This is a genomic window from Exiguobacterium sp. s142 (assembly GCF_018618455.1).
In the GTDB taxonomy this organism is placed as follows: domain Bacteria; phylum Bacillota; class Bacilli; order Exiguobacteriales; family Exiguobacteriaceae; genus Exiguobacterium; species Exiguobacterium aurantiacum_A.
In genome coordinates, this window is record NZ_JACSMB010000018.1 from 1 (window position 1) to 49,599 (window position 49,599).

Here is a 49,599-nt window from a genome sequence, read left to right on the forward strand (position 1 = left end):
GCGATACTGGACCGCTTACTCCATCGCGTCGAAATCATACATAGTGATGACGACAGTCATCGGATGAGGAACCGGAAATCATTGTTTTCGGCAGAAGTGTAAAAGGCAAACGAGCAAAAAGTGTCAAAATCAACTTGACGTCTACACTTGAGTATGTGCTCGGATAATCTTACCTTCATTAGAAATAAAAGTTACATTCTTTCCATCAATTTTATATGTCGTTTTAGGATATGTTATTTTTAATTTGTCATACTCAGGGTGATCGTACATAAAATCATAGCCAAACTCTATAAGTGGTGCTACGTCTTTTATTTCATCGTACAACCACTCATGATTTTCTTCATATTGATTTGCTAGTTCTCTCTGTTGACGTTCCAATTTGTATATTTCGTCTTTGGTCATCGTCATAGATTCAGTTGACACTTGTTTTGTATGTTGAATTTTCATTTCACTATACTCATTGATCAGGGTCGGAACGATTGCAACTGCAAGTACAATAAATATCAATAAACCTGTGTATGTCGCCTTCTTACTCTTTTTTTGAAGTACTTTTTTCATATGGTTCTCTCCTTGTACGTGCACTTACGAACGAAGTATTTCGTTTCGGAGAAAAGCACTCGGCCAATCGTCAACCGAACCGAACATCGCAATACGAATAGACCCGAAAATGCGTTCCAACTATGTTTTAATATCTTCTCAAGCATTCTTCTATCCCTCTCCTCAATCGAGTTAACTTATCGGTGAATAAATCACGTTAAGAGCTGAATCAAAGTAAACCGATACACTAACTTTCGACATTTGGAAAGGATTGCCTTTAGAAGAAGTCGTTTATTAACGATGTCGTGCGCCAACTTAGAATGGCACAATATATGCCACTTTTGATGACATCATGAAAACGCTAGGTTTTATCTGGTCTATCATAGAAAGTGATAGTAATTGCACCTTATACTCTTTGAACCTTTATCTCTTCCATACTATTAAAAACAAGATCAAGATGCTTGAAGAAAATCCCATCTCAAAAATAATATGATAATATTTCAAACGAAGGATAAAATGGTATTTTTCTACAGGAGGAAATTGATTTGAACATTGAGAAGGAACTTTACGACGCTACTGTAGCATTTATCAAACAACGATACCCTGTCGGTTGGGGCGGTGCTGCAGCTATGTATACGGATCAAGGTGATGTGCTAATAAGCGTATCGCCAGAAGTTATTAACGCTTCAACCGAATTATGTATGGAGACTGGGGCAATCCTAGAAGCTCATAAGCTAAACTCTAAAGTGACTCATTCGATATGCGTCGTTCGTGATGATGAAAACGCTAACTTCAAAGTGCTCACACCATGCGGCGTCTGCCAAGAAAGACTTTATTACTGGGGTTCACAAGTAAAGGCGGCAATAACTTCAGACAAGAACGAATTAATCTACAAAAAATTAGAAGAAATCCAGCCTTTCCATTGGACAAAAGCATACCCTGAGATTGGAATGGAAATCGAAAAAAGATTGTGAAAAAGGGATGAATTCATCCCTTTTTCACGTTTATATAGATGATTACAATGCAAGATGAATCAAGGCAAAATTAAAACTGAGCCCGGTGTAGTACCGGACCCAGTTCGTTCACGCAGCCTAAATGAAATAACCGTGTCTAACTTTCAGGGGTCACTTCAGCGTTCGGAATGTTTTTATTTACATTTCTTCTGGAGCTTGGACACCGATTAAACGGAGTCCTTCCGTCAAGACGATCGTCACGGCTTTGACGAGCGCGAGACGCGATTGTTTGCCCGCATCTTCTTCAAGCACACGGACGTGGCCGTAATACTTGTTGAACGATTGCGCCAAGTCGAGGACGTAACGGCTGATGATCGACGGCTCACGGCGCTCATGGGCACGCGTGATGACGTGTGGGAACGCGTTGAGCATCGTCACGACACCCCACGTGTGGTCGTCGTCCGCACCTGCGAACGTCGAACCGTCGTAGTTGCCTTTACGGAGGAGCGAGTTCGCCCGTGCGTTCGTGTACTGCACGTAAGGTCCCGTCTCCCCTTCGAACTTGAGCATGCTGTCGAGGTCGAACTCGATGTTGTTGATGCGCTCATTCTTCAAATCGTGGAAGATGACGGCGCCGACGCCGACCATACGAGCCACGTTCTCTGCGTTTGGAAGCTCAGGGTTCTTCTGTTCGATGTTCGCTTGCGCTTTCTCGATCGCTTCTTTCAATACTTCTTCAAGCAGGACGATGCGGCCTTTACGTGTCGACATCTTCTTCCCTTCTTGCAAGATCAAGCCGAACGGTACGTGGTGCATGCCGTCGACGAAGTCGTAACCGAGCTTGCGGAGTACCGAGAACAACTGTTTGAAGTGGAGTGCCTGCTCGCCACCGACGACGTAGTTCGCTTGGACGAAGTTGTACGTCTCATGACGATAGACGGCCGCAGCCAAATCACGTGTCGCGTAAAGCGTCGCGCCGTCTTTCTTTGTGATCAGGCATGGCGGTAAGTTCTCGTCTTCAAGCGAGACGACCATCGCCCCTTCACTCTCGACGAGCAGGTTCTTCTCTTCGAGCATGGCGACGATCCGGTCCATCTTGTCGTTGTAGAACGCTTCACCGTGGAAGCTGTCAAACTCGACACCGAGGAGATCGTATACTTTTTGGAACTCTTTGAGCGACTCGTCACGGAACCATGTCCACAGTTCGGTCGCTTCAATGTTACCGTCCTCGAGCTTTTTGAACCAAGCACGGCCCTCGTCTTCAAGCTCAGGCTGAGTTTTCACTTCTTCATGGAAGTGAACGTATAGCTTCAAGAGCTCAGCGATCGGATTTGCCCGGACCGCTTCCTCATCGCCCCACTTCTTATAAGCGACCATGAGTTTCCCGAATTGTGTACCCCAGTCGCCGAGGTGGTTGACACCGACGACGTTGTAGCCGTTTTTGCGAGCGATCTGGTTGATGGCGTTACCGATGACCGTCGAGCGCAAGTGTCCCATCGAGAACGGTTTGGCGATGTTAGGTGACGAGAAGTCCGTGACAATCGTCTCGTTGCGTGTCGCATGCGTCGCGTAATCCGCTTGCTCGTCGAGAACCATGTTAATGATTTCCTGCGAGACGACGTCACGGCTCAAGAAGACGTTCACATATGGACCGGCCGCTTCAACTTTTGTGAACAGTTCGTCGTTCAATTCACCGGCGATGTCAGTCGCAATCATGACCGGCGCTTTCCGGTACGCCTTGGCGAGTTGGAAGCATGGGAACGCGAGATCCCCGTGCGCCTCATGTTTTGGTTTTTCAATCAATGCCTCAATCTGGTCGAGCGTGAGTTCGTCACCGATGACACGTGACAGAGCCTCCGCATACTTGCGTTCATAACTCATGTAAATTTCCTCCTTCAAATCTAGTCATAAAAAAAACGCCCTTTGCACAGATGCAAAGAGACGGGTTGGCCCGCGGTACCACTCTTCTTGCCTGCTTTACACAGACCACTTTAATGGTGATAACGGGGGGCCCCCGGCTACGCCTACTCGCTTCGGATAGCATCTCAAAAGTGCGTTTCGCGATGTTTGTCAGCCTAGGCTCTCACCAATTCCTAGGTCGCTTTGTTGACTAAACGATCGTTACTCTCTTTTTCATCGACTTTCGTCTATGTGGTTGAAAAGCAACTTCATTATAGAGGATATTTGATGTAGACTCAATGCTAGAATTCAGCCATTATGATGAATAGGCAGGACTCGGGCGCAACCGTGCCGAATCTCCTACCATACATATGAGAAGACTTTTCCCACACAGGAGGGAACTATGAATCATTTTCGCAAGATGTCCGTCCTCGGTTGGAGCATTTGGAGTTTGATCGTTTTACTGACCATCACTTTGTTTACAACCGGTGTCCTTGATGTTCCGGCGATCGAGCCGCTTCCGTTCATCTTGATCGCGCTGCTCGTCATCATTTTCCAAATGGACTCGATTGAACGGAAAGGCGTCTATTTCACGTTTTCAGAAAGCATCGTCCTCATCATCTTTTTATTCTTTGATTTTGAGACGGCGCTCCTCGTCAACCAAATTGGACTCCTCGTCTTTCAGTTCGCCAACTTAAAACCGCGCGTCGCGCTCCGCCGCTTCCGGTTCACTTATCCTTGGAACGCGATCACGTCATTTTTAGAAATCGCCATCCCGGCAAGTGTTTACTTGGCACTCGGCGGTGAGACCGGTCTTGGCTTCTATTCGCAGGATTCGTTTGTCCCGCTCCTTGGTCTGATCAGCGCCATCATCTTGAACACGATTGTCCAAAAATATCAAGTCGGCTGGTGGTTCCGCGTTGATATTCCGGTCCGAGATTTTCTGAACATCGCTTTTTACACGTATATCGTTAGTTTCGTCTTCATCTTTGCCGCGTCGTTTTTCCGTGAGACAAACTTGCTCGTCGTCAGCAGCATTGCGGCCGCCCTCACGTTCTTTATTAAGCGGTTGATGATTCAAAAAGGGCGCCAAGACGCGTTCAAGTCATTGATCGAACAGTACGATGAAGCGAAAGAGGCCGTCTCCCTGTCTCAAAGCGAGGCCCAGGCGATTGAAGTGTTCTTGAGTCAATGTGAGCGCCTCAACCAATATGATAAAGGGTTTGTCGAGTTCGTCCTGTTCGACCGAACGCTCTATTTCGATTTGTTGACGCGACAGCCGATCGACCGTCCGCTCGTCTTCGACTTGATGGAAGCGCGCCATCCACACGCCAAGTCTGTCGATTATGAGATGCGCTTCGAATGGGACGCAGCGTTGTCAGATGCGTTTCATGACGATTACCACAGCTTCATCTCGGTCCAGTCAGAAGAGATTGACGGGATTCGCACACGTATCGTCATGATCGGTGAACACGTCTATGGCTATCCGCCCATCATTCAAAACGAGATGGTAAAACTGTTGAAATCGTTCAACCGAACGATCAGCCGATGCCACGAACGCGACCGCCTATACACGGAAAGCCGCACCGATAGCTTGACGCTGCTCGCCAATGCGCGCGCGTTCTACGAGTATGGGATTCAACAAATCTCGGACGGCTCGATGTACCCGATCTCGGTCGCGATGCTCGACATCGACTTCTTTAAAAAAATCAATGACACGCACGGTCACCAAGTCGGAGACAGCGTGCTCCAAGAGTTCGGGCGGCGAATCCGACAAGTGCTCCGGACCGATGACTTTGCGGCCCGTTATGGGGGCGAGGAGTTCATCTTGCTGCTCAATCATTGCGACGTCGACCAAGCCGTCGATATCGCCGAACGGATTCGGCAGAAGATTGAAGATAAGCCGTTCCGTGTCGATGGGGTCGATATTCCCGTGACCGCCTCGATCGGTGTCGATACGATTCAAGCGTTCGGCGACAAACGGCTTGACGATACGATCCGTAACGCTGACCGGGCCCTTTACGTCGGCGGCAAGTACGCCGGTCGTAACCGCGTCGCCCATTACAACTTTTTGACGACATGACTTCCCCCCGCGTCCACTGGCGCAGGGGGATTTCTGTTGACAACCCGATTTGAAACAGGTACGTTAGGAAACGTGTCTAACAACTACATCATGACGACTTTTTATCAAGAGAGACGGAGGGACTGGCCCTTAGATGTCTCGGCAGCGGGTAACCTGTGCCAAATCCAGCGAGCGTTCTGCTCGAAAGATGAAAAGGGTGTCTCTTACAGAGAGAGCCTTTTTCGGAAGGCTCTTTTTTTCTATTCTTTGAAATGAGGTGAATCGATTGGAACAACCAACAGCTAACAAATGGGCGCTCTTGCCCTTGCTCGTCTTCCTCGTCTTCTTCATCGGGGCGGGTATTTATTATGGCGACTTTTACAAGTTCCCGGTGCTGATCGCGGCGTTGATCGCTTTAATTGTCGCTGCGATGATGACGAAAGGAAGCGTCACGCAGACCGTTGAGCGCATCGCCCAAGGTGCCGGTAATCCAGGCATCTTGATCATGATATTCATCTTCCTGCTCGCCGGCGCGTTCTCGAGCGTCGCCGGTGCAATCGGTGCGATTGACGCGACGGTCAATGCGGCCTTGACGTTCCTGCCACCATCACTCTTACTGAGCGGACTGTTCGTCATCGCCGCTTTCATCTCGATGGCGATGGGCACATCGACCGGTACGATTGCCGCGCTCGCCCCGATCGCGCTCGGCATCCATCAAGAGAGCGGGGTCAATATCGCGATCGCGGCCGCGGCCGTTGTCGGCGGGGCCATGTTCGGAGACAATTTGTCGTTCATCTCGGATACGACAATCGCTGCCGTAAGGACACAACGGACGAACATGCGCGACAAGTTCCGGACCAACTTTTGGATCGTGCTCCCGGCCGCAATCATCACGACTGTCCTGTTAGCCGTTCTCTCCAGCGGAGAATCGACGATTGAAGTGGCCGTGTTCGAATGGTACAAATTGATTCCGTATCTCGCCGTCATCGCCCTCGCCTTGACCGGACTGAACGTCATCCTCGTTTTGCTCGGCGGCATCGCGCTCGCTGGCATCATCGGGCTGATTGACGGAAGCTTGGCCGTCACGTCTTACGTCACGGCGATGGCCGACGGCATGATGGGCATGGCCGAGATCTCGCTCTTGACGTTATTCATGGGCGGACTCGTCGGACTCATCTCGCATAACGGTGGACTCACCTATTTACGAGACGCACTCACGTCACGGATTCAACGCCGGGCTGGTGCGGAATGGAGCATCGCCGGGCTCGTCAGTGCGACGAACGTCGCGACGGCGAACAATACGATCTCGATTCTCGTAGCAGGCCCGCTTGCCGCGAATATCGCCGATACGTATGACATCGAACGGAAAAAGTCAGCGAGCGTACTCGACATCTTCTCGTGCGGGGTACAAGGACTTCTGCCTTACGGGGCGCAGCTCCTCATCGCCGCCGAGTTGACGAACACGGCGTCCCCCGCCCTCGTCCCGTATATGTTCTATCCGTTCCTCCTGTTCATTTGCGGAGGCTTGGCGATCGTCTTCAACTTCCCACGTTTCAAAAAAACCAACTAAGCAAAAATCCTCGAAGGCGGTCGCCTTCGAGGATTTTTATGTTCTCGCTTCACGTTTACGTTTGAGCTCTTCGTTCCGTTTTTTGAAAGCGCGCCGTTTGAGAAGTTCTTCGAGACCCCGGCTGATCGCCCACAATACGAGCAAGAGCAAGCCGAGCATCGACAAGCGGAACGGGCTTTGGATGAACTCTTGCCACTGATCACCGATGACCGAGAAGATGACGACGACGAGCAGTTTCCCGAATCCGGCCGCCAATACGAACGTCCGGAGCGGCATTTGAATCAAGGCGAGTAAGTACGTGATTAAACTGACCGGGATGAACGGCAACGAATATAAGAATCCGAGCGAGATTGGACTCATATGGTTGATGCGATCGAGCCAATAGACACCCTGTTTATGTTTTTCGAGCCAACGCGTCATCGGTTTGCGGAACACGTATCGGACGGCGGCGAACACGAGGAGCGTCCCTGCCAAACTGCCGATCCACGATAAGAGCACACCGAGCCAGAAGCCATACGTGGCCGCGTTCGCCGAGATGATCAAGACGAGCGGGAGAAACGGGAAAATTGCTTCCAGGAACGGGGCCCCGAGTCCAGCCCAAGGACCTCCCGGCAGTCCTTGGAGCCATTCGATGATGTTCAATATATATTGTTGGAGTGATGTGAGCATCTCAGTTTCCACCTTCGGCTTTCGTTACTACCTTTTACCCGAATTCGTTCAAGAGGACGCATCCCCCTGCTCTCCTCAAAAAAAAATAAAAAGTATTTGCGAAATTTCACTGTGATATCTATCATATAATAATGGACTTGTGGTTGCAGGCAAGTTCATTCGTCGAACGACACAACCCAACGTTCGTTTTCCTGCAAAAAACTGAACACAGGGGAGCAATAACATGGAAACAAAACCAATGCGGGTCTTACTGTACTATAAGTACGTCAACATCGAGGACCCAGAAACACTGACACAACAACACCTCAAGTATTGTAAGGACCTCGGGATCAAAGGACGTATCTTGATTTCTTCCGAAGGAATCAACGGGACGTGCTCGGGCACTTGGGAACAAACCGAACAGTACATGAACGACTTGAAAGCCGATCCATACTTCAGCGACATCGAGTTCAAAATCGATGAAGTCGAAGAGCATGCTTTCAAGAAAATCTTTGTCCGTCACAAACAAGAGCTCGTGACGTGGCGCTTTGATGGCGAGTTCGACGTGCCTAAACAACACGGTGCGTATCTCGAACCGGAAGAATGGAAAGAGATGATGAATCGCGATGATGTCGTCATCCTCGACGTTCGTAACAACTACGAGTACGATCTTGGTCACTTCAAAAATGCGATCAAAATCGACGTAGAGGCTTCTCGTTACATGCCAGACTGGCTCGAGGAGAACAAAGACCTCTACGAAGGGAAAACACTTCTCACGTACTGTACCGGAGGCGTCCGTTGCGAGAAATTTACCGCATATATGCGTGACCAAGGTCACGACAACATCTTCCACTTAAAAGGCGGCGTCGCCATGTACGGCAAAGACGAAGCAACACAAGGGGAAAACTGGGACGGCGAGCTTTACGTCTTTGACGAGCGCATCAACGTCCCAGTCAACACGGTCAATCCGTCAGTCGTTTCAACGTGCATGCACTGTGGAACGAAGACGGTCCGTTACGTTAATTGTGCCAACCCGGAGTGCAATGCCCAACACTTCTGTTGTGAAGAGTGTGAACCCAAACAGATGCGTTCATGCTCGAAAGAGTGTCAGGAGCATCCACGCAACCGCTATATCATCGAGAATATTGCGGAACAACTTCAAGAGACTGAAGGCGTCGTCGGGTAACAAAAATCGACCGAATAGCGTCGCGGGCAAATGCCCGCGACGCTATTTTTGACAGAAACTTTACGTCTAGCGCGGCATGGAATCGGGTATAGTGTAGATACTATTGTCAGACAGGAAGTGACTGAATTGCTCTTTAACGAACCGTTACTCGCCGCAATACTGGCCTGGTTTATCGCCCAGGCGGCCAAACTTGTGACCGAACTCATTCGAACACGTGACTTTGAACTTGAAATCATGTTCGCCTCAGGCGGAATGCCAAGCTCCCACACCTCGACCGTCGTCGCGCTCGCGACCGCGATCGGCCGGGCTGAAGGCCTCGACTCAAGCATGTTCGCCCTCGCGCTCACGTTCGCGACGATCGTCATGTACGACGCGACCGGCGTCCGTCAAGCCGTTGGTTTCCAAGCCCGTCTATTGAACGACTATTTTAAAGGGATCAAGCACGACACGCCGATCTTGAACGAACTCGTCGGCCATACACCGTACCAAGTCATCGTCGGCGCATTGCTTGGCCTCGTCGTCGGACTATTTTTCCCAATGTAAAACGATACACATGTCCAGGCATGTCGGTCCCCTCTCAAAAACTGTCCATCTTTTTGTGAACTTTCACAACAGAGACGGTATAGTGATAGAGAGGAGGAATCGACATGCCTTTTTTACAGAAATCATATGAATCACTCGACACGCTTGCCGAAGCGATCGGGCAAGCGATCCGCGCACCGATCACGATCGAAAATCGCCACCATCAGCTACTCGCCTATAGCACGCATCCCGACTCGACCGACCCGGCTAGGATCGCGACCATCATCGGCCGTCGCGTCCCGGAAGCCGTCATCGAAGATTTGTGGGAAAGCGGTATCCTGCAAGAGCTGATCGACCGAGACGAGCCTGTCGTCATCCCGGCCCGGATGGCCATCGGTCTCGGCGAGCGCGCCGCCGTCGTCATCAAGCAGCAAGAAGACGTGCTCGGCTACATTTGGAGCCTGGCCCGGACGACCCCTTTCTCCGAGCAGGAGCTCACCGTCTTGAAGGAAGGGGCAAGTATCGCCAAGAAACTGCTCATGACGATCGCCATGCACGAACGTCGCATCGATGCCGAACTCGAGCGTTTCTTTTTAGAAGTGCTCGCTTCGCCATACCTCGCTTCCGCACATCGGGAACGCTTGAACGAACTTGCCCCGATTGCCGTCGCGAGTCGCCTGACGATCATCGACTGCTTGCAGCCGATCACTCCGCAATTCGCTGAGCGGTTATTTTATGCGCTTGCGACACAAGAAGCGATCGAGGTCGTCCTTCACGCCATCGACGGCCAACAACTGCTCGTCTGGCATTATATGAAGTCCGAGCTATCTGAAGAAGAGGCCGCCCTCCTCCAGTGGGCCGATCGCTTCGAGACCCAGCTTCAAGACAAGTTCACTGACGCCGAACCTCGCCTCGGGATTAGCCGTCGTTTCTTCGAAAGCGATACGCTCTATGCCGCGACCGAGGAAGCGAGACGGGTCACATCGCTACGTCGGAAGTTCCCGTTCGAGCTCGCTAGTGCCCGGGCGTTCGAGCAGATCGGCATCTATCAACTCGTCCCCGATTTGTCCCGACGGATCGGCCTGCGCCTCGAGACGCACCCGACGATCGAACGGTTGCAGGCGTATGACCAAGTTCACCACACCGAACTCGTGACGACGCTTGAATGGTATTTCTATTTTGACGGGAACGTCAAACGAGTCGCCGCCCACCTCCATATCCATCCGAACACGGTCTTGTATCGGATTCGACGGATCGAAGAACTGACGAGCATCACCCAAGTCTCGCTCCCGGAACGGGCCGCTATTTATTTAGCGATCAAGGCCGGACAATATCGTCAAGACGACTGACCCCCACTTTGTGAAAAATCACAAAGTGGGGGTTGTCGCTTTTAGAATCCATGCTAAAGACAGCGATTTCACTTGGGTCTATACTAGAGGTGTGAACAAATTGTGTCAGCAGATAGAAAGGGGAATTACACATGAAAATCGGGGTACTGAAAGAGATTAAAAATAACGAAAACCGCGTCGCGTTGACGCCGATGGGTGCATCAGTCTTGACGGAACTCGGACACGAGGTGCTCGTCGAGACGGGAGCCGGCATCGGGAGCGGCTTCACGAATATGGAGTACATCGACGCTGGGGCAAGCATCGTCGATTCAGCACAGGACGTTTGGGGAGACGTTGAACTCGCCTTGAAAGTAAAAGAGCCACAGCCGTCAGAGTATCAATATTTCCGTTCAGACCTTACGCTCTTCACGTATTTACATTTAGCGGCCGAACCTGAACTCACGAAAGCGCTCGTCGATTCAGGCATGACCGCCATCGCCTACGAGACGGTCGAAGTCGACCGCACGCTTCCGCTGCTCACACCGATGAGCGAAGTCGCAGGACGGATGGCTGCTCAAATCGGGGCGCAAATTTTAGAAAAACCGCATGGCGGCAAAGGGATCCTCTTGTCGGGTCTTCCTGGAGTGCCTCGTGCGAACGTCACCGTCATCGGGGGCGGTGTCGTCGGGATGAACGCGGCCCGCATCGCCATTGGTCTCGGAGCCAACGTGACAATCATGGACATCAGCCCGGCTCGTCTCCGCCAAATCGACGACCAGTTCGGGAACACGATCAACACGCTCATCTCGAACCGCTATAATATCGCGAAGCAAGTCGCCGAAAGCGATCTCGTCATCGGTGCCGTCCTCATCCCGGGCGCGAAAGCACCTAAGCTCGTCACGAAAGAGATGGTGCAACAAATGTCACCGGGGTCCGTCATCGTTGATGTCGCCATCGACCAAGGTGGGATCTGTGAGACGATCGATCATATTACGACGCATGACGCACCGACGTACGAACGCTACGGTGTGCAGCACTATGCCGTCGCCAACATGCCAGGGGCGGTCCCGCGCACGTCGACGCTCGGTTTGACGAACGCGACGATGCCTTATATCGTCGAGTGCGCTCAAAAAGGAATCTTCCCGGCGCTTCGCGAAAATGCAGCGCTCCTCAAAGGGTTGAACGTCATCGACGGTACGGTCACATATGAGGCCGTCGCCCGCGACCTCGGCTATACGTTCGTGCCGGCTTCTGAAGCTGTCACGAAGCAGCTCCACGCGTAATCGAACACATCCGAAATATGCGGACAGAAAGACGCCCGAACGGAAAATCCCGTTCGGGCGTCTTTCGTATGTTTATGCGTTTTCAACGGCGATGTCTTCACCGATGATTTTCACCTCAGGTTCAAGTTCAATCTCAAACTTCTGTTTGACCGTCGCTTGGACGTGACGAATGAGCGAGATGTACTCAGTCGCTGTCGCCTGATTGATATTGACGATGAAGCCCGCGTGCTTGAGTGATACTTCCGCCCCGCCGATGCGCTTGCCTTGCAGTCCGCAATCTTGAATCAGTTTACCGGCAAAATAACCGGGCGGGCGCTTGAACACACTACCGCATGACGGATATTCGAGTGGCTGTTTCGATTCACGCTTATGCGTCAAATCGTCCATCACGCCTTTGATCGCTTCATAACCGAGCGGATCGAGTTCGAACGTCGCCTCTAGGACGATCAATCCTTCTTTTGAGACCCGGCTCGTTCGATAATCGAGGTCAAGCTCATCTTTCGAGAGCGTGAGCAGTTCGCCGTCTGGCGTCAAAACGACCGCACTCGCGATCACATCTTTCGTCTCGCCGCCGTAGGCGCCCGCGTTCATGTAGACGGCGCCTCCGACCGTTCCCGGAATACCGCATGCGAACTCCAGTCCAGACAGCTCTTCAGTGAGCGCCTGGCGCGACACGTCGATGATGGCCGCTCCTGCTTGGGCGATGATCCGGTTGCCGTCGCGGCGAATCGTGTTCAACTCGTTCAAGTTCAAGACGATGCCACGCAGGCCGCCGTCTCGAACGATCAAGTTGGACCCGAAACCGAGAATCATGAATGGTACGTTCTCGCGATGGGCGAGCTCAAGGACGGCTTGAACTTCTTCGTACGTGTGTGGGGCCACGAAATAATCCGCTTTCCCGCCCAGTTTTGTATATGTGTGTGCTGACAGCGGCTCGTCTTGCTTGAAGCGCTCGGCCGGGATGATTGTGAGTAGTTGGTCTAAAAAGCTCATGCGTTGCCTCAATCCTTTACGGTCTATTTTATTAGTGCCGCAAGCGAAAAAGTTCGCCTCGGACACGTTGCTGAATGGTTTCAGTACGAAACACAGTATACAAATGTTTACCGAGAGTGACAAGCAACGTTTTCTTTACAATCTAGCAAATGGTTTACAACAATAATGATGTCGCGACGGCTACGACAATCGGGATTGTGAAATTATCCCAATCTCGATACGAAATCGCCTCTGTCAGCGTCGCTATGATGGAAATGATAAACCCATAAGTTACCACTTGCCACATCGGAATACCTTTCCACAAAAACAATAAAAAGAGTACCGCGTACGAACTTAAGAACATGGCCATGCTACCTTGGAACGATCGCTTTTGCCCATACAGGTCATAGATCACCGTCCCGTATTTGCGTCCAATGAGGGCTGCTAAGCCGTCTCCCCATGCCAATACGAGCGAACCTGCTAAAAAGGCGAGCGGTTCCGTCTCGAAAAAGAAGAACAAGATGACGAGGAGTGCGATCGGGTAATAGACGGTCCCGAGCGACTTCCGCTCGGTCTGATGGACCGGAGACGGGCTCTTATATAGAAGCCACGCGTTTGCGAACGTAAAGAATACGAGCGGTATGGCGGCGATGTACCATGTGTCCATCAACCAGACGGCGAGCAATGACCAATGCCCGACCGCAATATGTACGCTCTTTCGAATTGTCTCATCCGTCCAGCCGAGGCGCTTGCCAATCTGTTCGAGACCGACGAGAAACACCAGGACAATGACGATGGACAGAATAGAACTGACCCATTCATTCATCGTTGGACCACCTTTATGTGCGATTTTTATACGTATTCATTATACCTTAATCAAGCCAGAACCTAGCTTCCTTTTCAAACATTTGGTAGAATGAGGTCAAATGACTGTATAGCCTGCGAACGAAGTCGGCTATAGAAAGGATGCCTGTATGCGCGATGCAATTTCGATTCAAACGTTGGCTGATTGCCTTCACTATATGCGGGTTGGTGACGTCGATCGGGCCATCTCACTTTTTCCTGAAGAAGTGCGTGAGCATTTCCCGAAAGAGCTTCGTAAAATCCATTTGTTTCATATTGAAAAGAACGGATTGTCGATCAATCAAATCGTGGCCTTGGCCAACACACTGACCGGAGAACATTTGTCCGCGACGACGATTCAAAACTGGACGAAACGCGAAGTTCGCAAAATCATCGGTGTCCCTCGGGTCGGTAAAAAATATTCACTGCAACAGGCTGCGATCATTTATTTGCTAGACGACTTGAAGCATCTGTTTTCGCTCGAAGAGACGAGCTCGCTGCTCGCACTCATCTTCAACAATCCCGACCGCGACGAGGACGACCTCATCTCCCCGATCGACTTCTACCGCTTGTACGCAGAGTATGCCAAGTCGACGAGCCCGATCGAGATGTTAGACACTCGTGCGAAGCGTTCGATCGAGAAGATGGGACATACCCATCCGAACATCATGCACGTCCTGAAGCTATGCTTGTACGCGCACCGCGTGACGACACTCGAGCTCGAGGCCAAACACTATTTAAGCCGCTTCATTTGAGCCAATCAAATGAAGCTTTTTTTGTGGAACGCAAAAAAACACCAGTCGCAGTGACTGGTGTTCGTCATATTGGTTAGACTGACATGGCGACCGGCATCCGTGATTTGACCGTCAACGTCTTCAAAACTGACAACAACTCGAACATCGAGAGCTGATCCGCCTCTTTCGTCAAACAGAAAGAATCGTCATCTTGTTTGCGAAGTTCCGCCACAAGTTTTCCAGCTTTATCGCGAACACTGAACTTGTAGCGCTCGACATCGTATTGAATCGTGTAGAGACCACGTTCATAGACGTTGTATTCACACTTTTTCCCGAATAACGAGAACTTGTCTTTCAATTGACCAATCGCTTGCCCGTCGTGGTTCATGACGACCCACTTTTGACAGTTCGGGATGTACTTCCCGTGAGCGATTTGTCGACCGGACAAGTTGTGCACTTGAACACTGCCCTCCGTGTCGCGGTGAACAGATCCGATTGCATCATTTGTTTCGTCATAAATGGTCGCCTCGCCTTGCGTAAAGACACAACCTTTTACATAAATTAATTTGCGCACCGCTTTTTCCTCCTACTACGTTCCAACCTCGATTTTTGTGTTTGTTCGGTTGGTCATTCTGTGAAACCCCAATTTAGTCTCTAGTAGTCGTGTTTCTCTGTTCAACTACTACATATTTCATATGACGAAGATGATTATTGCACCGTTTGAGGAAAAAGACAACCCCTTTTTCTTCGACACAATCCGCCAGTCTGTCAAAGCTGTGAACAGGCGCCACTTTAGCGCTTAAATCCAGCCTGTTTGAGCAACTGTTCGAGCTCCGTTCTTGCAATCAGACGAACTTGATTTGGTTCGGCGAGTTCGTATGCACTATCCGTATAGGACGAGTTCGTGACGACCCATCCTTCGTTCGCCCCGTAGTATGGAACGGACGCGGCTACTTGCTGGACCGCTTCGAGTCCGACAACTTTTTCATAGCGTTTTGCTTGGACCGCGATCGACCAGCCGTCCGACGTTTCAAGGAGTAAATCCGCCCCGAAATCACGTGACGCCGGCGTGACCGTCACGGTGTACCCGAGCGCTGTGAATACTTCTTCTAAAAATAGCTCAAACTCACGGCCGTCCATTCGATCAATCCGATCAATCGTCGACAGGCGCATCCGCCAGATGAGCCAAGCAATCCCGAGAGCGAGCACCGTGACGACGCTCCACATCGGTGCTTCGAACCACCATAATCCGGTGGCAATAAATAGGCTAAGCGCCATTCCTTTCACGTCAATCGTCCTCCCTATCGTTTCTTTTATTTACTTTACCGAATCAATGCAGGAAAACAAAGGGTCTTCTGTCGAATGTATTCCAAATGTACCCGTTTGATATAAAGAAGGAGGGATCAAACGTTAATGGAGAAAAGGATGTATCTCCAAAACGAACTGCTGCACGCTTTACCTTACGGCGTCGCGCTGATTACGAAGGACGGTACGATCGTTCAGGCGAATCGTCCGTTCATGGAGCAGTTTCCTGAAGACTTACAGACGAAAACGAATATTTTCCACATGGTCAACCAATCACCCCTCACCATGGAATTGTCGCGTCGGATGGAGCAAGGACTTCCTTGGATATACGAGATGCCGACGATTCGCGTCCATGCGATCCCATATGAACATATATACGTTCTCTCCATCGAGCCGCTCCCGCTCGACACGCGGGTCACGGTCCAACATAACGCCTTTGAGGCGATGATGCATACCGAGCTCGACATGGCGATGATCATGACAGATGCCAATCTGCTCATCAATCGCTTCAATAAAGGAGCGACCGAGCTGTTCGGCTATAAACCTCACGAAGTGCTCTATGAGATGACACCGTTCGCCTTGTTCGAGTCGCGAGAACTGAGTGAGAAGCGAACGCATTATCAAGACGAGACGGAGCGCTTGTTGTCGTTCGAACAGATGCTACGCGTCGCACTCGATCGTGGAGACCGAGAATGGAAGTTTCAGCGCAAAGACCGCACCCATTTTGTCGGTAAACTGTTCATGCAGCCGGTCTATGAACACAATCAAATCATCGGCTTCTTTTTCTTCGTCTTTGATGTCAGTCCTGAAATCGCGCTCAAAGGTGAACTGCTCCATAAAGAGCAGCGTTACCGCATGTTTGCTGAGTCCGTGATTGAAGCTGTCCTGTTTCACGAAGGGGGAACGATTCTTGACGCGAACAAGGCAGCCGAAACGATTTTCCGTATCCCGGCCGAGGACATGGTCGGACGCCAAACGATTGAATTTATCGCGGAAGGCTACCGGGCCGATGTCCTCAGACGGGTCCGTAATCACATTCAAACCCCGTACGAAGTCATCGGACGGCGCGAGGACGGTACCTTTTTAGAGATGGAAGTCTATCCGAAAGAAGTGACGTTCCAAGGCCAGACGCTCCGCGTCGCCGTCATGCGCGATATTAGTGACCGTAAAAAAGTCGAGCGCATGCTTGAACGAGAGAAAAATGCGATTGCTCGTCAGCGCGACATCATCCAATCGATTCTGCAAGCATCGAACGAGGCGTTCGTCTTGACCGAATCGAACGGTAGTGTCCTGTTCATGAACGTACATGCCCGGCGCTTACTCGACCTGCCTGGCATCGCTCCGAACAAGATGCAGGAACGCATCCCGCTCCTGACGACATTCCGGGGCCGTGACCGCACTGAAATGTTAAAGAAAATCGACCTCTTGCTCGACGGGTCGGCTCGTGAAGTGTCGCTCCGTTTTTCGATTCCGCAACCGAACGATCGCGACGAACAGTATTATGAGATGTACGGAACGGGAATGGACACAAAACGGCAGATCGGGATGGACAGTGGCTTTTTGTTCGTCTTCCGCAACCGGACCGAAGAAGAGCGGATGGACCAAATCAAAAACGAGTTGGTCAGCACCGTCTCACACGAGTTGAGAACACCATTATCTTCTCTATCTGGATACATCGAATTGATGCTGACACGTGACTTGTCGAAGGACAAGCGCGAGCGCTATTTAAAGACGATGGCAAAAGAAGCGAAGCGGTTGACGGACTTGTTGAACGACTTCCTTGATATTCAGCGCATGGAAGATGGCAATCAAGAGTATAAACAAGACCGCTTCGTCCTGAACGAGCTCGTCCGCGAAGTCGTCGAACGCTTCCGCGAGACGACTGACCACTCGATTCATTTCGATGATGCCGACGAGTTGCTCGTTCTCATCGCCGACAAAGATCGGATCGAGCAAGTCATCATCAACTTGCTTTCAAACGCCATCAAGTACTCACCTCACAGTCATGAGATTGAAGTTCGCGTCCGGAAAGAGCACAAGCAAGCCCACGTGTCCGTCCAAGATTTTGGAATCGGGATTCCCGAGCACGCGTTCGAAGAACTGTTCAAAAAATTCTACCGTGTCGACAACTCAGATACGCGTCAAATCGGAGGCACCGGCCTCGGGTTGTCAATCTGTAAGGAGATCATCGAGTCGCACGGCGGCAGCATCGAAGTCGAGTCGAGCGTAGGCGTTGGCTCGACGTTCACGTTCACGTTAGATGTAGCGGAGGAGACGTCATGAATCAATATGCCTTTACCGGTTTCCCAGGATTTTTAGCAGGAAAGCTGATTACCCATCTCGCGACATTGCCGGATCAGATCGGCACGATCTATGCGCTCCATTTACCGGCACAACGACCAGAAGCGCTCGCTTTGAAACAAGAACTGTTAGCCACGACTTCGCTTCAAGACGAGCAGTTAGTGCTTGTTGAAGCCGATATCACACTCCCGGAAGTCATTCTCGACCCGATCATGCGGTCGGTCATCGAACGGGAAGTGAATTATATCTTCCACTTAGCGGCCGCTTATGACTTGAGCATCCCGTATGACGTCGGCTACCGAGTCAACTTGCTCGGGACGAAGCATATGACGGCGTTTGCCAAACGGGCAAAACAGTTAAAGCGATACGTCTATTTTAGTACCGCCTACGTCTCCGGACGCCGCCAAGGGACCGTCTATGAGAACGAGCTATGGCATCGGGTCCAGTTTAAAAACCATTACGAGGCTACGAAGTATGAAGCGGAAGCCATCGTCTCCCGTGAACTCGGCTCGATACCCGCGACGATCATCCGTCCCGGTATCGTCATCGGTCATAGCAAGACCGGAGAGACGAAAAAATTCGATGGCGTCTACTTCGTGTTGAAGTTGATGGACCAGTTGCGTCAAGCGGCGCCGCTCCCGTATATCGGACGGCAAAACATCGAAGTGAACCTCGTACCGTATGACTACGTGGTCGAAGCGACTGCTTATCTCGCCCACGCCCCAGTCGGTCTAAAGCGCACGTTCCATTTGACCGACCCGTTCCCGCATGGGGCTCGGGAAGTGTACCGTATGATCCATGAAGCGATGTTTGGTCGCTCGCCTCGCGGAACGATTCCCCATTTCGCCGCAGAAACCGGATTTTCCGCTTTGCAGCTATCGGAACGATATGGGGTTCCAAAAGAACTGCTCGCCTATTTTAAGCATCAAGTCCATTTCGACACGACGCAGACGCTCCGGGCGTTAAACGGGACCGGCATCGTTTGCCCGGATTTACAAGACTACTTGCCTGACATCGTCGCCTATTACAACACACACAAAAAGCCCTGACCAGGGCTTTTTGTGTGTCTTCATCCAATTAACAGCTTCTCTTTCGGATAACGGATCTTCCGGTCCATCTGTCGTGCGACCGTGAACAGAATGGTCAGCGAGCCGACACGGCCGAGGAGCATCATGAACATGATGAACCCTTTCCCGGCGTCATTCAGTTCAGCCGTGATGCCGAGCGAGAGCCCGACCGTCCCGAAGGCAGACACGGTCTCGAACAAGAGGGCGGTCGCCGGAATATGAGCATTCGTCAAAATCGTAAGTGCCGTGATCAACATAATAAAGAAGAAGCTCGAGATGGCGACGACGTATGCTTTCTTGATTTGAAACGCGTCGACCGTCCGCTCGAGAATGACTGTCTCTTTTTTACCGACGATGAACGCCCACATGTCCGCTAAAATGACAGCGACGGTCGTAACTTTAATACCAGATCCCGTTGATGCCGCTCCGGCCCCGATATACATCAAGATGAGGATTAATCCGATCGATACCGGCGCCATCATCGAGATGTCCACCGTATTGAATCCAGCCGTCCGTGTCGTCACCGCTTGAAAGAACGTGACGTTTAACGCCTCGCCAATCGGGCGGCCGTAAAGTGCACCTTCCACTGATACCCACTCGAATAGCATAAGTCCGAACCAGGCGATCCCGTTGATGACGCCAAGCGAAGCAATCATGATTTTCGAATGCAAAGCGAGTCGCTTCCATCGTTTCACTTCGGTCGCGTCGGCAATCGTCGTGAATCCGAGACCCCCAATCATCAAGAGCATCGAAATCGTGACGACGATGGCCGTATTTTGCTCGAACTGCATCAAGCTGTCGGGCCATAATGCAAAACCTGCGTTATTGAACGCCGAGACGGCATGGAAAAAGCCATAATATAGTGCTTCGCCGAACCGATAATCGCTCGTGCTGTAAAGTTCGACCGTCAAAAATAACATTCCGATGAACTGGACGATGATGGTCGTGAAGACGATGTTGCGGACGAGGCGGACCGTTCCGCCCGGACCTGACAAGTTGAGCGATTCTTGGAGTAAGATGCGCTGTTTTAAGCCGATTTTCTTACCGAGCACACTGAGCAGCATGAGCGCGACCGTCATGAATCCGAGTCCGCCGATTTGAATCAAGGCGACGATGACGAGCTCGCCGAACGTATTGAACGATGAGCCGATGTCGATCGTCGACAGGCCGGTCACCGTGCCTGCTGACGTCGCGATGAACAGGCAATCGATCCAAGAGACCGGCTCGGTTTGGGCGAACGGCATGTACAGTAACGTGGCTCCGGTCAAGATGGCGAGTAAAAATCCAGTCGCGATAAATCGGGCCGGTTTTTCAAAGATGAGCCGGTATAGCGCCTCAATTCGTTTAAGGCGCAATTCCCGTACGGTCAATCGATGTCGCATCTCGCTATCTCCTTTAAATCGAGTTTTCTAAGCATCATCTTACTCCTCGACGTGTAAATTGCCAACTAGAAAAATGTATCGCTAACCCTTCCTATATTTTTTTGGTAATATGAGAGATAGACTTTATGAATATTGAGGAGGTTGAATGAAACCGTGGACCCTAGTACGGTAGATCATTCGCTAAAGGATGTCTCGCGAAGGTTGGAGCGTCAATCACAATGTATGCCCGCCCATCTCTATTTCCAGCTCGAAGAACTGTTGAATTGGTCACTTGATCAAGAAGTTATGAATCAATTGTACGCATTATTAAAAAAATACGATGTGCTAACCGATATAGAGCGTGAAGAACGAAATATCAGCATCCAACTGCTGATTGACGAAAACGGCGCTTAACCATCGGAACGCATTTGCGGGAGACGAGTTAAGTCTCTCGCTTTTTTTATATCTTGATTTTTTTTAGAAAGGTGGAAAACATAGACATGGATGTCGTCACTTTAGTCGGACTTTTACTCGGTTTCTTTACGTTAATCGGAGGGATGATTTTGAAAGGAGCGGGGGTCGCTCCGCTGATCAACCCTGCGGCGCTCGTTATTATTTTTGTCGGGACGGCGGCCGCGGTCAGTATCGCCGTTTCGAAAGAACAGCTACAGACGGTACCCCAACTATTTAAGATCTTATTCAAAAAACAAGAACTGCCAAGCAAATCTGGTTTGTTGACACAATTCGTCGACCTGTCGACGCAGGCACGTAAAGAAGGCCTGCTGTCACTCGAGACGGCACTCGAGCAAGTCGAAGAACCGTTTTTGAAACAAGGCATGATGATGGTCATCGACGGTCAACCGTCTGAATATATCGCCGAAGTGATGTCGCGTGATATCGAGAATATGGAAATACGCCATAAAGCGAACGCTGATGTGTTCACGCAAGCAGGCACGTACGCTCCGACGCTCGGTGTACTTGGAGCCGTCATCGGGCTCGTCGCCGCACTAAAAGACTTATCCGATATTGATAAACTCGGCTACGCCATCTCCGCCGCCTTTGTCGCGACGCTGTTCGGGATTTTCAGTGGATATGTTCTTTGGTTCCCGTTTGCCAACAAGTTGAAGCAATATTCGAAAAGCGAGGTCGTCGTCAAGGAAATGATGATCGAAGGAATTTTGTCGATTCAAGGCGGAGAGTCACCAAAGACGTTAGAAGATAAGTTGGCCGTGTATTTGTCTCCAAAGGAGCGAGCGAACTATGAAGCGCAAAAAGAAGCATGACCATGAAGAACACATCCCGGAAGGCTGGCTCATCCCTTACGCTGACCTGCTGACGTTACTTCTCGCTTTGTTTATCGTGTTGTTCGCCTCAAGTAACGTCGACCAGACGAAGCTCAATAAGATGTCTCAATCGTTCAATCAAGTGTTCTCAGGCGGCACGAGTGTCTTCCAAGCCTCAACGGCGTCAAACAGTGACATTAGCCGAACGGACAAGACAGATACGACCGCCAATCCGCGGACGTATGAGCTAGCCAAACTCGACGAGTTAAAAGAAGAAGTGAATCAGTACATTAAGAAAAATGGATTAGAAGACGAAATCGAGGCGACCATCAACTCAAGTGGGCTCGTCCTGACCATCCAAGACCGGGCTTTGTTCAGCATGGGGGAAGCGACACTCGACGCTGACGCCCGCACGGTCGCTCAGTCGATTAGCGGCATTCTCGAACAAGCCGGAAATCGAGAAATCGTCGTGTCCGGTCATACCGATAACGTGCCGATCAATACGGCTCGTTTCCCGTCGAACTGGGAACTCAGTTCAGCCCGAGCGACTGCGTTCATGCGAGGTCTGTTGACGAATGAGTCGCTCAATCCGAATCAGTTCACGCTCGCAAGCTACGGGGAATATAAGCCGATTGCGACGAACGAAACGGACGCCGGCCGTTCTAAAAATCGCCGTGTCGAAGTATTGATCAAGCCGCTCGTCGACTTATCAGAAGGTTCACCAAAAATGATCGAAACGCTCGTCTTACCATGACGAAAAGCCCACTCTGCGACAGAGTGGGCTTTTTGTTAACGTGTCCATTCAAAATATTTTCGGGCGAGCTCGGTGAGCGGGCTCTCGAAGAGCCGCTTCCGCCAGTATAGATCGGCCGCTTTCTTAACGGCCTCGCTCCGCGAAGGATACGGATAGATCATACGTGACAACTTGCCGATCTTATCACCGCGTTGCATCGCATAGACGACAATCTGCATCCAATCGCCAGCCGTCATCCCGACCGCGTGTCCTCCGAGAATCTTGCCGTTCTTCCGGGTGATGATTTTGACGAAGCCTGTCTCTTGGCGATCGGCGACGAACCGATCGACTTCGGACAGCTTCGCCTCAAAGACTTCGATGTCATCCCCGTGACGCTCACGCGCCTCGGCCTCGGTCAATCCGACATGAAACACTTCCGGGTCGGTGAACGTGATCCAAGGCATCTTGCTGTAATCGACCTTGTTCCATAGCCCGAACAAGGCGTTGGCGACGACCGCCTTGCCTTCTTCGCCGGCCGCATGTGTGAACGGTAACGTCTTGATCGTATCTCCGATGGCGAAGATGTGGGACTGTGACGTCCGATACGTCGACGTCACATCGACATAGCCGTCTTTCACGTCGACTTTCGCCCGATCAAGGCGAAGTTCTTCGATGCGTGGAGCACGTCCTGTCGCCATGAGCAGTTTTTCCGCCTCATACTCGACAGTTTCCCCATCGACTTCGGCTGTGACTTTGATGCGTCCTGCCACTTCAGCAATCTGTTTGACCTTGACACCGATTTCTAGATGCAGCGCCATCTCAAGCTGTGAGCGGAGCAACGCACTGACAGACTCGTCTTCTTTCGGCAAGAACGCGTCTTGCGCCTCGAGCACGGTCACTTGGCTACCAAGCCGCGCGAACGACTGTGCCAGCTCAAGTCCGACCGTGCCGGCCCCGATGACGATGATGCTCTCTGGGAGCGTCTCTTCTTCAAACACGTTTTCATTCGTTAAGTAGGAAACGTTGTCCAATCCATCGATTGGCGGGACGGTCGGTTTCGACCCGGTCGCGATGACGAACTTTTTACCGATCAGTAAATCGTCACCGACTTTCAGTTCGTACGGGCTTTGGAACGACGCTTCTCCGATGTATACATCGACCCCGATCTTTTCGAAACGCTCCGTCCCATCGTGTTCTTGAATGATCGCCCGCGCTTTGTCGACTCGTGCTTTCGTCGTCTTATAATGATCGCGCCCGTCAAACTCGGCTCCGAGCACACGTGCGGCCTGCATCATCGAACTCGCATCTTTCGAGGCTGCGATGAGCGCCTTCGACGGGATACAGCCGACGTGGAGACAATCGCCACCCAGATGTTTTTTCTTCTCAATCAGTGCGACTTTCACACCTAAATTCGCGGCACCGGCTGCGACCGTCATCCCGGCCGCGCCTCCCCCGATTACAATCAACTGATAGTCCTTCATCCCATCAACCTCCGATATCGTTTGCTTACGTCGTCCATCCGTTTCCGGTTCACACCGAAGTCGGAATGACCGAGTCGTGAAGCAGAACGAAATTCTACTTGTCTCGCTTCATCGTCAAATAAAAATTCCACGTCATCTTTAAAACGCATCACTTTCGAAGAGACGACGTAATGGAGCGTGTCCGTCGTCTCCTCGGCAAGCTCCGTCCGAGGTAGCTGCCCCATCACCATTTTGATGGTTTCGACCGTTTGATCGCGGTCTTTTCCATACGGAAGCGGGTCCATGTGCAGCGCTTTGATCGACGTTTGTGTCGATACGGCATTCGGACTTCCTTTCAACGGTTTCAATGTTTTTGCGGCCACGACAAAAAACCTCCCTCATTCTACATACAATTGTATGTATCCTGAATTCGGAAGGTTTAACCCTTTTATTGCAGTTCGCTCGGGTCGAGCGGTAACAGAACTGTCACAGTCGTCCCTTGTCTGACTTCACTTTCGATGACAAGTTTCCCTTCATGCGCCTCGATCAACTCCTTAGCGATCGCAAGGCCGAGGCCGCTACTGCCTTTCGTCACTTGCGCTTGATAGAACATTTCCGTGATGCGCTGCAAGTGTTCTTTCGAGATGCCAGGTCCTTGATCGATAATCGAGATGAAGGCGACCCGCTCCGACTGGACGAAGCGAACCGTGAGCGTCCCGCCGACTGGTGAGAACCGGATCGCGTTTTCAAGTAAGTTTAAGAATACTTGCTTGAGCCGGTTCTCATCGAATAGACCGACCGACTTGGCCGGGTAGCGCTCGATCAACGTAATCTGCTTATCTTCAAGCGATTGTTTCAGTTGAATCGTTACTTTGCGTAACAGGGAGACGAGATCGAGCTCTTGACGATAGAGCACGAGACGACTCTCCTCGATTTTCGTGTAGTCGAGCAATTGCTCGACGAGACCGATCATTCGCTCGGTCTCCGAATGAATGATACTCAGACCGAGCTCTGTCTCGTCTGACAGTTGTTCGTCCCCGCCTCGGATCGTCTCAGTCCAGCCTTTGATTGAAGTGAGCGGCGTCCTGAGCTCATGGGAGACGTTCGACAAGAATTCGTTGCGCGTCGATTGGTGCTGTTGCACTTTAGCGCCTAAGTAAGTCAGCGTCCGGGCAAGCGCCCCGAGCTCGTGCTTCTCGTTCGAATATACCTCGACGTCGAAATCACCTTGCGCCATCTCGTCAGCCGTCTCAATAATCTCGCGGATCGGACGGACGAAGCGGTCCGCGATTCGGATGACCGCGTATAGCGCCACGAGCCAAATCAAGACACCGATCATGAGGACCGCCATCCAAATCTCGCGGATGAGCGTGTCTAAGTCTGCGAGCGGACGCGTGAAACTGATGGCGAACTCACCCGTTCCCTCGGTCATGATTGGGCTCGTCACCGACAGAAAGTGTTCTTCGTTCACGTCATAGTCTTGGACGACCGACTCTCCTCTAGCGAGACGCTCGAGCTGCTCAGGTGTATACGACGCTTGTTGTGCTCGCTGTCCGGTCGTTTTTATAATCGCGCCAGAGCGGTCGACCATCGTCAAATCCGTACCCGGATACCCGAACGTCCGGACGAGGACCGAGAACGCGCTCGGTGTCTCAAATCCGACTTGCGCCTGTGGATACAAATAAGCACTTGTCGTCGCATGGCTGACCAACGCATCGGACTCATACTCGTAGTAATAACGGTACGTACCGTACGACAGGACGCTTACGAGCAGTAAGAGCACGAGTGTCACGACAATCATCATGCGGATGACGAGCTGTTGTCTCATCCGTCATGTCTCCGCCACTTATAGCCATGCCCCCATAGCGTCTCGATATAGGCCGGATGGCTCGGGTCGTCTTCAATCTTTTGCCGTAAGCGGCGAATGTTGACGTCCACCGTCTTCCGGTCCCCGAAGTAGTTGATGCCCCAAACCGCATCAAGAAGCGCATCACGTGATAAGACGACTTCTTCGTTTTGGACGAGATGACAGATCAAGTCATATTCGGTCGGCGTCAAATCGATCGATTGTCCGTATTTCGTCACTTGTTTCGCCGCCAAGTCGATGGCGAACGGTCCTGACTTGAGACGTTTCTTCTCTTTGCGCTTCACTTTTTCGACGCGTCGCAGGAGCGCATGAATGCGCGCGATGAGCTCGCCCGGGCTGAACGGCTTGGCGATATAGTCGTCCGCCCCTTTCCCGAGACCTTCGATTTTATCTTCTTCAAGCGTGCGTGCCGTCAACATGATGATCCCGACGTTCTCGTCTAAGTCACGAATTGCGGCGCACGCTTCAAAGCCGTCCATCTCAGGCATCATGACGTCTAGCAAGACGATATCGAACGGTTCACGATCGAACGCGGTGACCGCTTCACGGCCGTTCGTCGCTTCAAAGACATCAAATCCGGCTCGTTTTAAATTTACGATGATAAAGCTGCGAATCGCATGCTCATCTTCGGCTACTAATATCCGATTCATATTTCCACCTCTTCTGGAGTTCACTACTCTACATTATAGTTACGTTTTTGCGACAAGGTTGTCAATTGACCTCAAATCATATTAGGATGGAGTCATTAGATTCTGAAGGAGGACTCCTTACCACTATGAGTTATAACATGATTGTTTTAGATATGGACGATACGCTCCTCACGAGCGACCACACGATTTCCCCTGTCACGAAAGCGGCGTTACTTGACGTCCAAGAACGCGGCCACAAAGTCGTTTTGGCAAGCGGACGTCCGACGTACGCCATGTGGGAAGCAGCTCGTGAACTCGAGCTCGCCAAATATGGTAGTTACATCTTGTCATTCAACGGTGCTTCAATCATCAATTGTGAAACAAATGAAGAAATCTTCTCAAGCACGTTAATGCCAGACACAGTCGCCCACCTCCATGATATCAGTGTCCGGGAGGAAATCGCGATTCATACGTACATCGGTAACGAAATCGTAACCGATCAGCCGAACCCGTATACCGATCTCGAAGGCGAATTGACGGGCATGCCGGTCATCCACGTCAACGATTTCAAAGAAACCGTCACGACCCCTGTCGTCAAATGCCTCATGCTCGGCGATGGAGATACGCTCGCCCCAATCGAGACGAAGCTACAAGTCGAGCTCGAAGGCAAGCTCGCCGTCGCCCGCTCGAAACCGTTCTTCCTCGAGTTCACGGAAGCCGGTGTGACGAAAGGAACGAGCCTCGCCTTTTTGGCTGACCACGTCGGAATCGACCAAGCACACGTCATCGCTTGCGGAGACGGCAACAACGACTTGACGATGATCGAATGGGCCGGACTCGGTGTCGCCATGGGTAACGCCAACGCCACGGTCAAAGGGAAAGCCGACTTCATCACGAAGTCAAACAATGAAGATGGAATCGCCCACGTCATCGAGACGTACATGAGCAGTGTCGTTACGAATCGTTAAGCAATAACCGTTTGAACCAAGGAGGAATCACGATGAATAAAGGATTGAAACGAGCTGGACTCGGACTAGTCGGAACGGCCGTCGCCGGTGCCGCCTACGTCTTCTTGTCACCGAAGCCTGCGTCCCGTCTCGTCAAAACTTCGTTTACTGGAGGCAAGGAAGTCGCGATCAAAGGATTCGACGAAGTCGTTCAAAAGACGTTGGTCCGTAAAGACATCGATTACTATTCTGCCTACGAGAACGGGACGTTCGATTTGATTCGCTATGAAGGCGATAAGCATGTCGTCCCGACAATCTTTTGGGTGCACGGTGGCTCGTTCGTTGGCGGTGATAAGGCCGATGTGTTCAAGTATGCGACGTCGATCGCAAGCAACGGCTACAACGTCGTCAGCATCAACTACGCCCTCGCCCCGGACGTCACGTATCCGGTGCCACTCCAGCAAATCGAAGAGGCGTACACGTATATTGCCGACAACAACGATCGCTTCCGACTCGATCTCGACCGCGTCTTCTTCGCCGGAGACTCGAACGGAGCGCAGCTCGTCGCCCAATTCATCGGGATTCAACTGAACGATGACTATGCACCGTCAGCCGAAGTGAATCAAGTCGTCCCGCAAGACTCGATCCTCGGCGCGGTTCTCTTGTCTGGCCCGTATGATTTGAAACGGACGATTCTCGAGTCTTCGAAAGCCGTCAACCGTTTCTTGTTCAAGCGGATCGGTTGGGCCTACTTCGGGACGTACAATTGGGAGAACCTCCCCATCGTCAACGAAGCGTCTCCTCTCGTCAACATCCCGGCCACGTTCGTCCCGACGTTCATCACCGACGGGAACACGGGGTCGTTCGAGACACAAGCGAAAGAGTTCGCGACGATTCTCTCCGGACGGACTGACGTGACGAGCGTCTTCTATAATCGAGATGAATACGAACTCGGAAACAGCTATCACTTCGAGATGGATCAACCAGCAGCCAGTTCAACGTATCGTCGCTTGATCACGTTCTTGCGCGAAACGACCAAATAAAAACAACCCCGACTTTTTTCAAAGTCGGGGTTGTTTGCGTCATTTGAGCAAATCCATTGCGCGGCCAATCAGCTCGTTGCGAGAGTCTGAAGTTTTCCGTAACGCTTGTAGCCGGTCGATGAGTGCTTGACGAAGCTCGTCTGACTGAACGAGTTCCAAGCATTCAATCTGAGCCAACCAGGCGTCTGCATGCTCAGAGAGGACCATCGGGACGAGAGCGTCGATCGACTCACCTTGTTCACGCATGAGCCGGATGCGATTGAAGAGCGGGTCGTCTTCCGTCCACGTCCGGGCGTCCCGTTCGATTTGAACTGGTTTCTCTAAGACGACGAGCTCTTCGACGTCCGTGCCCGGGAAGATCGACGGTAGCGAATCGTGTCTCACTTCAAGCGTCGCGAGCTCGATTTGTTTGCCGTCGATGTGCACGCTCACGTCTTCTAGCGTGATCTCGTCTGTCGTCTCGCTGACGATGCGGCCATCGAGGCGAACGTCCGCTTCCGCGAGCGCTTCTTGGATTGGTCCATCTAAAACGAGTAGTCCGTGATTGCTCAAATTGCGAAGCTGGCCGTGGTCAACTTTCACGCAGTCCCCCCATTGAACGAGGGCAACTCGGCCTGTGTTCGTCACGTGTCGAACCGTTCCGACACGGTCGGTCCCATCTTCGAGCCGGATCGTCGATTGACTTCCTGAGGCGAGCGCCTTCTCAAGCGATGCGATTCCGCCCGTGTGGACGGCCATCCGTGATTCGAGTTCATCGAGCGCATCCGTCAACGCCTCGAAGTCAGGGATGACGAACAGTTCACTTTGCATATTCGTCACATCCTGTTTCGTCTCTAGCGCATGCTCGAGGTTGAACGGATGTTTCGTGACGGCGTCGGTCAGGCAGTGACGGCTCTCGCCGACCGAAGACAACAGTCCGGCCCCGTAAATGAGCGGGCGCTCGATGTCGCCGATCAGTCCGAACTCGACCGTCCACCAAAAGATACGTGCCACTTGCTGCGCTTCGGAGAAGCCCGTCACTTGCGCTTTCGCTTCATGCAGCGCTTCTAAGGCGGCTTTGACATCCGCTTCCGTCGAGTTGGCATTCTCTTTCACGATCGTCAGTCGTTTGAGTGCCGCGAACGAGGCGTGTTCCTCACGGTTCATGAACGCTTTCGCGCCAAGTTGACCGAACCGTTTCACGATTTTAGAAAACTCAGGGTCCATCAGCATCGGCGCGTGACCGGCCGCCTCATGGATAATGTCTGGTGCCGGGCTGTACAAGATGTTCTCGACTTTCCGGATGTCGGTCGCGACCGGTAACATCCCGTTCCCTTGGAAGTCAAAGAACGCGACGCCAGGAATCAATCCGTCGACCGCGACCGTCGACCAACCGGCCGCTCGCATCTCGGCGGTCATTTTTTCGACGTCCGGCAAACGTTCCGGTCCCATGCCTGTCTTTTTCAACCCTTCGATGTAGAACGGATGGGCCTTGCCTTCGAGCGTATGCAAATTGAGCCGTAATACGAAGCGCCAGACCGCGTGATCGGTCGGTGTGTACTCGTTGTAAAACTGGGGCGAGATATGAGGCGCCAAGTGGCGTGGGATTGATTGTGTGAGCATGATATTTCCTCCTTTTGTCTACTGGACGTCAAAAAGTCCCTATCGATTCACTCGATAGGGACGACTTAGCCGCGGTACCACCCTGATTACTAGACGTTGTCTAGTCACTCTAATCCGATAACGGGGGACCGCTCACATGTGAGAGCTCACAAACTGTAATTCGATTCATCTTTTGGGCGTGTTCGCAGCACCACACGCTCTCTAGGCCAGGGAAGATGTCTCTACTTCGGTTTGATCATCGCTTTTGTTACTGTTATGCAGTTATGCTTCTATGCGAACTTGCTTTTAAGCGTTAAAGCATCTTGTTGGTTGTAACTTTACCAAATCGTTTTCTCGACGTCAACAAAAAACAGTCCGCAACTGCGAACTGTCACAAACACCAATCAATTTCAGGTTGCCCCCACTGTTTCAGCAAATCGTTCACTTGCGAGAACGGACGGGATCCGAAGAAGCCGCGGTGTGCCGACAGCGGACTCGGGTGGACCGATGTCAAGATCGCGTGCTGCGGCCCGATCAGCTTTTGTTTCTTTTTGGCATCGTTTCCCCAAAGAATAAACACGATCGGTTGTTCGCGCTTCCCGAGTTGCTCGATGATCGAGTCCGTGAACTGAACCCATCCTTGTCCGCGGTGTGATCCGGCCTTACTCGCTTCGACCGTGAGCGCGGTGTTGAGCAACAATACGCCTTGGCGGGCCCAGTTCTCTAAATTCCCGCTCTTCGGCACGCTACAACCCAAGTCTTCATGCAACTCTTGAAAGATGTTGCGCAGCGATGGCGGAAAACGGACACCGTCTTGGACCGAGAAGCTGAGTCCGTGCGCCTGATTCGGACCGTGATACGGGTCTTGGCCGAGGATGACGCATTTGACGTCTTTAAACTTCGTGTAGACGAACGCGTTCCAAATGTCTTCCCGCTGCGGATAGACGGTCGTCGTCGCATACGCCTCATCGACGAACGCTTTCAAGTCAACGAAGTACGGCTGCTCCATCTCTGCTTCAATGATGTCACTCCAGTCGCCGAGCAAGCGGTCTGATAACTGTTCTCCCATTTGATTCGCCCCTTTCCGTCTTATCATACCCGAATCGACGGCACACAAAAAGACGAGCCCAGTGGACTCGTCCGATGATTATACTGTGACTGTGCCTGCTACTTCTTTCGCAAGTGCTTCTGCTTTCGCTGTCGCGTCAGCAACGATGTCTTCGATCTTGTCTGGGAACTGGTTCATTCCTTCAACCGCAAGTGTCGTCACTTCGTTCACGCCGACGAACGCAAGCGCTTGACGGAGGTACGCGTCTGCAAAGTTGAGGTCTGTGCCTGTGTAGATGCCGCCTGTCCCTTGAATGTGGATCGCTTGTTTGTTCTCAAGGAGACCGACCGGCCCTTGCTCTGTGTAACGGAACGTCTTGCCGGCTGAGAGGACGCTATCGAGGAACATCTTCATGCGTGCCGGGAAGAAGAAGTTCCACATCGGCGTCGCGAACACGTAAAGGTCTGCTTCCATGAACTTCTCAAGCATGCCGTTCATCGTCGCGACTTTTGAAGCTTCGACGTCTGTGAGTGCTTCACCAGACGCGAATTTTCCCCAAGCGCTTAACACGTCGCCATCAATTTCTTGGACGTCGACATCGTAAAGCTCGATTGCTTCGACTTCAAACGATGCGTTCTCTTGTTGAAGTTTCGTCATGAACGCCTCGGCGACTTGTTTGCTGTATGACAATTCTGTCGGTTTTGGGTTAGCTGATACGTATAATACTTTATTCATAATGGGTTCCTCCACTTGTAATCTCTATTTTGATAACAACAGTTAGAACTATATCATCTGTATATCTCACCGTCAATTATTTCAACTTCAAGATAATTGACAAAAAAAACAGCAGGCGTTATTTGCCTGCCGCGTTGTAGCCGACGCGTTTCAATAAATCAATCAACGTCTCAGTCTCTTGTTCGCTGAGCGGTCCATAAATATCTTTGAAGATTTCAATATGCTCAGGATAGACGACGTCCATCAATTGCTTGCCTTCGCCTGTCAACGACGCGTACGTGACACGACGGTCTGACGGGCAGGCGATGCGCTCGATGAGCCCTCGCTTCTCAAGCTTGTCGATCACATACGTGACGCTACCACTCGTGATCAAAATTTGATCACCGATTTGTTGCAGCGGCGTATCTCCTCGTTTATACAATACGGATAGAACACCGAACTCTGTTGAATTCAATTGGTGGCGTCTAAGATCGTCTTTGACACGATCACTGATTGCGTCCATCGCTCTGGCTAAGACGACCCATGCCTTCAATTCGAGTGATTCAATCATGTCGGTTTCACCTCAATTCGTTCATCATTTACCTTTAGTATAGCAGGACATGAGCAGTATACGTCGCTAAAAACACTTCGTCAAGAAACTTCTCCGTTGTCGCGTCTCCTTGAAACGTTTAGAATAGAACTATTGTGATTTTTAGAAAGGGTGGACGGTATGCGTGAGTATTATGAGATTTCATTGACGATTAAAGCAGGCTATTTGAGTTCGGTCATCGAGTTGTTGAACCGGGAAGGCATCGCCCCTGACTATGCCCTTGAAAAAGAAGGCGCGGTCTTTTTACTGTTCAACCACTTGCCATGGCCGAACGTCACGCGCGAACCGCACGCAGTCGAGCGTTTCTTGTTGACGTTGTCGCGCGAAGACTACCTGTTCGTCAAGACGAAACGAAAATCGCCCGTACCCGGCCATGAACCGGTCGCCTGCATGGGAGCGTACGATTCGCCTTTCCACGAATATTTGAAAATCGAGCTCGCCGTCGACGAATCCGATGCGAGCCATCTCGATATGTCGGCGTTCCGCCATTACTAAACAACGCACGCGCGTTGTTTTTTTGATGACTAGGTTTGAGCGTGGACGGGAATATAGGACAATATCTGACTGATAAAGGAGAATGTCTTGAATGGATACAGTTATGTTGATCGTCAACCCATCGTCTGGGAAAGAATTAGGGAAAGAGCATGCGCCGTTCGCTGAAGAAGTGCTACGCGAACGTTACGGAAACGTCGACGTCCGTTTTACTGAAAAAGCCGACGACGCCACACACTTCGCACGAGAAGCGGCGTCGAAACAATATAAAGCCGTCGTCGCCATGGGTGGCGACGGAACGTTGAACGAGACGGTGGCCGGTCTCGCCGAAGCCGATCATCGTCCCGACTTCGGAATCATCCCGCTCGGAACGGTGAACGATTTGGCACGGGCTCTCGGCGTACCGAGCGACCCGAAAGAAGCGATTGAAGCGCTGCGAACGGCAAAACCGTCACCGATGGACATCGGGAAGTATGAACACGGCTACTTCATGAACGTCATCGCCATCGGCCTCATCGCTGAGGCGGTCGATGAAGTCAGCGTAGAAGAGAAGACGAAATGGGGCCCGTTCGCCTACTTGATTGAAGGCATCAAAGCGTTCCGGGAACACAGTCCTTACTCGTTATCAGTTCAGGCCGAAGAGCACACGTTCGACGGGGACGCTTTTCTCGCCGTCATCGCGCTGACGAACTCGGTCGGCGGCTTTGAAAACTTCGAGCCTGATGCGAAGTTGAACGATGGCCTGCTTCACGTCTACTTGTTTGAGAATCTCGGTTTCACAGACGCCTTCCAGCTCGCCCCGGCCTTATTTACCGGCAAGCTTAAAGAAACAGACAGTGTGACCGCATTCCAGACGAAGCGGGTGTATGTCGATTCGCCTGATTCGCTTCCGGTCAACGCCGACGGGGACACGGGCGGGAAACTCCCGCTCACGTTTGAAGTGCTCCCAAGCCATCTCCAAGTGCTGAAACCAGTCTAATCTCTCGCCTCGGCATAGAAGGCTCGTTCGAGAAAGGAGAGATCGTTCGATGAACATCACACTCGTTCCGCTGCTCGAAGCGTCAGACGACATCGTCCAGACGTTCAACCGGTGGAACAACGATCCCGAAATCGTTCATTTGATCCGCCCTGCTCGCTCGGAAGAAGAACTCGCGGCCGAGCAACAGATGACCGTCGCCGACTTGACGGATCGACTTCAGACACACGATATCTTTCTCATTTACGCTGACGACAGGCTCGTCGGCGAGGTGAACGTGATGTATGACGCAAACCATCTATACGTTCAAGAACCAGGGAGTGCCTGGCTCGGACTCGTTATCGGGGAAGCGGCGGGTCGCGGCAAGGGTGCGGGCAGCGAGGCACTCCGACTTTTGGAGGAACGGCTTCGTCACCAAGGCACGCCGCGCATCGAGCTCGGCGTGTTCGGGTTCAACGAGGCGGCACACCATCTCTATAAGAAGCTCGGCTATGAAGAAATTGCGCGCATCGATGCGTTCACGTACTGGAACGAACAATTTTGGCCTGATATCCGCATGGAAAAGCGACTGACATGACAAAGACCTTCCTCAAGCGAGGAAGGTCTTTCGTCAGTTGTTCAAGTTTTCGACTTCGACGACGCGGAACCCTTTTTGTTCGAGTTTGGCGACGATCTTGTCTTTCTTCGGCTCATCACAGTCAGGCGGCAACGTGATCAAAACACGGCGAAGGACTTTACTCTTCGCGTCGAGCGTCATCAAACTCGCGATAGACGAGTATTTGCTGACGACTTTCGTGATTTTCTCGAGCGCACCTACCTGCTCGCTAAGTGCGATCGTGACGACGTAGCTGCCTGTGTCACGGCTCCACGCCTCTTCGAGCATGCCGAGCATCTTCCCGTGTGGCAAAATGCCGTAAAATTCATTGCTCTCGTCTTTTAGGACCGCGATATACGGTAACTCTTTGATCGAGAAGAAGACTTTGAAGAATCCGTCCGACTCGTGGACGTATTTCTGCGTATTTTTAATCAATTCCATGACGTTGTCGTCAAGGCTCGCGCCACTCATTCCGTGACGGTAAATATGCATCTTATAAATGTTACCGCGGAAAAATATTCCCGTCTCATCGAGGACAGGGACACAGCGGTATCCTGTCTTTTCAAGCGTATCGAGCGCTTCACGTAACGTCGCCTTTTCACTGATTGTGACGACGTCTTTTTTTGGAATGCATAAGCTATGCACTAACATGCGGTTTTCCTCCTAGCAAATTAAAAGTGGTCTACACCCTATTCATTACTATTCCCCAAATATGATTGAAATCCTGCCATCTTTTTCAAAACTTCGATTCAACCTTTGGCGGTCATGGGATTTGTCGTAACGCCTAAAAGTCGTTATAGTGAAACTATCCAAACAGACAAAGGGGATTGAACGACTATGACGATGAAAAAAGCATTAACGATCGCTGGTTCAGATACGAGTGGCGGTGCAGGCATTCAAGCTGACTTGAAGACGATGGAAGAGCTCGGTGTGTATGGCATGACCGCACTCACGGTCATCGTAGCCCAAAACCCGCATAACGCTTGGCACCATGAAGTCTTCCCGATTGATACGACGTTGATCGAGAAGCAGATTGACACCGTCCTCGCCGGAATCGGCGTCGATGCCGTCAAGACAGGGATGCTCCCGACTCCAGAAATCATCGAGCTCGCGGCTCGTAAAATTAAAGAGTACGGCATTCAAAACGCAGTCGTCGACCCGGTCATGGCTTGTAAGGGAGCCGACGAGATCCTCAACCCGGACGTCGCCGTCGCGATGCGTAAGCACCTCGTCCCTGTCGCCAAAATCATCACGCCGAACTTGTTCGAAGCGCGTATGCTCGCTGGCCTCGACAAGACACCGTCGACGATGGAAGAAATCAAAGAAGCCGCACGCTTGATCCATGAGCTCGGTGCTGAAATCGTCATCGTTAAAGTCGGTGGAAAACTTGGGTTCGACACGGCGTTTGACGTCCTCTATGACGGTAACGAGTACCGTCTGCTCGAAAGTGAAAAGATCGAACCTGCTTTCACGCACGGTGGCGGTTGCACATTCTCTTCAGCCATCGCCGCATCACTCGCGAATGGACATTCCGTCGACGAGTCGATTCGCATCGGGAAAGAGTTCATTACAGAAGCGGTCCGTCACTCGTTCCGCCTCAACCAATACGTTGGGCCGACGAACCATACCGGTTATCGTCAAAAACTAGCAACACAATCATAAACAAGGTGGCCCGGGGCGAACGTCCTGGGTCATTATTGCCATTGGAGGAGACTAGCGTGAAACCGATTCAACCTGAAACGATTCAAACGTATTTAAACGCACACGTGTCGACGCCTTTATACGCTCACGTCGAGACGACGAACGGCGCTTACGCCACACATAACGACCCGGATTTCCATAACGCCGGGATGTTTATCCGTAACGTCGTGATCGAGTACAGTATCGGTCAAATCAAAGGAGACGGACCGTATCGAGTCGGACTAAAGCTCGATCACGGCTGGCTCTACGTCGAAGGATTGACCGACTTTGAACAACACGGTGAACAGTTGCTGCTCGCCGGGCACGACCGTCTCGGACGCCTCGCCTGCGCGCTGCATCTAGACGTCAAACCGCTCCCGCAAGGAGCATCGGAGGTGGACAGCCAATGAACGGACCGTTACTTGTTATTTTCCCACACCCGGACGATGAGGCGTTCAGCTCGGCCGGAACGATCATTCAACATCAGAAGAACGGCTTCCCCGTCACATACGTCTGTCTGACACTTGGTGAGATGGGCCGTAATATGGGCTCGCCAATCTTCACGACGCGTGAAGAACTGCCAAGAATCCGTAAACGCGAGCTCGAGGACGCCTGTGCCGTCATGGGCATCGACGACCTCCGGATGTGGGGACTGCGCGACAAGACCGTCGAATTCGAAGACGAGACCGAACTGACGAATCGCTTCAGCAAGTTGATCGCCGAAGTGAAACCGACCCGCGTCATCTCATTTTATCCAGGCTATGCCGTCCATCCCGACCATGAGGCGACAGCACGAGCGGTCGTCCGGGCGCTCCAAGAGATGGACGAAGCGAAGCGTCCCGAATTTTTAGGTGTCGCTTTCGATCACCGGACGGAAGATGAGCTCGGCAAACCTCACGTCCTCATCGAAGTCGGTCAGGAGAGTGCCGCCAAACGTGAGGCGTTGCTCGCCCACCGTTCACAGACGGAAGGGTTGCTCCGTACAATCGACAACGCAGAAAACGCCCACGTCATGGAGTTACTCCAACGTGAGCGCTTCTATCATTATCCGTTCTCATGATTCAAACGCGTAACGCGTCATATACAGCAACAAACCTACAGTCCCTAACCCGATCAACGTTCCTAGCACGACGACGATATGTCCCATGTTCTCACCTCTACTTGGTTTTACGAACTGAATGAGTAATAAGTTTCAATAACGCGTGTGCGAACACGCGTTTTTTTATTAAAAGTACAAAACGTAGATAACGGCCGCTAAGACGAGCCGGTAAATCGCGAACGGCGTCAGTTTCACTTTGTTGATCAACTTCAAAAAGAATTTGATCGACAGCAACGCGAACAAGAACGCGCTGACGAAACCGATCAGGAAAACAGGCAGCGTGTCGACCGTGAAATAGCTCCACTTGCTGTAAAGCGAGAGCGCGCTCGCCCCGAACATGATCGGGACGGCCATGATGAACGTGAAGTCGGCCGCAGCCCGGTGACTCATCCCGAGCAACACTCCGCCCGAAATGGTCGAGCCCGAACGTGAAAAGCCTGGCCAAAGCGAGAAACATTGAATCAAGCCGACTCCAAGCGCTTGTTTGTATGTGATGTCGTCGAGTGTCGCGGTCGTCTGTCGTTTCACGCCGGACAAGTCGGCGGCAATCATGAAGAACGCACCGATGACGAGTCCGATCAATACCGTCTTAATCGAAAACAGATGCGTGTCGATGTAGTCCTCAAACATGAGTCCGAGCACGGCCGCCGGGAGCAGACCGATAAAGATATGTAGCAGGTTCAACTTTTTCGTCGGCCCTTCGTGTCGAATCGCGAGCAATTCCTTCGGATTCAATAACGCTTTGAACCGACTCCTGAAAACGACGATGACCGCTAAGATCGAACCGAGCTGAATCACGATCTTGAACGTGTTGGCTACTTCTTGACCTAGAAAACGACTCGAGTTGAGCCAAATATCATCGACCAAGATCATGTGTCCGGTCGAAGAGACAGGCGCGAACTCCGTCAATCCTTCGACGACGCCTAATAAAAAACCGATGAATAATTCATACCATTCCATTGCATTGTCCCCTACTCCAGTATTGCTTTTTATCATACACGGACGGGACGACGTTCTCTCTCGGTCTTGAGACGTAAAAAAGAGGACGCAATGAAATGCCCCCTTTCCCCTCATGTACATAAAAAAGCCACGGAACATGTCCGTGGCCGATAGATTATTTTAATAGGTTGAGCATCTCACGGTTAAACGCCGGAATGTCGTCCGGTTGACGGCTCGTGACGAGCTGATCTTGGCAGACGACGACTTCTTTGTCGGCATACTTCGCACCGGCATACTCCATGTCGACTTTGATCGACTTATAGCCGGTCGCGTCGCGGCCTTCGAGCGTCTTCGCCGTGATCAACAGTTGCGGCCCGTGACAGATGGCGAATACTGGCTTCTTCGCATCCATGAACGCTTTCGCGAACTGGACGAAACGTTCGTCTTCGCGCAACAAGTCAGGTGAGAATCCGCCTGGTAAGAGCAGAGCGTCAAAGTCTTCTGGTGACACATCGTCGATCGCTTTGTCGATCGTGACTTTCGCCTCGCCTTGTTTGCCTTCGACGGTGTTACCGGCTGCCTTTTCGATCGTGACAACTTCGTGCCCCGCTTCCACCAATGCGTCGCGTGGACCTGTGAACTCTACGTCTTCAAACATATCCGTGATTAGCGTTGCTACTTTTGCCATATCGGAAACACTCCCTAATTTTTGTTTTACGCACATAAGGACTGTTCCACCCGTCACGGGCCATTAAACATTCAGCGGAATTTCGAGACGTACGGATTGTCCCGCTCGAAGAAGCGGTACGCATAGTCACGCGCCTCACCACTGTTCGGGATACCGATGCGCGGGCCGGCCTCAATCTCGTTCACACCGTCCCCTTCGACAATATAGAGCGGTTCATGTTGGAGCGAGTGTCCGTATAAGTCCATCGTAATCCCGAGCGCCTTCGTCAGTTTACCGGGTCCGTTCGTCCGGTCGAACCGTTTGATGCCAGGACGATTGATTTCAATCAACTCCTGCCCGGCGACGGGTTCGACCGCCCGGATCAACACGGCTTCCGGTGATCCGATCGGACCGCTGACGACGTTCAAGAGCGTATGCGTGTGCATTTGATACGTGTACACATGTCCAGACTGCCCGAACATGATCTCGGTCCGATTCGTCCGTCTGCCGCCAAAACTGTGGGCTGCCTGATCGACCGCCCCGAGATACGCCTCCGTCTCGACAATCTTGCCAATGATCTGTCCGTCGAGATGATCATGGACGAGATAGTGTCCGAGCAACGACCGGGCCAGTTCGAGCGTCGGTTGTTCATAAAATGATGGGTCGAGCCGTTTCATCGTCATCCCTCCTCGTCCTTATTTTCTCAAACGAGGCTTGGCGACACAAAAAAGATGCCCTGAACGCGTTCAGGACATCACTTTCATTACGATGCGAGCTTGATCGCATCACGCTGCTTCCCCAACTTCACGTAACCGAGCACGATTGAGAAGATCGGGCTGAGCCAAAGGAAGAACGCGAACGGTGCGTATTCGAGTACCGGCACGCCGAGTGTGGCGGCGAAGAAGGCACCGGACACTCCCCAAGGAATGAGCGGGTTGATGACCGTCCCGCCGTCTTCAAGCGCACGCGACAAGTAACGCGGGTCGATGCCGCGGTCGATAAACCCTTGTTTGAACGCTTGTCCCGGGAGCAAGATCGACAAGTACTGCTCGCCGGCGAGCAAGTTGACGCCGATCGAGCTGAGCACGACCGACAGCACCGAGCTACCTGGTGACTTCAGACGCTCTAGTAACGCATCGACGATGGCTTGGAACACGCCCAGCTCACGGAGCAGTCCACCGAAAGCGAGGGCAATCAACACGAGGCTGACCGACCAAAGCATCGATTCGAGGCCACCGCGGTCGAGCACGGCCGCGATCGTCTCGTTCTCGACGCCCGACTTGAATCCGGCCTGCATGACACCGAACCAGTTCGAGACGTTCCAATTACCTTGGACGAACCCGGCCGTCAACACACCGGCAAACATCCCGACGAGCATCGTCGGCAATACCGGCATCCGACGGAAGGCGAGCACGGCGACGAGGACCGGTGCGAGCAGTGTCAACCATGACAAGTTGAACCGTCCGGCGAGTGCTGTCTGTGCTTCCGCGATTTGCGTCGTGTCGGCCGCTTGACCGCTCCGTCCGAGAACTGTGAATAAGATGAGTGTGATTACAATCGCGGGAACGGTCGTCCCCATCATGAAGCGGATATGGTCGAACAGTTTGACACCGGCCACAGCTGGCGCAAAATTCGTCGTATCCGACAGCGGGCTCATCTTATCACCGAAGAGCGCACCTGACACGATGGCTCCGGCGGCGAGCGCCGGGGAAATCCCGAGTGCCATCCCGATCCCGAACAAGGCGACCCCGACGGTACCGACCGTCGTGAAGGCACTCCCTGTGAACGATGACACGATCATCGTGATGAGCAACACGCTCGGTAAGAACCACTGGGCTGAGATTGTATTTAAACCGATGGAGAGGATCGTCGCCACCGTACCGGACATTTGCCATACTCCGATCAGCATCCCGATCAACAATAAAATCATGATCGGCATAATCGCTTCACGAATCCCGTTGATCATCGCGGTCTCGATACGTTTAAAGTCGCGCGTGCGATAATACGCGTATCCCCCTATTAGTACCATTGTGCCAAAGATCGCCATATGTGGCGTCGCTTTGGCCAAAAACATCAGTGCGAGCAAGGAAATCCCGCTCATCAGCACGACGAATACAGCCTCTTTCCCTTTCATCTGCATCGACGTCCCCTCCTTTCAGTTCCATTATTTTCTACCTAACCGCTTAAACGCTTTTATGCATGAAAGTGTGTCAGTGATGTTCTTTACTATACCTACTTCTCTTTTCCCTGTCAAACGTCTTTTTATGGTAAAGTAAACGCTCGAGGGTGACCTCCGGAGTTCGTAACCTCCTCCGACATCAAAACTAGCGAAAAAGGAAGTGTGCACGTTGCAACACGAAAAAGCATTGGTCGTCTTCAGTGGCGGTCAAGATTCAACCACTTGCCTGTTTTGGGCAAAACAACAATTCTCTCATGTGGAAGCCGTGACGTTCGCCTACGGGCAGCGCCATGATGCGGAAATCGAGGTCGCGAAAGAAATCGCGGCCGAACTCGATGTCCCGCACCACATCCTCGATTTGTCCTTACTCGGACAACTCACCTCAAACGCGTTGACGAGACATGATCTCGACATCGATAATGCGGACGTCCCAAATACGTTCGTCGATGGACGCAACCATTTATTCTTATCCTTTGCGGCCGTCATGGCCAAACAACTCGGTATGCATCACATCATCACCGGTGTCTGTGAGACCGACTTCTCGGGCTACCCGGACTGTCGCGACCAATTCGTCAAATCATTGAACGTGACGCTCAACTTAGCGATGGACTACCCGTTCGTCATCGATACGCCGCTCATGTGGCTCGATAAAAAGCAGACGTGGGAACTCGCGGACCGGCTCGGAGCGTTCGATTTCATCAAAGAGCGGACCCTCACCTGCTATAACGGTGTGCTCGGTTCAGGCTGTGGCGAATGTCCGGCGTGTGTGCTCCGTCAAAACGGGCTCGCTGCATACGAGGAGGTACGCGTATGAAACACGCCCCATTCCTCGCCCCGACGAGCGTCGAGGCTAAACAAGACGGCTCGCTCATCTACTGCCCGCACCGCGTCCAAATCGTCAAAGAAGTGACGTTCGATGCGGCCCATCACTTGTTTGATTACGATGGGAAGTGCCGAGCGCTCCACGGACATACGTACAAACTTCAAATGGGGATCAGCGGTTTTCTCGACAATCGTGGGATGACGCTCGACTTCGGTGACTTGAAAGCCATCTTTAAAGAAGAGCTCGAACCGTATCTCGACCACCGCTATTTAAATGAGTCCCTTCCATATATGAATACGACAGCAGAAAACATGTGCTACTGGATTTTCGATCAGCTCGCTAAGCACTTGCCTGACGAGCGCGACGTCCGCGTCGAATTCGTCCGCCTTTATGAGACACCGACGTCCTACGCCGAGTTCCGGCGCGAATGGCTGGTGGACTGATGAAGATCCCTGTCCTCGAAGTGTTCGGGCCGACGTTTCAAGGTGAAGGCCGCGCCATCGGACAGAAGACGATGTTCGTCCGGACCGCCGGTTGCGATTATCGCTGTTCATGGTGCGACTCCGCCTTCACCTGGGACGGTTCGGAAAAACCCGACATGCTGACGGCTGATGACATCATCGTGCGTCTCGACGAGCTCGGAATGTACGATTACGTCACGATCTCAGGCGGCAACCCGCTCCTCATCGCCGGTATGAAAGATTTGGTCGAAAAGTTGAAGGCGCGCGGCGTCAAGCTCGCCGTCGAGACACAAGGTAGCCGGTATCAAGACTGGCTCCAAGACATCGACGACGTGACACTCAGCCCGAAACCACCATCGTCCGGCATGACGACCGATTGGGAAAAACTTGACGCCATCGTCGAACGGCTGCGTCCCGAACAGACGACGTTCAAAATCGCCGTGTTCGATGAGGTCGATCTCGCCTATGCGAAAGACGTCCAAACCCGCTACACCCCGGACGTCATGTACTTGTCGGCCGGCAACCCTGAGCCCGGGGCGGACGGTGACATCACCGACGCGCAGCTCAGACGTTTGAAAGAGTTGTGGGAAGACGTCGCGCGTGACCCGTCATGGCAAAGCGTCCGTGTCTTGCCGCAGCTACACACATTACTGTACGCCAACGAACGTGGCGTCTAAGGAGAATGAATATGAGACCAGAAGACTTACAAGACTTGTCGCTCCTCGGCCAGAAGAGCGTCCCATACATTTTTGAATACGCCCCGGACGTGCTCGAGGCGTTCCCGAACCGGCATCCGGAAAACGATTATTTCGTGAAGTTCAACGCACCCGAATTCACATCGCTCTGTCCGATTACGAATCAGCCGGACTTTGCGACGATCTACATCTCGTACATCCCAGACGAAAAACTCGTCGAGTCGAAGTCGCTCAAGCTTTATTTATTCAGCTTCCGTAACCACGGCGACTTCCACGAAAACTGCATCAACGTCATCGGGAAAGATCTCGTCAAGCTGATGGAACCGCGCTACCTCGAAGTGTGGGGCAAGTTCACGCCCCGCGGCGGCATCTCGATCGACCCGTACTACAACTACGGCAAGCCGGGCACGAAATATGAGAAAATGGCCGAACATCGCCTGTTCAATCACGACTTGTACCCTGAGACGGTCGACAACCGTTAAGCAAAAAGTAGGCGCTCATCCAATTGAGCGCCTACTTCTTTTTGTAACGGTTGATTTGTTGCTTGATTGGTTCGCGGAACACGGTTGCGACGAGTGTCAACACGACAAAGACAGCGAGCGCGAGGATGACCAGCTTCATATCCCCGCTCGCGAGGCTACTACCGAGAAAATTATTAGCGAACGCCCCCGGAATCATACCGACCGAGGTCGCGAAGACATAAGCCGGGAGTCGCACTTTCGCCAAACCTGAGGCATAACTGACCAAATCAAAGTTGACGAGCGGGATCAATCGTAAGATCAAGACGTAAAAGAATCCGTCTTCTTCGATTTTGTGCTGAATCTTCTCATAATCGCTCGATTCGAAATGGCGCAGAAACCGGTCTCCAAAGCGAACCGCTACATAATAAGCGACGAGTGCGCTGAGCGTGGCGCCGATGACCGTATAGACGACACCGGGCAGCGTCCCGAACGCCAACCCGCCCGCAACCGACAAGACGGACGTCGGAAATAAAATCAACGGGCGAACGGTGAACAATAAAATATAAATGAGCGGGGCGAGCCAACCGAATTGAACGATATAATCTCGGATCTCCCCCGGTCGCAAGTCGATCCACTGATAGAGAAACGTCGCTGTCCCGAATACGAGCAAAACGACGGCAATGACCCATTGTGTTTTCCACTTGTTCATCGGTCGACCTCCCCTCTTTCTTTCATCATATCGCCTCACCTCGAAAAAGTAACGCCTTCCTTTTTTTAGGAATCACAGTGTGGTACGGTTAGAAAAAGCAGAAGGAGGAATCCCAATGTACCTGGCAGATGCCATCAAATTGAAACACCTGCTCTTGAAGCAGATTGATAAGTTGTTACAAGAAGTCGAACGGGTCGCGTTCATCGAGCTCGAGAAGGATGAGCCGCTCCCGACAATCCAATCCCGCTCGCTCGAGGATATCGAGGTCGAGCTCCAATCGATTCGGACCGACATGCGTCGTCTCGACCGCCTCGTCTGTGAAGCGCACTTGCATAACGTCATCGAGACGAACGATGGACCGCTCCCGCTCGTCGAGGCGATCGAGTTCGCCGTTCAGTTGCGAGCTCAGGCTCGGATGTATCAAGACTTGGCCGAACGTCCGAAACGCGAATTTCAATCGGGTCACGGTGAAGGCACTTCTGTCATCAAGCACGCGCTTTATGATCCGGAACTGTACCGTCTGAAGGCGCTCGACGTCGAGAAACGGGCCAACCGTATCTCAAGCGCTATCGATGCGGCCAATCACCGGACCGAAATCGATTTTGATGCGAGCCGATATATGTAAGCTAAAAACGCGCCGGGACCTTCCCGGCGCGTTTTACATGTGATGATGGTCGTTATGATGATTGTGGTGGTCATGATGGTGCGAACCAGAACGACGTCTCGGCGCCGGCTCATCGGCGAACTTCTCGCCGTCCAAAATACCGAGCCGCTTATATTGGCGGTCGACCCGCTCCTTCGTCCCATCGTTCACATGCGGCGACTCCATAACCAACTGATAGCTGCCGAGTGCCACCCGGAACGGCTCCATGTATGTCCGATCGACCGGGAACGACGCCACGTCCCGCAAATAATCCGCGAGCCGGTTCGCCGCCTCGTCGTCCGGATGGTCGGCGAGCTCCGTCGCGAAGCGTTGCATATCTTTCAATAGACCCTTCGTCTTCGTCACTTGGCGAATCATGCTTATAATAGCGATTATAATCACGGTTAGAATGCCGATAATAAAAATCGGAAAAATACTGAACATCCCACTAAAAAACGAATCTCCCATCCCTGTCGAATCGATGTATACTTCTTCCCCGAATGCGAACGTGTTGACCATAATGTCTCCCCCTTTTTTCCTATATACGGACGCCGCTTCATTTGGTTTCATGCCTACAAAAAAAGCCGCGGCACTCGCCACGGCTCAACTGTCAGTTCAATTGTTTCTCCATCATGATGCGCGGTGCGCCATCTTCCGTGTACGCCCCCATGATGTCGTAGCCACAGAGCAGGTTCAAAATGATGACACCTTTGTTCGTGTTGCGCGCTTTCGTCCGAATCGAGTGGAATCCTTGCGCTTTCACCCATTCGAGTTGCGTATCCATCAACTTGCGGCCGATCCCGTACTTTTGAAACTCAGGATGCACGCCGCCAGCCCAGCTATAGAAGCGATATGGCTCAGCCTCGTAGCCGATCTTGAATCCGACGGGCCGGTCGTCAGAAAATGCGAGTAACACGAGCGGGTTGGCATGGCGGTACAGTCGTTCTTTAAAACGAAGTTGGTCGATGTCGCCGTACAGATGGCGATACAGGTTGAAGAATTCCTCTTCAAACTCGCTAAAGTTCGTCGTCACATCTTTCACGATAAATGAACTGGTCGTACTCATCTTTCCATCCCCTTTCGAAATATGGACAAGTTACTCGTACGCCTGTTTATTTCGCCATCTACTCGGATTTTCCTGTTTCTCGCTCAAATGCGTTCAAACCTTTTTGTTTGTACACCCCGAGCGAACGTTTCGGGAGGCTCCGCACCATCCAGTTTTTGAACACACGTTGTTTGTCCTCGATCGATAGTCCGTACCCTTCCGTCACGATATGACGGGCCCGCGTCGTCACGTCATAAAGCGAGATGGCGGCAGCGACCGAGATATTTAAACTTTGGACATAACCTTGCATCGGGATGACGTAATTCCCGTCCGCTTTCGCGAGTGCCTGCTCCGACACACCGTGATGCTCGTTCCCGAATAAGAGCACGGTCGGTTTTGACACGTCAACGTCTTCGAGCGGGATCGCCTCTTCGCTGAGCGCCGTCGCGAGTATTTGATAGCCGTCCGCTTTCAACTGATCGATCGCTTCTTCGATGGAAGCGTGTTCGACGACGTCGACCCAGCGATCGGCACTCTTGGCGATAATCGAGTTCGGTTTGAACTTGGCCCGTCCTTCGACGACGTGAAGCGTCTGCACACCGAACGCGTCCGCCGAACGCAATACGGCCGACTGATTGTGCGGATCGTCAACGCCCTCGGTCAATACCGTGATGTGATTCGTCCGCGTGTTCAATACGTCTTGCATCCGCTTGACGCGGTCTGGCATAAGCATCGAGAACAAGAGCCGATCCTCTTCTTTCATCACGCCCGTTCGTAACAACTCTTCAAGCAACGTGGCCTGCTCTTCTTTTGACAATGCTGATGTCGTCTGTCTCCATCCCATTCTTCTCGCCCCTTTCAACCTCTAGTATTTTAGCGGGATTCGTTTCGACTGACAAGCGACGTCGTAAAACAGCGTATTTTCATCCTTCCATGAAAATTTATGAATTTTAGGAAACCGATTGCACAAATTTATGCAATCGATTACAATCATTAATGCAAGCGATTGCATTGGCAATCGTTCTTAACAGAGAAAAAGTTCCTAACAGGAAGGAAGCGTATAGCATGAAACAGCTCATCTCATTTGATTTTTGGCAAAAACTCGGTAAGGCCTTGATGGTCGTTATCGCCGTTATGCCGGCAGCAGGACTCATGATCTCGATCGGTAAATTGATCGGCATGTCAGCCGGAGACGTCAGCATCTTGCTCACGACGGCACGCATCATCGAAGACTTAGGTTGGGGCATCATCGTCAACTTACATATCTTGTTCGCGGTCGCCATCGGTGGCTCGTGGGCGAAAGACAAGGCCGGTGGTGCGTTCGCCGCACTGATCGCCTTCATTTTGATCAACCGTGTCACAGGCGCCATCTTTAACGTCAACGGTGCCATGCTCCAAGACCCGGAAGCGACAGTCCAATCCCTCTTTGGGGCCGACCTCGTCGTCGCTGACTACTTCACATCTGTCCTCGGTTCACCTGCCCTGAACATGGGTGTGTTCGTCGGGATCATCGCCGGTTTCCTCGGTGGTGCTCTTTATAACCGGTTCTACAATTTCAGTAAATTGCCGAACGCCTTGTCGTTCTTCAACGGGAAACGGTTCGTTCCGTTCGTCGTCATCCTCGGTTCGGTCGTCGCGGCGATCGCGCTGTCGATCATCTGGCCAACGATTCAAGGGGCACTCAACAGCTTCGGCCAATGGATTGCCACGTCACGTGACACGGCACCGATCCTCGCGCCGTTCATCTACGGTGCACTCGAACGTCTGTTGTTACCGTTCGGTCTTCACCACATGCTCACCGTCCCGATGAACTACACGGAGCTCGGAGGCACGTACACGATTTTAACGGGCGCGACAGCTGGTTCAGTCGTCGCCGGTCAAGATCCACTTTGGTTAGCTTGGGTGACGGACCTCGTCAACCTTCGCGCCGCTGGGGATACGGCTGCTTATAACACGCTGCTCGCTGACGTCGTACCGGCCCGTTTCAAAGTCGGTCAAGTCATCTTGTCGTTCGCCGCACTCATCGGTGCCGCTTATGCGATGTACCGTAACGTCGATGAAGACAAGAAAGCCCAGTACAAGCCGATGTTCCTCTCGGCCGGTCTCGCCGTCTTCTTGACGGGTGTCACTGAGCCGATCGAGTTCATGTTCATGTTCGTCGCTCCAGTCCTTTACGTCATGTATGCACTCATGGCCGGTGCCGCCTTCGCCTTGGCGGACATTATCGACCTTCGTGTCCACGCGTTCGGTGCGATCGAGCTATTGACGCGGATCCCGATGATCATCAAAGCCGGACTCCTGCAAGACTTGATCAACTTCTTCCTCGTCTCGGCTGCGTTCTTCTTCATCAACTTCGGGGTGTTCAACTTCTTCATAAAGAAGATGAACTTGCCGACGCCTGGACGTAACGGCAACTATATGGAAGAAGCGACAGAGCAATCGACGGTGACCGGCAACGAGCAGGTCATGGGGATTATCGCTCTACTCGGTGGGGAAGATAACATCGAGGACGTCGATGCCTGCATGACACGTCTTCGTGTCACAGTGAAAGATATGTCGCTCGTCTCAGAAGAGCGCGAATGGAAAAAGAACGGCGCCATGGGTCTTATCTTGAAAGACCGCGGTGTCCAAGCAATCTACGGCCCGAAAGCCGACGTGTTGAAGTCTGACATTCAAGACGTCATCGGTGCATAATCAACAGGCCAGCTCGTGCGAGTTGGCCTGTTTTTTCTAAAGGAGGACTACTGTGAATATTTTGACACTCAACTGTCACGCCTGGTTAGAAGATCGACAACAAGAGAAAATCGACTCGATCGTGGAACGGATCGCGAGCGAGGAGTATGACATCATCGCACTCCAAGAAGTGAACCAACATAAAGAAGCGCCGCTGATTGACGGTCTCATCCGTGAAAACAACTTTGCCCACGTCCTCGTTGAAAAACTCCGTGAGCAAGGGGTCGCCTATTACATGACATGGGATTTCGCCCATTACGGCTATGACATCTACGAAGAAGGCGTCGCGATCTTATCGCGGACACCGTTCGTCTCGACCGAGTCGTTCTTTGTCTCCCAAACGACCGACCCGAGCGATTACAAGTCCCGAAAAATCGTCAAAGCCGTCGTCAGTGGCACGGACGAACCGACGGCCGTCTACTCGTGCCATCTCGGTTGGTGGCATGATGCGGACGAACCGGCTCGTCACCAGCTCGATGAACTGCTTCGCCGCGTCGAAGATGACGACCGGGCTCTCCTGCTCGGCGACTTCAACAACGACGCGTTTCTGCGCGGTGAAGGCTACGACTATTTGATCGACCACGGTCTTCAAGACTTGTTCTTTCTCGCGGCTGAGCGCGAAGGCGATGCGACCGTCCAAGGAAAAATCGCCGGTTGGGACGAGAACAAGCAGGCGCTTCGCATCGACTTGATGTTGACGAACGCCCCGATCCACGTTTCGCGTCACGCCGTCGTCTTTGACGGCGACAACGGACCAATCGTGTCAGACCATGCCGGTGTCGAAGCGACCGCGTTTTGGCGATGAGACAACCCCTTTCTTTCTGAACTGAACTGAACCCCGAATGATGGACACTTGAAAAAGTCCCTCACTCGGGGTTTTTCGTGTGCGTACGAATCGCTATAATGAACCTATTCA

At 52.0% G+C, this 49,599-nt stretch carries 53 protein-coding genes, 1 riboswitch and 2 other annotated features; of the genes, 28 read left to right on the top strand and 25 right to left on the bottom strand.

All coding sequences use genetic code 11. From position 1 onward, the window contains the following. Window positions 1-141: 141 nt before the first annotated feature. On the bottom strand, window positions 142-558 hold the full coding sequence (locus KNP77_RS13240) for a hypothetical protein (RefSeq protein ID WP_214891223.1): 417 nt from the start codon (window positions 556-558) through the stop codon (window positions 142-144). A 524-nt stretch (window positions 559-1,082) separates the two neighbouring features. Here KNP77_RS13240 and KNP77_RS13245 point away from each other — a divergent pair. Then, window positions 1,083-1,511 (top strand): cytidine deaminase, encoded by a 429-nt coding sequence (locus KNP77_RS13245; protein ID WP_214891225.1) that lies wholly within the window; start codon window positions 1,083-1,085, stop codon window positions 1,509-1,511. Window positions 1,512-1,688: 177 nt separating this feature from the next. On the opposite strand, the gene argS is transcribed toward KNP77_RS13245, so the two are convergent. Continuing rightward, window positions 1,689-3,371, bottom strand: a complete 1,683-nt coding sequence (gene argS, locus KNP77_RS13250) for an arginine--tRNA ligase (protein ID WP_214891227.1) — start codon at window positions 3,369-3,371, stop codon at window positions 1,689-1,691. Window positions 3,372-3,424: 53 nt separating this feature from the next. Next, window positions 3,425-3,636: a binding site (T-box leader), on the bottom strand. 156 nt (window positions 3,637-3,792) lie between these two features. Here argS and KNP77_RS13255 point away from each other — a divergent pair. Together KNP77_RS13255 and KNP77_RS13260 are read left to right on the top strand one after the other, a co-directional pair. After that, window positions 3,793-5,472, top strand: coding sequence for a GGDEF domain-containing protein (locus tag KNP77_RS13255; RefSeq protein WP_251139085.1), 1,680 nt, complete (start codon window positions 3,793-3,795; stop codon window positions 5,470-5,472). Between the two features lie 98 nt (window positions 5,473-5,570). After that, window positions 5,571-5,666: riboswitch (SAM riboswitch) on the top strand. Between the two features lie 71 nt (window positions 5,667-5,737). Further along, window positions 5,738-7,021: a Na+/H+ antiporter NhaC family protein gene (locus KNP77_RS13260; RefSeq protein WP_214891229.1), complete on the top strand. Its 1,284-nt coding sequence runs from the start codon at window positions 5,738-5,740 to the stop codon at window positions 7,019-7,021. A 36-nt stretch (window positions 7,022-7,057) separates the two neighbouring features. On the opposite strand, the gene KNP77_RS13265 is transcribed toward KNP77_RS13260, so the two are convergent. Next, complete coding sequence (locus KNP77_RS13265) at window positions 7,058-7,690, bottom strand: TVP38/TMEM64 family protein (protein WP_131441650.1); 633 nt, start codon at window positions 7,688-7,690, stop codon at window positions 7,058-7,060. A 223-nt stretch (window positions 7,691-7,913) separates the two neighbouring features. Between KNP77_RS13265 and trhO the strand changes: the two genes are divergently transcribed. The 4 genes from trhO (at window position 7,914) to ald (ending at window position 11,988) form a co-directional block, all read left to right on the top strand. Beyond that, window positions 7,914-8,855: an oxygen-dependent tRNA uridine(34) hydroxylase TrhO gene (gene trhO / locus KNP77_RS13270; protein WP_131508154.1), complete on the top strand. Its 942-nt coding sequence runs from the start codon at window positions 7,914-7,916 to the stop codon at window positions 8,853-8,855. A gap of 117 nt (window positions 8,856-8,972) precedes the next feature. Beyond that, window positions 8,973-9,398 carry a divergent PAP2 family protein gene (locus KNP77_RS13275; RefSeq protein WP_070329193.1) on the top strand — a complete coding sequence of 142 codons (426 nt, stop codon included), beginning with the start codon at window positions 8,973-8,975 and terminating at the stop codon, window positions 9,396-9,398. Between the two features lie 104 nt (window positions 9,399-9,502). Then, window positions 9,503-10,726, top strand: coding sequence for a PucR family transcriptional regulator (locus tag KNP77_RS13280; protein ID WP_214891231.1), 1,224 nt, complete (start codon window positions 9,503-9,505; stop codon window positions 10,724-10,726). Window positions 10,727-10,857: 131 nt separating this feature from the next. Beyond that, entirely contained in the window at window positions 10,858-11,988 is a 1,131-nt protein-coding gene (ald, locus tag KNP77_RS13285) for an alanine dehydrogenase (protein WP_071398884.1), read from the top strand. Between the two features lie 72 nt (window positions 11,989-12,060). Here the strand turns inward: ald and murB are convergent, their stop codons facing one another. Both murB and KNP77_RS13295 read right to left on the bottom strand, forming a co-directional pair. After that, window positions 12,061-12,981, bottom strand: a complete 921-nt coding sequence (murB, locus tag KNP77_RS13290) for a UDP-N-acetylmuramate dehydrogenase (protein WP_070329190.1) — start codon at window positions 12,979-12,981, stop codon at window positions 12,061-12,063. Window positions 12,982-13,135: 154 nt separating this feature from the next. Beyond that, on the bottom strand, window positions 13,136-13,786 hold the full coding sequence (locus KNP77_RS13295) for a diacylglycerol/polyprenol kinase family protein (RefSeq protein WP_214891233.1): 651 nt from the start codon (window positions 13,784-13,786) through the stop codon (window positions 13,136-13,138). A gap of 148 nt (window positions 13,787-13,934) precedes the next feature. Between KNP77_RS13295 and KNP77_RS13300 the strand changes: the two genes are divergently transcribed. Then, window positions 13,935-14,558, top strand: a complete 624-nt coding sequence (locus KNP77_RS13300; protein ID WP_070329188.1) for a DUF1836 domain-containing protein — start codon at window positions 13,935-13,937, stop codon at window positions 14,556-14,558. Window positions 14,559-14,631: 73 nt separating this feature from the next. Here KNP77_RS13300 and KNP77_RS13305 read toward each other — a convergent pair whose 3' ends face one another. Together KNP77_RS13305 and KNP77_RS13310 are read right to left on the bottom strand one after the other, a co-directional pair. Then, complete coding sequence (locus tag KNP77_RS13305; protein ID WP_070329187.1) at window positions 14,632-15,111, bottom strand: LURP-one-related family protein; 480 nt, start codon at window positions 15,109-15,111, stop codon at window positions 14,632-14,634. Window positions 15,112-15,329: 218 nt separating this feature from the next. Then, the gene (locus KNP77_RS13310) at window positions 15,330-15,815 is read right to left on the bottom strand and encodes a restriction endonuclease (RefSeq protein ID WP_251139089.1); all 486 of its coding nucleotides are present in this window, start codon (window positions 15,813-15,815) and stop codon (window positions 15,330-15,332) included. Window positions 15,816-15,950: 135 nt separating this feature from the next. Between KNP77_RS13310 and KNP77_RS13315 the strand changes: the two genes are divergently transcribed. Beyond that, window positions 15,951-18,125 (top strand): PAS domain-containing sensor histidine kinase, encoded by a 2,175-nt coding sequence (locus tag KNP77_RS13315; protein WP_214891237.1) that lies wholly within the window; start codon window positions 15,951-15,953, stop codon window positions 18,123-18,125. Then, entirely contained in the window at window positions 18,122-19,192 is a 1,071-nt protein-coding gene (locus tag KNP77_RS13320) for an SDR family oxidoreductase (protein WP_131441644.1), read from the top strand. Before KNP77_RS13315 ends, KNP77_RS13320 begins: the two co-directional genes overlap by 4 nt. Before the next feature lie 20 nt (window positions 19,193-19,212). Here KNP77_RS13320 and KNP77_RS13325 read toward each other — a convergent pair whose 3' ends face one another. Next, a complete protein-coding gene (locus KNP77_RS13325; RefSeq protein ID WP_214891239.1) occupies window positions 19,213-20,592 on the bottom strand; it encodes a TrkH family potassium uptake protein in 1,380 nt (459 codons plus the stop codon). A gap of 201 nt (window positions 20,593-20,793) precedes the next feature. On the opposite strand from KNP77_RS13325, the gene KNP77_RS13330 reads away from it, so the two are divergent. The 3 genes from KNP77_RS13330 (at window position 20,794) to KNP77_RS13340 (ending at window position 22,608) form a co-directional block, all read left to right on the top strand. Continuing rightward, window positions 20,794-20,985, top strand: coding sequence for a hypothetical protein (locus KNP77_RS13330; protein ID WP_233589722.1), 192 nt, complete (start codon window positions 20,794-20,796; stop codon window positions 20,983-20,985). Window positions 20,986-21,071: 86 nt separating this feature from the next. Beyond that, window positions 21,072-21,854, top strand: coding sequence for a flagellar motor stator protein MotA (gene motA / locus KNP77_RS13335; RefSeq protein ID WP_070329182.1), 783 nt, complete (start codon window positions 21,072-21,074; stop codon window positions 21,852-21,854). Continuing rightward, window positions 21,832-22,608, top strand: coding sequence for a flagellar motor protein MotB (locus tag KNP77_RS13340; protein ID WP_070329181.1), 777 nt, complete (start codon window positions 21,832-21,834; stop codon window positions 22,606-22,608). The genes motA and KNP77_RS13340 overlap by 23 nt, the downstream gene beginning before the upstream one ends. Window positions 22,609-22,643: 35 nt before the next feature. Here the strand turns inward: KNP77_RS13340 and KNP77_RS13345 are convergent, their stop codons facing one another. The 4 genes from KNP77_RS13345 to KNP77_RS13360 all read right to left on the bottom strand — a co-directional run bounded on the left by KNP77_RS13345 (window position 22,644) and on the right by KNP77_RS13360 (window position 26,564). Then, window positions 22,644-24,068, bottom strand: coding sequence for a dihydrolipoyl dehydrogenase family protein (locus tag KNP77_RS13345; RefSeq protein WP_214891241.1), 1,425 nt, complete (start codon window positions 24,066-24,068; stop codon window positions 22,644-22,646). Next, complete coding sequence (locus KNP77_RS13350; protein WP_070328308.1) at window positions 24,065-24,430, bottom strand: DUF1499 domain-containing protein; 366 nt, start codon at window positions 24,428-24,430, stop codon at window positions 24,065-24,067. The genes KNP77_RS13345 and KNP77_RS13350 overlap by 4 nt, the downstream gene beginning before the upstream one ends. A gap of 65 nt (window positions 24,431-24,495) precedes the next feature. Then, window positions 24,496-25,875, bottom strand: a complete 1,380-nt coding sequence (locus KNP77_RS13355; protein ID WP_070328309.1) for a sensor histidine kinase — start codon at window positions 25,873-25,875, stop codon at window positions 24,496-24,498. Then, entirely contained in the window at window positions 25,872-26,564 is a 693-nt protein-coding gene (locus tag KNP77_RS13360) for a response regulator transcription factor (RefSeq protein WP_131457893.1), read from the bottom strand. Before KNP77_RS13360 ends, KNP77_RS13355 begins: the two co-directional genes overlap by 4 nt. A 125-nt stretch (window positions 26,565-26,689) precedes the next feature. On the opposite strand from KNP77_RS13360, the gene KNP77_RS13365 reads away from it, so the two are divergent. Both KNP77_RS13365 and KNP77_RS13370 read left to right on the top strand, forming a co-directional pair. Continuing rightward, complete coding sequence (locus KNP77_RS13365; RefSeq protein WP_131490607.1) at window positions 26,690-27,511, top strand: Cof-type HAD-IIB family hydrolase; 822 nt, start codon at window positions 26,690-26,692, stop codon at window positions 27,509-27,511. 32 nt (window positions 27,512-27,543) lie between these two features. Next, window positions 27,544-28,533: an alpha/beta hydrolase gene (locus KNP77_RS13370; RefSeq protein ID WP_214891243.1), complete on the top strand. Its 990-nt coding sequence runs from the start codon at window positions 27,544-27,546 to the stop codon at window positions 28,531-28,533. 39 nt (window positions 28,534-28,572) lie between these two features. Here KNP77_RS13370 and KNP77_RS13375 read toward each other — a convergent pair whose 3' ends face one another. From KNP77_RS13375 to KNP77_RS13390, 4 genes are all read right to left on the bottom strand, one after another. Then, window positions 28,573-30,135, bottom strand: a complete 1,563-nt coding sequence (locus tag KNP77_RS13375; RefSeq protein WP_131490606.1) for an aromatic amino acid hydroxylase — start codon at window positions 30,133-30,135, stop codon at window positions 28,573-28,575. A gap of 53 nt (window positions 30,136-30,188) precedes the next feature. Next, window positions 30,189-30,383: a binding site (T-box leader), on the bottom strand. Window positions 30,384-30,505: 122 nt separating this feature from the next. Continuing rightward, window positions 30,506-31,183 (bottom strand): uracil-DNA glycosylase, encoded by a 678-nt coding sequence (locus tag KNP77_RS13380; protein ID WP_070328313.1) that lies wholly within the window; start codon window positions 31,181-31,183, stop codon window positions 30,506-30,508. Window positions 31,184-31,261: 78 nt separating this feature from the next. Then, the gene (locus KNP77_RS13385; protein WP_070328314.1) at window positions 31,262-31,897 is read right to left on the bottom strand and encodes an FMN-dependent NADH-azoreductase; all 636 of its coding nucleotides are present in this window, start codon (window positions 31,895-31,897) and stop codon (window positions 31,262-31,264) included. Between the two features lie 118 nt (window positions 31,898-32,015). Beyond that, window positions 32,016-32,447 carry a MarR family winged helix-turn-helix transcriptional regulator gene (locus KNP77_RS13390; RefSeq protein ID WP_214891244.1) on the bottom strand — a complete coding sequence of 144 codons (432 nt, stop codon included), beginning with the start codon at window positions 32,445-32,447 and terminating at the stop codon, window positions 32,016-32,018. 159 nt (window positions 32,448-32,606) lie between these two features. Between KNP77_RS13390 and KNP77_RS13395 the strand changes: the two genes are divergently transcribed. The 3 genes from KNP77_RS13395 (at window position 32,607) to KNP77_RS13405 (ending at window position 34,531) form a co-directional block, all read left to right on the top strand. Next, a complete protein-coding gene (locus KNP77_RS13395; RefSeq protein ID WP_070328315.1) occupies window positions 32,607-32,981 on the top strand; it encodes a hypothetical protein in 375 nt (124 codons plus the stop codon). A 91-nt stretch (window positions 32,982-33,072) separates the two neighbouring features. Next, window positions 33,073-33,957: a diacylglycerol/lipid kinase family protein gene (locus tag KNP77_RS13400; RefSeq protein ID WP_070328316.1), complete on the top strand. Its 885-nt coding sequence runs from the start codon at window positions 33,073-33,075 to the stop codon at window positions 33,955-33,957. Window positions 33,958-34,006: 49 nt separating this feature from the next. Then, the gene (locus KNP77_RS13405) at window positions 34,007-34,531 is read left to right on the top strand and encodes a GNAT family N-acetyltransferase (protein WP_070328317.1); all 525 of its coding nucleotides are present in this window, start codon (window positions 34,007-34,009) and stop codon (window positions 34,529-34,531) included. A 33-nt stretch (window positions 34,532-34,564) separates the two neighbouring features. On the opposite strand, the gene cbpA is transcribed toward KNP77_RS13405, so the two are convergent. Beyond that, window positions 34,565-35,200, bottom strand: coding sequence for a cyclic di-AMP binding protein CbpA (cbpA, locus tag KNP77_RS13410; RefSeq protein WP_070328318.1), 636 nt, complete (start codon window positions 35,198-35,200; stop codon window positions 34,565-34,567). A gap of 186 nt (window positions 35,201-35,386) precedes the next feature. On the opposite strand from cbpA, the gene pdxK reads away from it, so the two are divergent. From pdxK to bshB2, 3 genes are read left to right on the top strand one after another with little or no spacing between them, the layout of a single operon-like run. After that, a complete protein-coding gene (gene pdxK, locus KNP77_RS13415; RefSeq protein ID WP_070328319.1) occupies window positions 35,387-36,211 on the top strand; it encodes a pyridoxine/pyridoxal/pyridoxamine kinase in 825 nt (274 codons plus the stop codon). Between the two features lie 56 nt (window positions 36,212-36,267). Further along, a complete protein-coding gene (locus KNP77_RS13420) occupies window positions 36,268-36,639 on the top strand; it encodes a YojF family protein (RefSeq protein ID WP_016509734.1) in 372 nt (123 codons plus the stop codon). Then, window positions 36,636-37,289, top strand: a complete 654-nt coding sequence (bshB2, locus tag KNP77_RS13425; RefSeq protein ID WP_214891246.1) for a bacillithiol biosynthesis deacetylase BshB2 — start codon at window positions 36,636-36,638, stop codon at window positions 37,287-37,289. Before KNP77_RS13420 ends, bshB2 begins: the two co-directional genes overlap by 4 nt. Window positions 37,290-37,454: 165 nt before the next feature. On the opposite strand, the gene KNP77_RS13430 is transcribed toward bshB2, so the two are convergent. From KNP77_RS13430 to nhaC, 4 genes are all read right to left on the bottom strand, one after another. Further along, the gene (locus tag KNP77_RS13430; RefSeq protein WP_214891247.1) at window positions 37,455-38,288 is read right to left on the bottom strand and encodes an undecaprenyl-diphosphate phosphatase; all 834 of its coding nucleotides are present in this window, start codon (window positions 38,286-38,288) and stop codon (window positions 37,455-37,457) included. A 154-nt stretch (window positions 38,289-38,442) separates the two neighbouring features. Next, window positions 38,443-38,955, bottom strand: coding sequence for a type 1 glutamine amidotransferase domain-containing protein (locus KNP77_RS13435; RefSeq protein WP_070328321.1), 513 nt, complete (start codon window positions 38,953-38,955; stop codon window positions 38,443-38,445). A 71-nt stretch (window positions 38,956-39,026) separates the two neighbouring features. Beyond that, the gene (locus KNP77_RS13440; RefSeq protein ID WP_131444129.1) at window positions 39,027-39,617 is read right to left on the bottom strand and encodes a DNA-3-methyladenine glycosylase; all 591 of its coding nucleotides are present in this window, start codon (window positions 39,615-39,617) and stop codon (window positions 39,027-39,029) included. An 80-nt stretch (window positions 39,618-39,697) separates the two neighbouring features. Further along, window positions 39,698-41,074, bottom strand: a complete 1,377-nt coding sequence (nhaC, locus tag KNP77_RS13445) for a Na+/H+ antiporter NhaC (protein ID WP_070328323.1) — start codon at window positions 41,072-41,074, stop codon at window positions 39,698-39,700. A gap of 208 nt (window positions 41,075-41,282) precedes the next feature. On the opposite strand from nhaC, the gene queC reads away from it, so the two are divergent. From queC to queF, 4 genes are read left to right on the top strand one after another with little or no spacing between them, the layout of a single operon-like run. After that, window positions 41,283-41,927 carry a 7-cyano-7-deazaguanine synthase QueC gene (gene queC, locus KNP77_RS13450; RefSeq protein ID WP_035386372.1) on the top strand — a complete coding sequence of 215 codons (645 nt, stop codon included), beginning with the start codon at window positions 41,283-41,285 and terminating at the stop codon, window positions 41,925-41,927. Continuing rightward, entirely contained in the window at window positions 41,924-42,379 is a 456-nt protein-coding gene (gene queD / locus KNP77_RS13455; protein ID WP_016509716.1) for a 6-carboxytetrahydropterin synthase QueD, read from the top strand. Before queC ends, queD begins: the two co-directional genes overlap by 4 nt. Further along, a complete protein-coding gene (queE, locus tag KNP77_RS13460) occupies window positions 42,364-43,074 on the top strand; it encodes a 7-carboxy-7-deazaguanine synthase QueE (protein WP_251139088.1) in 711 nt (236 codons plus the stop codon). The genes queD and queE overlap by 16 nt, the downstream gene beginning before the upstream one ends. A gap of 11 nt (window positions 43,075-43,085) precedes the next feature. Beyond that, a complete protein-coding gene (gene queF, locus KNP77_RS13465) occupies window positions 43,086-43,574 on the top strand; it encodes a preQ(1) synthase (RefSeq protein WP_029333812.1) in 489 nt (162 codons plus the stop codon). A 31-nt stretch (window positions 43,575-43,605) separates the two neighbouring features. Here queF and KNP77_RS13470 read toward each other — a convergent pair whose 3' ends face one another. Further along, a complete protein-coding gene (locus tag KNP77_RS13470; RefSeq protein ID WP_131465962.1) occupies window positions 43,606-44,262 on the bottom strand; it encodes a TVP38/TMEM64 family protein in 657 nt (218 codons plus the stop codon). A 115-nt stretch (window positions 44,263-44,377) separates the two neighbouring features. On the opposite strand from KNP77_RS13470, the gene KNP77_RS13475 reads away from it, so the two are divergent. Next, window positions 44,378-44,887, top strand: coding sequence for a hypothetical protein (locus KNP77_RS13475; RefSeq protein ID WP_070328327.1), 510 nt, complete (start codon window positions 44,378-44,380; stop codon window positions 44,885-44,887). Window positions 44,888-44,920: 33 nt separating this feature from the next. On the opposite strand, the gene KNP77_RS13480 is transcribed toward KNP77_RS13475, so the two are convergent. The 3 genes from KNP77_RS13480 to KNP77_RS13490 form a co-directional block, all read right to left on the bottom strand. Continuing rightward, the gene (locus tag KNP77_RS13480; protein WP_214891248.1) at window positions 44,921-45,424 is read right to left on the bottom strand and encodes a hypothetical protein; all 504 of its coding nucleotides are present in this window, start codon (window positions 45,422-45,424) and stop codon (window positions 44,921-44,923) included. Between the two features lie 91 nt (window positions 45,425-45,515). Then, entirely contained in the window at window positions 45,516-45,971 is a 456-nt protein-coding gene (locus tag KNP77_RS13485; RefSeq protein WP_236633530.1) for a GNAT family N-acetyltransferase, read from the bottom strand. A 58-nt stretch (window positions 45,972-46,029) separates the two neighbouring features. Beyond that, window positions 46,030-46,794: a TrmH family RNA methyltransferase gene (locus KNP77_RS13490; RefSeq protein WP_070328329.1), complete on the bottom strand. Its 765-nt coding sequence runs from the start codon at window positions 46,792-46,794 to the stop codon at window positions 46,030-46,032. Between the two features lie 221 nt (window positions 46,795-47,015). Here KNP77_RS13490 and KNP77_RS13495 point away from each other — a divergent pair, with 221 nt between their 5' ends. Together KNP77_RS13495 and KNP77_RS13500 are read left to right on the top strand one after the other, a co-directional pair. Next, the gene (locus KNP77_RS13495) at window positions 47,016-48,644 is read left to right on the top strand and encodes a PTS transporter subunit IIBC (protein WP_070328330.1); all 1,629 of its coding nucleotides are present in this window, start codon (window positions 47,016-47,018) and stop codon (window positions 48,642-48,644) included. Window positions 48,645-48,696: 52 nt separating this feature from the next. Further along, complete coding sequence (locus tag KNP77_RS13500; RefSeq protein ID WP_214891249.1) at window positions 48,697-49,488, top strand: endonuclease/exonuclease/phosphatase family protein; 792 nt, start codon at window positions 48,697-48,699, stop codon at window positions 49,486-49,488. Window positions 49,489-49,599 lie beyond the last annotated feature (111 nt).

Bases quoted from the DNA above. Each gene is read 5' to 3' on its own strand.
- KNP77_RS13240 (WP_214891223.1), bottom strand. From the start codon at position 558: ATGAAAAAAGTACTTCAAAAAAAGAGTAAGAAGGCGACATACACAGGT.
- argS (WP_214891227.1), bottom strand. From the start codon at position 3,371: ATGAGTTATGAACGCAAGTATGCGGAGGCTCTGTCACGTGTCATCGGT.
- KNP77_RS13255 (WP_251139085.1), top strand. From the start codon at position 3,793: ATGAATCATTTTCGCAAGATGTCCGTCCTCGGTTGGAGCATTTGGAGT.
- KNP77_RS13265 (WP_131441650.1), bottom strand. From the start codon at position 7,690: ATGCTCACATCACTCCAACAATATATATTGAACATCATCGAATGGCTC.
- trhO (WP_131508154.1), top strand. From the start codon at position 7,914: ATGGAAACAAAACCAATGCGGGTCTTACTGTACTATAAGTACGTCAAC.
- KNP77_RS13280 (WP_214891231.1), top strand. From the start codon at position 9,503: ATGCCTTTTTTACAGAAATCATATGAATCACTCGACACGCTTGCCGAA.
- ald (WP_071398884.1), top strand. From the start codon at position 10,858: ATGAAAATCGGGGTACTGAAAGAGATTAAAAATAACGAAAACCGCGTC.
- murB (WP_070329190.1), bottom strand. From the start codon at position 12,981: ATGAGCTTTTTAGACCAACTACTCACAATCATCCCGGCCGAGCGCTTC.
- KNP77_RS13295 (WP_214891233.1), bottom strand. From the start codon at position 13,786: ATGAATGAATGGGTCAGTTCTATTCTGTCCATCGTCATTGTCCTGGTG.
- KNP77_RS13300 (WP_070329188.1), top strand. From the start codon at position 13,935: ATGCGCGATGCAATTTCGATTCAAACGTTGGCTGATTGCCTTCACTAT.
- KNP77_RS13310 (WP_251139089.1), bottom strand. From the start codon at position 15,815: ATGGCGCTTAGCCTATTTATTGCCACCGGATTATGGTGGTTCGAAGCA.
- KNP77_RS13315 (WP_214891237.1), top strand. From the start codon at position 15,951: ATGGAGAAAAGGATGTATCTCCAAAACGAACTGCTGCACGCTTTACCT.
- KNP77_RS13320 (WP_131441644.1), top strand. From the start codon at position 18,122: ATGAATCAATATGCCTTTACCGGTTTCCCAGGATTTTTAGCAGGAAAG.
- KNP77_RS13325 (WP_214891239.1), bottom strand. From the start codon at position 20,592: ATGCGACATCGATTGACCGTACGGGAATTGCGCCTTAAACGAATTGAG.
- motA (WP_070329182.1), top strand. From the start codon at position 21,072: ATGGATGTCGTCACTTTAGTCGGACTTTTACTCGGTTTCTTTACGTTA.
- KNP77_RS13340 (WP_070329181.1), top strand. From the start codon at position 21,832: ATGAAGCGCAAAAAGAAGCATGACCATGAAGAACACATCCCGGAAGGC.
- KNP77_RS13345 (WP_214891241.1), bottom strand. From the start codon at position 24,068: ATGAAGGACTATCAGTTGATTGTAATCGGGGGAGGCGCGGCCGGGATG.
- KNP77_RS13355 (WP_070328309.1), bottom strand. From the start codon at position 25,875: ATGAGACAACAGCTCGTCATCCGCATGATGATTGTCGTGACACTCGTG.
- KNP77_RS13360 (WP_131457893.1), bottom strand. From the start codon at position 26,564: ATGAATCGGATATTAGTAGCCGAAGATGAGCATGCGATTCGCAGCTTT.
- KNP77_RS13365 (WP_131490607.1), top strand. From the start codon at position 26,690: ATGAGTTATAACATGATTGTTTTAGATATGGACGATACGCTCCTCACG.
- KNP77_RS13370 (WP_214891243.1), top strand. From the start codon at position 27,544: ATGAATAAAGGATTGAAACGAGCTGGACTCGGACTAGTCGGAACGGCC.
- KNP77_RS13375 (WP_131490606.1), bottom strand. From the start codon at position 30,135: ATGCTCACACAATCAATCCCACGCCACTTGGCGCCTCATATCTCGCCC.
- KNP77_RS13380 (WP_070328313.1), bottom strand. From the start codon at position 31,183: ATGGGAGAACAGTTATCAGACCGCTTGCTCGGCGACTGGAGTGACATC.
- KNP77_RS13385 (WP_070328314.1), bottom strand. From the start codon at position 31,897: ATGAATAAAGTATTATACGTATCAGCTAACCCAAAACCGACAGAATTG.
- KNP77_RS13390 (WP_214891244.1), bottom strand. From the start codon at position 32,447: ATGATTGAATCACTCGAATTGAAGGCATGGGTCGTCTTAGCCAGAGCG.
- KNP77_RS13395 (WP_070328315.1), top strand. From the start codon at position 32,607: ATGCGTGAGTATTATGAGATTTCATTGACGATTAAAGCAGGCTATTTG.
- KNP77_RS13400 (WP_070328316.1), top strand. From the start codon at position 33,073: ATGGATACAGTTATGTTGATCGTCAACCCATCGTCTGGGAAAGAATTA.
- KNP77_RS13405 (WP_070328317.1), top strand. From the start codon at position 34,007: ATGAACATCACACTCGTTCCGCTGCTCGAAGCGTCAGACGACATCGTC.
- cbpA (WP_070328318.1), bottom strand. From the start codon at position 35,200: ATGTTAGTGCATAGCTTATGCATTCCAAAAAAAGACGTCGTCACAATC.
- pdxK (WP_070328319.1), top strand. From the start codon at position 35,387: ATGACGATGAAAAAAGCATTAACGATCGCTGGTTCAGATACGAGTGGC.
- bshB2 (WP_214891246.1), top strand. From the start codon at position 36,636: ATGAACGGACCGTTACTTGTTATTTTCCCACACCCGGACGATGAGGCG.
- KNP77_RS13430 (WP_214891247.1), bottom strand. From the start codon at position 38,288: ATGGAATGGTATGAATTATTCATCGGTTTTTTATTAGGCGTCGTCGAA.
- KNP77_RS13435 (WP_070328321.1), bottom strand. From the start codon at position 38,955: ATGGCAAAAGTAGCAACGCTAATCACGGATATGTTTGAAGACGTAGAG.
- KNP77_RS13440 (WP_131444129.1), bottom strand. From the start codon at position 39,617: ATGACGATGAAACGGCTCGACCCATCATTTTATGAACAACCGACGCTC.
- nhaC (WP_070328323.1), bottom strand. From the start codon at position 41,074: ATGCAGATGAAAGGGAAAGAGGCTGTATTCGTCGTGCTGATGAGCGGG.
- queD (WP_016509716.1), top strand. From the start codon at position 41,924: ATGAAACACGCCCCATTCCTCGCCCCGACGAGCGTCGAGGCTAAACAA.
- queE (WP_251139088.1), top strand. From the start codon at position 42,364: ATGGCTGGTGGACTGATGAAGATCCCTGTCCTCGAAGTGTTCGGGCCG.
- queF (WP_029333812.1), top strand. From the start codon at position 43,086: ATGAGACCAGAAGACTTACAAGACTTGTCGCTCCTCGGCCAGAAGAGC.
- KNP77_RS13470 (WP_131465962.1), bottom strand. From the start codon at position 44,262: ATGAACAAGTGGAAAACACAATGGGTCATTGCCGTCGTTTTGCTCGTA.
- KNP77_RS13475 (WP_070328327.1), top strand. From the start codon at position 44,378: ATGTACCTGGCAGATGCCATCAAATTGAAACACCTGCTCTTGAAGCAG.
- KNP77_RS13480 (WP_214891248.1), bottom strand. From the start codon at position 45,424: ATGGTCAACACGTTCGCATTCGGGGAAGAAGTATACATCGATTCGACA.
- KNP77_RS13485 (WP_236633530.1), bottom strand. From the start codon at position 45,971: ATGAGTACGACCAGTTCATTTATCGTGAAAGATGTGACGACGAACTTT.
- KNP77_RS13490 (WP_070328329.1), bottom strand. From the start codon at position 46,794: ATGGGATGGAGACAGACGACATCAGCATTGTCAAAAGAAGAGCAGGCC.
- KNP77_RS13495 (WP_070328330.1), top strand. From the start codon at position 47,016: ATGAAACAGCTCATCTCATTTGATTTTTGGCAAAAACTCGGTAAGGCC.